The following is a 57,671-nucleotide window of genomic DNA, read 5'->3' as shown; positions in this document are numbered from 1 at the left end:
CAGCCAGCGCTCCAGGAGCTTGCGGTCCTTGGTGGGCACCACGTCACGCAGCGGAAGGCCGTGCGGCCCCTCCCGGTGCACCACGGTCGAGCGGCCGATCGACACCTGGGCCAGCTCCGTCGCCATGGGGTGATGGGAGCGGTACGCCCAGGTGGTGGACCCACCGTTCCGGGTCGAGCCGGCCGGGACGCCGTTGGCGACCGCGGTGAGCTCCTTGGGAGCGGTGATCCTGAAGGTGAACTGCGCCTTGTCCGCCGGATGGTCGTTGCACGGGAAGACCCGGTGGGCGGCATCCGCCTGATTGGCCATGGCCAGTCCGTCCGCGGTGCGCAGCCAGCCGCCTTCGGAGTCCTTCGCGGGCACCGGGTCGCTGGTGTGCCGGACGGTGATCAGGATCCGGTCGCCGCGCCCGACCGATGCGGACGGCGTCACGACCAGGTCCTCGCCGCTGCTTTCGAAGCGTGCGCGCTCGCCGTTCAGCTCGACGGAGCGCACCGTGCCGTGCGCGAAGTCGAGGTTCACGCGGTCCAGGTTGTCGGTCGCGCGAGCGTAGATCTTGGTGATGGCGTCCAGCGGCTTGCGGTTGTCACCACTGTAGGTGAAGGCGATGTCGTACGACTCCACGTCGTATCCGGGGTTGCCCAGGTGCGGGAAGAGCCGGTCGCCGATGCCGAGCGGGGTGGCCGGTGATGGTGCGCCGGCCGCGAGGAGCGCGGTGGAGGCGGCCGCGGCGATCAGAGCGGCGGCGACGCGGGGGGTGCGGAGGACCTTCGGCCGGGAAGCCGTGGTCCGAGGAGTGAGCAGCATGAACCACCGCTATCAGCGCGGGTCTTGTCATCACATGACGGCGCGCGCCGGGCCACTCGAACGAGTCAGTGGACAGCGGCTGCCGGATGCTGGGCGCGGCTCACGTCGTACACCCCGGGGACCGCGCGCATCGCGCGCATCAGTCCCGGGAGGTGGGCGGCGTCGGGGAGCTGAAGCGTGTACGTGTGGCGCACGCGCTGTTGGGTCGGTGGCTCCACGGTCGCCGAGATGATCGCCACCCCTTCGAGGGCGATCGCTTCGGTGAGGTCGGCGAGCAGGTGCGCACGGCCGAACGATTCGGCGATCAACGTGACGCGGCACTCCGCGGTGTCTGTCCAGCGCACGCCGACCTCCGCGCGCCCCACTTCCTTCATGCGCTCCGCTCCGGGACAGCCGACGCGGTGGACGGTCACGGCGCCCCCGCGGACGGCGAAGGCGGTGATGTCGTCGGGCGGCACCGGCGTACAGCAGCCGGCGAGGCGCACGCTCGCGCCTTCGCGGTCCACGACGGCGTTCGCGGCGGCCGGGCGCAGTATTCCGGTCGGCTCCGGCTTGGGCACCGATGCCGGGGCCTGCTGGGGCGGTCGCTGCACGGAGGGCGCGGGCGCGGGTGCCGGGTGTGTGGTGAGCCAGCGCCGGATGGCGATGCGCGCGGCGGGCGTGCGCGCGTGGTCCAGCCACTCGCGCGAGGGCCCCGAGGTGAGGTCCTGGCCCATGAGCAGTTGCACCGTGTCGCCGTCCCGCAAGACCGTGCTGAGCGTCGCCAGGCGGCCGTTGACGCGGGCGCCGATGCAGGCGTGCGCGTCCTCGCCGTACTGGGCGTAGGCGGCGTCCACGCAGCTGGCGCCCGCGGGCAGGCCGAGCGTGCCGCCGTCGGGCCGGAAGACGGCGATCTCGCGGTCCTGGGCGAGGTCCTCCCGCAGCGTCGACCAGAACGTGTCGGGGTCGGGGGCTGCCTGCTGCCAGTCGAGGAGCCGGGAGAGCCAGCCGGGCCTGGTCGGGTCCACGCGCTCGTCGTCGGCGCTGTCGGACGGCTCCTCCGAAGGAGGAGCGTAGGGATTACGCAGAGCGACGACGCCCGCTTCGGCGACCTGGTGCATCTGATGCGTACGGATGAGGACTTCGGCGACCTCACCGTCGGCGCGGGTCACGGCCGTGTGCAGCGATTGGTAGAGGTTGAACTTCGGTACGGCGATGAAGTCCTTGAACTCCGAGACGACCGGTGTGAAGCAGGTGTGCAGCTCTCCCAGGACTCCGTAGCAGTCCGCGTCCTCGTTCACGAGGACGAGGAGGCGGCCGAAGTCGGAGGCGCGCAGTTCGCCGCGCTTGCGGTGCACGCGGTGGACGGAGACGGAGTGCCGGGGCCTGATGAGCACTTCGGCCGTGATGCCCGCGTCGCGCAGTACGCCGCGCACCTCGCCCGCGATGTCCCCGAGGGGGTCGCCCGCGCTCGCCTCGTTGGCGGCGATCATGGCCTTGACCTGCGCGCACTCCTCCGGATGGAGGATCGCGAAGACGAGGTCCTCGAGCTCCGTCTTGAGTGCCTGCACACCGAGGCGCTCGGCGAGTGGGATGAGCACGTCCCGGGTGACCTTCGCGATGCGGGCCTGTTTCTCGGGGCGCATGACGCCGAGGGTGCGCATGTTGTGCAGCCGGTCGGCGAGCTTGATCGACATGACGCGTACGTCGTTGCCGGTGGCGACGAGCATTTTGCGGAACGTCTCGGGCTCCGCGGCCGCTCCGTAGTCGACCTTTTCCAGCTTCGTGACGCCGTCGACCAGATAGCAGACGTCGTCGCCGAACTCGGCGCGCACCTGGTCGAGCGTCACGTCCGTGTCCTCGACCGTGTCGTGCAGCAGGGAGGCGGTCAGGGTGGTGATCTCCGCGCCGAGCTGGGCGAGGATCAGCGTCACGGCGAGCGGGTGGGTGATGTACGGCTCGCCGCTCTTGCGCATCTGGCCGCGGTGCGAGGACTCGGCGAGGACGTAGGCACGGCGCAGCGGCTCCAGGTCCGCGTCCGGGTAGTGGCCGCGGTGGGCCTCCGCCACATGGCCGATCGCGTCGGGGAGACGGTCCCGGGTGCCTGATCCGAGGAGGGCTGCGCGACCGAGCCTGCGCAGGTCGAGACGGGCGCGGCCGCGCCTGCGCTGGACCCCGGACGTGACGGGGCCGGGCGTGGCCGGATTCGTGGCCTCCGCACTCATGAGCACCTCCGGCTGCTTCGACCGGCGGTGAGCGGACGGTGGCGTACTCCGTCCGGGCCGGTGCTTGATGCTACCGAGCCCATCACGCGGTGCTGACCGCCTCTCGCCGAGCGTGAAACGGATCACCCATTCGAGCGACACTTCATGAGGTTGCCGTTTCGATCCATTCGGGCACGATCTCGCCCTCGGCGACGATCACGGCGCCGCCCGTCATCTCGATCTCGCCGTCGGGCCGCTCGGTGATCACCAGGCTGCCGCCGGGCAGGTCGACGGTGTACGTGACCGGGGCGCCGGTCACGGCCGGGTCCACGCCGTCCTTGCGGGCCGCCGCCACGGCCACGGCGCACGCGCCGGTGCCGCAGGAGCGGGTCTCGCCGGCGCCGCGCTCGTGCACCCGCATGGCGACGTGGCGCGGGCCGCGTGGCACGACGAATTCGACGTTCGTCCCCTCCGGGTAGGCGGAGGGAGGGCTGAACGGCGGCGGGTCGTAGAGGTTGCCCGCTTCGGAGAGGTCGTCGATGAAGGCGACCGCGTGCGGATTGCCCATGTTCACGTTGCGCGCGGGCCAGCGGTGGTCGCCGACCGAGACGGTGACGTCCCCTTCGGGGAGCAGCGCCTTGCCCATCCCGACGGTGATGTCGCCGCCGGCCTCGTCCTTGGCGATGTGCACGGTCTTCACGCCGCCGCGGGTGGCCACTGCCAGGTCGCCCTCGCCGACGTGCCCCGCACGCTGCAGGTACCGGGCGAAGACACGCACTCCGTTGCCGCACATCTCGGCGACCGACCCGTCGCCGTTGCGGTAGTCCATGAACCACTCGGCGCGGTCCGCCAGGTGGCGCGCCTCGGGGTGGGCGGCGGAGCGCACGACGTGCAGGAGGCCGTCCCCACCGATGCCCGCACGGCGGTCGCAGAGGGCGGCCACAGCGGTCGGGGGCAGCTCGATGGTGTTGTCGGGGTCGGGGATGATCACGAAGTCGTTCTCGGTCCCGTGCCCCTTGAGGAAGGCGATCCGCGTGCTCATTCCTCGATCGTACGGGGTGGGTACGACAATCGGTCACGCGGTGCCGTCGAGCCGGGGACCGCGCGGGGCGGGCTCAGCGGAGTCTGGCCACGCGCCACACGGCGAGGACCACGGCGCCCAGGAACACCAGGGCGTACGCGGAGACGACCCGCCAGTCCGGGCGGCGCCCGGAGCCCCGCTCGGGCAGTCCGGGCCAGGTGTGCCCCACGCGGCGGGCGGCCATCATGCCCCAGCCGGCGGCGCAGCAGCTGAGCAGCAGCCCGAGCATGGCGACGACGGCGCCGCCGTCGCCGAACTCGAAGGCGAGCGGGAACGCGAACATCAGCGATCCGACCGCGGCCAGGATCACGATGGGCGCGAGCTGCCAGACGCGCAGGCGGGGCTGCGGGCGCAGCTCGACCTCGACCTCGGGCTCCGGGGACATCTCGCCCGGGTCGGGACCGTCGTCCGTCACGCTGCCCGGGGTCTCGTCGGGACCGTCGGGACTCAGCTGCTCTCCGCCGTCATGCGCGGTGTCACGAGGGCCGGCCTCCATCGCCACGCGCCCTCCCACTTCGGACTTCACCGGTCGATCGATGGTCGATGATGGCACGGCGTCAGGTGCCGGGATGACCGCCGGAGCGTCCCGATGCCATCACGTGATCAGGCTGTGACCGGTCGTTCGACCAACGCCAGTGCGCGTGCCGGGAGTTCCTCGCGGTCGGCCACCGCCCCACTGAGCCAGTGCACCCGCGGGTCACGGCGGAACCACGAGTCCTGGCGGCGCGCGAAGCGCTTGGTGGCGCGGACCGTTTCGGCACGCGCCTCGTCCTCCGTGCACTCCCCGGCGAGCGCCGCGAGCATCTGCTGGTAGCCGAGTGCGCGGGACGCCGTGCGCCCCTCGCGCAGCCCCTGGGCCTCCAGGTCGCGCACCTCGTCGACCAGGCCTCGCTCCCACATGCGGTCCACGCGCGTGGCGATGCGTTCGTCGAGTTCGGGGCGGGCCACGTCGACGCCGATCTGAACGGTGTCATACACGGAGTCGTGGCCGGGGAGGTTGGCGGTGAAGGGCTTGCCCGTGATCTCGATGACCTCCAGGGCGCGGACGATCCGGCGGCCGTTGCTGGGCAGGATCGCCCGGGCCGCTTCGGGGTCGGCGGCGGCGAGGCGGGCGTGCAGCGCTCCGGAGCCGCGCAGCGTCAGCTCCTCCTCCAGCCGGGCCCGCACGGCGGGGTCGGTGCCGGGGAACTCCAGGTGGTCCACGGCCCCCCTGACGTACAGGCCGGAGCCGCCGACGAGGATCGGCCAGCGCCCCTCGGCGAGGAGACGGTCGATCTCGGCGCGGGCCAGCTTCTGGTACTCGGCGACGCTGGCCGCCTCCGTGACGTCCCAGATGTCGAGGAGGTGGTGGGGCACACCGCCACGCTCCTCGGGCGTCAGCTTGGCGGTACCGATATCCATCCCTCGGTACAGCTGCATGGAGTCGGCGTTGACGATTTCGCCGCCGAGGCGCTGGGCGAGGAAAACGCCCAGATCGGACTTTCCTGCCGCGGTCGGACCGACGACGGCGATGACCCGCGGGGCGGGGGCTGCACTACTCACCGCCCCAGTCTCGCAAACCCGGGGCCCCGTTCCCGAACGAGCTACGTGACGGCACGGCTCTGAGGTCGTTGCCTGTTGCGAGGTTCCGGCCGCCGGTTTCGAGGACCGATCACCCGGGCGACGCAATGAGACGCACCGGGCGGGGCGGGATTTCGCCCACACGAGTAACGTATGGAGTAGATATGGGCGTTTTTGCACGGTTCCGTCGGAAGGCCAAGGACAGCGGAGAGGCATCGACGACCGAGGCGGCTGCCGACACGCTGACAGCCGAGCCGGAAGCGGCCGAGGGGTCTCCGGAGGCCGGCGCCGATGCGAAGCCCGTTGCCGAGGCCGACAGGACCGAAGAGGCGGGCAAGGCCGACAAGGACACCGAAGGCGCTGCCGAGGACAAGTCCGACGGCACCGCTGAAGCGGCCGACTCGGACGGCGTGGACATCCCGAAGCAGCAGTCCGCCGAGAAGGCCGCCGACAACGAGGCCGGTGAGGGCGCCCGCAAATAGCTCCGACAGCTCCTCTGCGAGGGAAGGTGGACCCATGGGCTTCCTGGACCAACTGAAAGCCAAGCTCGCCCCTGCCAAGGACAAGGTCTCGCACCTCGCGCAGCAGCACGGGGACAAGATCGACCAGGGCCTGGACAAGGCCGCGAAGGTGGTCGACAAGAAGACCAAGGGCAAGTACAGCGACAAGATCCAGACGGGCACGGGAAAGGCCAAGGAGGCCGTCGACCGCCTCGCCGGGCCGGACCAGGGCAAGGACACGGGCGGCGGCACCACTCGGCCGACGCCCCCGTCGCCCCCTCCGGCTTCCTGAACCGCAGCGGCGGACGGCCGCGAAGCACTTCGCTTCGCGGCCGCCTCCGTATGTCCTGACCGTGGCGCCCGTCATGTCCTGGCCGTGCGCCCGTCCGGTCGCGCTCGCCGGTCGCCGCGACGACGCCCCCCCCCGGAAGCCCCCTGGAGCGCCCCTGAAGGCCCCGCTAGGACCAGGTGGCCACCACGTAGCCCACGCCGTACGGCGCGTCCTCGTAGAGCAGCTCACCGCTCAGCGTCGCGCCGTCCGCCGCCCCGGCGAGCACCTGCCACGGGGCACGGCCCGCCGCCTTCAGCTCCGCGGCGAGGCCCGCGTCCAGCGTCTTCAGCGCCGCGATGTCGGCCGCGCCGAGCGCACGTCCCACCGCCGCGTCGAAGCCGGCCGCCCGCTCGTCGAGGTACCCCGGCGCCTTCAGCGTGCGGCACGCGCTCGCGTCTCCCATCACGAGCAGTGCCACCCGGTCCGCCCGGGCCCCGATTTCCTCTCCGACTTGAATACACCGCTCGGCGGCGAGTGGTTCCCCCACGCCGAGACCTTCCACCGGAGCGGTCGACCACCGCGTACGTTCGAGCAGCCAGCCTGCGACGGCGAGCGACGGCGGAAGCTCACGCTCCGCCGCCTCGTCCGGCGCGTGCGGCGGCGTGGGCCCGAGACGTACGTCGACGTCCACCCCGAACCCCCGGAACGACCCGCGCGCGCCCTGTCGATGCGGCCCGCGCCCGCTCTCCTCGGCCGGGCCGACCACGACGAGCCGGTCGGGCCGCGCGGCGGCGAGCACGCCGATGGCGTCCGAGCAGGCCGCGCGCGCGGCGTCCAGTTCGGGAGCGGCACCCGCGGCGACCTCGGGAACGAGCAGCGGCGGAGAAGGGCAGACGGCTGCGGCGACAAGCATGATCCGCAGCGTAACGCGCCCTAGGAAGAGATCACTCCGGAAAGCCCCACTCCGTGGTCCCGCTCCGGAGTCCCCTCCGGAGCGGGACCACGGAGTGGTCAGTCGCAGCCGCAGCCACTGCCCGTGGCGACCGGGAGCGGCTCGGGAGCGCCGATCTTCGGCAGTCCCAGCATCACGCCGGCGGGCTTCGCGGCCGCCTCGGCGTTCCGCTTCTCCCAGGCGTCGCCCGCGCGCGTGGGGCGCACGTTCAGCACGGCGCCCTCGGCCAGCAGGTGGTGCGGCGCCGCGTAGGTGATCTCGACGGTCACGACGTCGCCGGGGCGCACTTCGGTGTCCGGCTTGGTGAAGTGGACCAGGCGGTTGTCGGGGGCGCGGCCGGACAGGCGGTGGGTGGCGCCGTCCTTGCGGCCCTCGCCCTCGGCGACCATCAGCTCCAGGGTGCGGCCGACCTGCTTCTTGTTCTCCTCCCAGGAGATCTCCTCCTGGAGGGCCACCAGACGCTCGTAGCGCGACTGGACGACCTCCTTGGGGATCTGCCCCTCCATGGTCGCCGCCGGGGTCCCGGGGCGCTTGGAGTACTGGAAGGTGAAGGCGCTCCCGAAGCGGGCCTCGCGGACCACGTGCATCGTCTGCTCGAAGTCCTCCGCGGTCTCGCCCGGGAAGCCGACGATGATGTCGGTGGAGATCGCCGCGTCCGGCATGGCGGCGCGGACCTTCTCGATGATCCCCAGGAAACGATCCTGCCGGTACGAGCGGCGCATCGCCTTGAGGATCGTGTCGGAGCCGGACTGCAGCGGCATGTGGAGCTGCGGCATCACGTTCGGCGTCTCGGCCATGGCGGCGATCACGTCGTCCGTGAAGTCGCGCGGGTGCGGGGAGGTGAAGCGCACGCGCTCCAGACCCTCGATCTTCCCGCAGGCGCGCAGCAGCTTGCTGAAGGCCTCGCGGTCGCCGATGTCCGAGCCGTACGCGTTCACGTTCTGCCCGAGGAGGGTGATCTCGGAGACGCCCTCGGCGACGAGCGCCTCGATCTCCGCGAGGATGTCGCCGGTCCTGCGGTCCTTCTCCTTGCCGCGCAGCGCGGGCACGATGCAGAAGGTGCAGGTGTTGTTGCAGCCGACGGAGATGGAGACCCACGCCGCGTACGCGCTCTCGCGGCGGGTCGGCAGCGTCGACGGGAAGGCTTCGAGCGACTCGGCGATCTCGACCTGCGCCTCTTCCTGGACGCGGGCGCGCTCCAGGAGGACCGGCAGCTTGCCGATGTTGTGCGTGCCGAAGACGACGTCGACCCAGGGCGCCCTCTTGACGATGGTGTCGCGGTCCTTCTGGGCCAGGCAGCCGCCGACGGCGATCTGCATCCCCGGGCGCTTGGTCTTCATCGGCGCCAGGCGGCCGAGATTGCCGTACAGCCGGTTGTCGGCGTTCTCGCGCACGGCGCACGTGTTGAAGACGACGACGTCGGCATCGCCGTCCGCCCCGTCGGGCGCACGCTCGTAGCCGGCGTCCTCAAGGAGGCCCGACAGCCGCTCGGAGTCATGGACGTTCATCTGGCACCCGTAGGTGCGCACCTCGTAAGTCTTCGCGCTCATCTCGCCCCCCAGGGTACGGGGTCGCCACGCGCGCGTGCCCGCGGATTGCGACCGCGGCACCGGGAGGTGGGCCCCGGAGCGGCGCAGTGTGACCTCGCCCCTGGTCAGCACGGTGACCGGCTGGCAGGATCGCGCGCATGCTCCAGGCACTCCCCCACATCAGCAGGCGCCGCGCCCTGCAGGGTTCGGCGGCGGCGCTCGTGGTGTTCGGGCTGCTGTTGTGGTGGCTGGTGCCCATGGGCGAGGACTCCCCCAGCGGGCGGATGACGTTCAGTACGGGCGTGAAGAAGGGCGTGTACGAGCGGTACGGAAAGCTCCTGCGGACGGCGATCTCCCAGGACATGCCGGACGTCGACGTCGAACTCCTCAACAGCGAGGGTTCGCAGCAGAACGTCGCGCGGGTGGCCACCGGGAAGTCCGACTTCACGATCGCCGCCGCCGACGCGGTCGAGAAGTACCGCCTGAACGCCGAACCCGGCTGGCACCGGCTGCGGGGCTGCACGCGGCTGTACGACGACTACGTACAGCTCGTGGTGCCCCGGTCCTCGAGGATCGAGACCGTCGCGGATCTGCGGAACAAGCGCGTGGCGGTGGGACAGGAGCACTCCGGAGTGCGGCTGATAGCCGAGAGGGTGCTCGACGCCGCGGGTCTGGACCCGACCACGGACGTCAAGCCGGTGTCCGCCGGGATCGACACGATGCCCGACCTTCTGAAGAAGGGCTCCATCGACGCCTTCTTCTGGTCGGGCGGGCTGCCGACGACTTCCGTGCGCACGCTGTCGAAGGAGATGGACATCGAGCTCGTGAAGCTGGGCTACCTCGTCGACTCGCTGCACAAGCAGGGCGGGGCCTCGCGCTACTACCGGGCCGCGACGATGCCGGCCGACGCCTATCCCGATGCGCAGCGGGGTTCCGCCGTGCCGACGCTGGCGGTGGCGAACCTCCTGGTGACCACGGACCGGGCCGACACCGAGCTGACCGAACGTCTGACCCGGACCGTCATCGACAGCCGCGACCACATCGGCGACGCCGTGCACGCGGCCCAGCTGGTGGATCTGCGCACCGCCCTGTTCACGGACCCGCTGCCGCTGCACGAGGGCGCGCGCCGCTACTACCGCTCGGTCAAGCCCTGAGGGGTTCGCCGCGCGGGACGCTGACCGTCACCTTCAGGCCGTGCGGTTCGTGGTGTGCGTACGTGATGGAGCCGCCGCCCGCCGCGAGCAGGGCCCTGGAGATGGACAGGCCGAGCCCCGAGCCCTTCACGTTCTGGTGGCGGTTGCTGCGCCAGAAGCGGTCGCCGACGCGGGTGAGTTCGTCCTCGGTGAGGCCGGGGCCGCCGTCGGTGACCACGACGGTCGTCGTCGCGTCGCAGGAGGAGACCGCCACGTGGACCGGGCCGCCCTCGGGAGTGAACTTCAGGGCGTTGTCGATCACCGCGTCCAGCGCGCTGGAGAGGGCCACCGGGTCGGCCCAGCCGGTGGTGGCCGGACAGGTGCCCGTCAGCCGTACGCCACGCTCGTCGGCGAGCGGCCGCCACGAGGCGACGCGCTCGGCGGCCAGCTCGCCGATGTCGGTGAGGCTCAGGTCGGCCGCGGCGTGCTCGGCGAGCGCCAGGCCGAGCAGGTCGTCGAGGACCTGGGCCAGGCGCTTGCCCTCGGTGCGGACCGAGGCGATCTCCTCGTTGCCCTCGGGCAGTTCGAGGGCGAGCAGCTCGATGCGGAGCAGGAGGGCCGAGAGGGGGTTGCGCAGCTGGTGCGAGGCGTCGGCGACGAAGGCGCGCTGCTGCTCCAGCACGTCCTCGACGTTGTCGGCCATCTCGTTGAACGACCGGGCCAGGCGTCTGAGTTCCGGTGGTCCGCCCGCCGCCGCGACGCGGGACTTGAGGCGCCCTGTCGCTATGTCGTGCGTGGTCGCGTCCAGGACGCGCACCGGACGCAGCACCCAGCCGGTGAGCCGCAGCGCCGCGCCGACCGCGAGGAGCATGGCCGCCGACTCGCCGGCGCCGATGAGCAGCCAGCCGTGCAGCGTCTGCGAACGCATGCGGCCGGTCGGCGAGTCCGTGACCACGACGGCGATGACGTCGCCGTCCTTGATCACCGGCGAGGCGACGGCCAGCCGCCCTCGCTGCCACGGCCAGACCTGCTCGGGGTCGTGGCTGCCGCGGGAGCGGAGCGCTTCTTCGAAGGCGTCCCGCAGGGCTCCGCGGCGGGGCAGGAACCAGTCGCTCGGTGAGTGGGCCATGGCGTCGTCGTCGCGGTAGAAGACGCCCGCGCGGATGCCGTACACGTCGTAGTAGTCGTCGAGTTCCTTCTGGAGGGTCTCGCGGCGCTCGTCCGTGCTGCCCAGTTCGAGCGGTCCGGTGGGGCGTTTGGTGACGAACTGCGCGAGTGAGGCGAAGCGGGCCGTGTCGTCGATCCGGTCGACGACCACCTTCTGCTGCTGGGCGGCGGCGACGCTGACGGCGAGCGGGAAGCCGAGCGCCAGCAGCACGCCCGCCATCAGGATGATCAGCAGCGGGAGGAGGCGAGAGCGCACCTGTCCTCGCTCTTGGCTACGCGGCCGGGGCGACGAGGCGGTAGCCGACGCCGCGCACGGTCTCGATCAGGGCCGGCATGTGCAGTTTGGAGCGCAGGGACGCCACGTGGACCTCCAAGGTGCGGCCCGTCCCTTCCCAACTGGTGCGCCACACTTCGCTGATGATCTGCTCCCGGCGGAACACCACTCCGGGACGCTGGGCGAGGAGGGCGAGCAAGTCGAACTCCTTGCGGGTCAGTTGGACAACCGAACCGTCCACGCTGACCTGCCGGGTGGGCAGTTCGATGCGCACGGAGCCGAGCCGCAGGTCGCTGTCGCCTGTTGCCGGCGCGCCGCCGGGGGCGGGCCGCCGGATGACCGCGTGGATACGGGCGATGAGCTCCCCGGTGTCGTACGGCTTCACTACGTAGTCATCGGCTCCGAGGTTGAGGCCGTGGATGCGCGAGCGTACGTCGGAGCGGGCCGTCACCATGATCACCGGAGTCGAGCCGCGCTTGCGGATCTTGCCGCACACCTCGTAGCCGTCCTGGTCGGGCAGACCGAGGTCGAGAAGCACCACTCCGAAGGGAGGCGTTTCCGCGGGCAGCAGGGCCTGCAGAGCCTCCTCGCCACTGCGGGCGTGCACGACGTCGAAGCCGTGCCTGGCCAGGACCGCGGACAGGGCGGCGGCCACATGATCGTCGTCCTCGACGAGAAGCAGTCGCATAGGGGCCCCCTCCAGTTCATCGGTCGTTCCGTCGTGGCCGGTACTCATGGCCGGTGGTCGCGCGAGCGCACCAAGGCATCCACGCCGATGGATAAGGACCGCGTCAAGAGGGTTCAGTGCGTCGGCACGTTCCGTTACCTACCCGGTACGCACTCCGTGGGCCCTCTTCACACGGTGTGTCCGGTTGCGGCCGGATCGTTATGCTCAATTTCCCCTCAGATGTAATGACGCTGGTCGCACTGGGTTATTACTGTCCTCCCAACCGAGGAGGATGGAGCAACAAGCCGTGACCGAAGTATCGGTGACCAAGGACGCCATACCGCCTGGGGCGGACGACCTTGTCGTGCTGAAGAACGTCAACAAGCACTTCGGCGCTCTGCACGTCCTCCAGGACATCGACCTGACCATCGCCCGCGGCGAGGTCGTCGTCGTGATCGGCCCTTCGGGGTCCGGCAAGTCGACGCTGTGCCGCGCCATCAACCGCCTGGAGACGATCGATTCGGGAGACATCTCGATCGACGGCAAGCCGCTGCCCCAGGAGGGCAAGGAGCTCGCGCGGCTCCGTGCGGACGTGGGCATGGTCTTCCAGTCGTTCAACCTGTTCGCGCACAAGACCGTGCTCGAGAACGTGACGCTGGGCCAGACGAAGGTGCGCAAGATCGGCAAGGCCGAGGCGGAGGAGAAGGCTCGCGGTCTGCTGGACCGCGTGGGCGTCGCCTCCCAGGCCGACAAGTACCCCGCCCAGCTCTCCGGCGGACAGCAGCAACGCGTCGCCATCGCGCGCGCGTTGGCGATGGACCCCAAGGTGATGCTCTTCGACGAGCCCACGTCGGCGCTCGACCCGGAGATGATCAACGAGGTCCTCGAGGTGATGCAGCAGCTCGCCCGGGAGGGGATGACGATGGTCGTCGTCACCCACGAGATGGGTTTCGCCCGTTCGGCGGCCAACCGCGTCGTCTTCATGGCGGATGGCCGGATCGTCGAAGAGGCCGTGCCGGACCAGTTCTTCAACAACCCGCGCAGCGACCGGGCCAAGGACTTCCTGTCGAAGATCCTTAAACACTGAGGCTCCCACGCCGTCTCAACACCAGTCGAAACAGAGGATGTTCACCATGAAGCTCCGCAAGTCCGCTGCCGCCGTGGCAGCCGTCGCTGCCGTCGCGCTGACCGCCACCGCCTGTGGTGGCAAGGAGGGCTCGGCCGGCGACAAGCCGGAAGGCCCGAACGGCAAGGACACCAAGGCCCTCAGCTACACGGTCAAGAAGGACGTCTCGGTCGACTCGTCCGTGTTCGAGGCCGCCAAGAAGCGCGGCAAGCTCATCGTGGGCGCCAAGGCCGACCAGCCGTACCTGGGCTTCCAGGACCAGTCGACCAAGGAGTACTCCGGCTTCGACATCGAGATCGCCAAGATGATCGCGGCCGACCTCGGCTTCTCGGCGAAGCAGATCGAGTGGAAGACGGTCGACTCCGGCGCCCGTGAGACCGCGGTCTCCAAGGGCGACGTCGACCTGATGATCGGCACGTACACGATGAACGACGAGCGCAAGAAGCAGATCGACTTCGCCGGTCCGTACTACCACGCCGGTGCCTCCCTCCTCGTCCGCAAGGATGAGAAGGACATCAAGGGCCCCGAGACCGTCCGCGGCAAGAAGGTCTGCTCCATCGTCGGCTCCACGCCGCTGCAGAACATCAAGAAGCCCAAGTACGGCGCCAAGGTCACCGAGCTGTCCAAGTACTCCGAGTGCGTGGCCCAGATGCTCAACAACCAGGTCGACGCCGTCACCACCGACGACGCCATCCTGATGGGCTACGCCGCGCAGAACCCCGGCAAGCTCAAGGTCGTCGGCAAGCCCTTCTCCGACGAGCCCTACGGCGTCGGCCTGAAGAAGGGCGACAAGGGGCTGCAGAAGGCCGTCGCCGACGCCATCAAGGCGCACCAGGAGAACGGCGACTACAAGAAGGCGTTCGACGCCACCATCGGCAAGTCCGGCTCCGAGTACAAGGACCCGCCGGCCTTCACCGACCCCAAGTGACACCCCGCGCCCCGCTTCGTACGGCCTGAAAAACCGTGCGGGGCGGGGCGTGTTGTGAGCACATCGCCGTCCGACCGCCCTCTCGCGGAGAATTCATGAACGTACTGACCGACAACCTGTCGCTGTTCCGCGAGGGGTTCATCGGCACCGTGGAGCTGACCGTGGTCAGCGGCGTCATAGCCATGGTGCTCGGCGTGATCATCGCCGCTTTCCGGGTCTCCCCGGTCCCGCCGCTGCGCGTTTTCGGCACCCTGTGGGTGAACATCCTCCGGAACACCCCGCTCACCCTGCTGTTCCTGGTGGCCTTCTTCATCCTGCCGAAGATCCTCTTCCCGGACATGAACTCGTTCGCGCTCGGCGTCACGGCGCTGGGCTTCTACACGTCGTCCTTCGTGGCCGAGGCACTGCGCTCCGGCATCAACACCGTGCCGATGGGCCAGGCCGAGGCGGCTCGCGCGATCGGCATGAGCTTCACGCAGGTCATGCGGGTCGTGGTGCTCCCACAGGCCACCCGCGCGGTGGTCGCCCCCATGGGGTCGATCTTCATCGCGCTGACGAAGAACTCCGCGATCGCGGGCAGCTTCGACAACGTCGATCTGTTCAACGTCGCCAAGACCCTCAGTAACGACGGCTACGACATCGCCATGATCTTCCTCTGGATCACGGTCGCCTACCTGATCATCACGTACGCCATCAATGGCGCCTTCCGGCTGCTGGAGCACCGTATGGAGGTCGCCCGATGAGCGCCAGTGTCCTCTTCGACGCCCCCGGCCCCAAGGCCAGGCTCCGCAACCGGATCTACTCGGTCGTCGGCACCGCGGCCGTGCTCGGCCTGGTCGTCTGGATCGTCCTGCGGCTCAACGAGAAGGGCGAGTTCGACGGCGCCCTGTGGGACATCTTCAACTACTCCGGCATCCGCGACAACATCTTCGAAGCGCTCCTGGCGACGCTGAAGGCCTTCGCGCTCGCCGCTGTCCTGTCGCTGGTCTTCGCGGTCGTGCTGTGTGTCGGCAGGCTCTCCGACCACCGACCGGTGCGCTGGGCGTCGGTGATCTTCATCGACCTCTTCCGGTCGATCCCGCTGCTGATCACGATCTTCGCCCTGTGGGTCGGCGTCGCCGGCGACATGACGCCGTTCTGGGCACTGGTACTCGGCCTGTCGATCTACAACGGCTGCGTCCAGGCCGAGGTGCTGCGCGCGGGTGTCAACGCCGTACCGAAGGGTCAGCGGGAGGCCGCGTACGCCCTGGGCCTGAGCAAGACCCAGGTGACGGCCGGCATCCTGTTCCCGCAGGCCGTGCGCTCCATGCTGCCGACGATCATCAGCCAGCTCGTGGTGACGCTCAAGGACACCTCGCTCGGCTACATCATCCTCTACCCCGAGCTGCTGTATTCGGCGCGGCTGATCGCCAACAACACGCCCGTGAACGGCACGTACCCGTTCGTCCAGACGGTCACCGTCGTCGGCGCCATCTACATCGCGCTCTGCCTGGCGCTCTCCTCGCTCGCCACCTGGATCGAGAAGCGTGGGCGCCGTACCAAGACGGGCATCGTGGTGGCCGCGGCCGCCGAGCCCGCGGAGACTCCGGGCGTGCTCGACGCGGCCACGCCGCTCGGCCCGACGGTCGCCGCGGAGCCCGCTCCGGGCGCGCCCGCCGACGCCGGCGCCGACGGGCCCGATGACGACCCCAAGGGCCCGGTTGGAAAGTCAAACTGACGCACTGTAGGTACAGTTGTGGGGGACGGTGATGGCGCCGTCCCCCACGCGCGTTGTCGGGTGAACGCCGATGCCATCGTCACTTGACGCAAGCACCGGCAATGGGTTGCATACGTTCTGTGATCGTGCACCGGGCTCCAACTGCCAGTTTCTGTACGTACGTCCAGCGCTTCCGGGCAGTCCGGACCCTCGGGGCCCGCCGGGCCGGAGGGTGCGCGCCGTGGACCCGGTGATCGTCGTCGGCGCGGGCCCCGTGGGACTGGCCCTCGCCCTGGCCCTCGCCCGCCAATCGGTGCCCACCATCGTCCTCGACGAGGGCCCCGGCAAGGACGAGCACCGGCTCGCGCGGACGGTCGTGCTCCGCGAGGACACCGCGGCGTTCGTGGAACGGCTCGCGGGGCATTCGTTCGGCGACACGGAGTCCGGCGCACGGTGGGCCGGCTGGCGCTCCGTCCGACGCAAGCAGCTGATGCGCGAGCTCCACTTCGGAGACGAGGCCCCCGCCCCGCTGCACCTGCCGCAGCACGTCCTGACGGGCGCCCTGCGCGACGCCATCGCCGACGAGCGGCTCGTCAAAGTCGCGGCGGAGAACAAGCTCGACTCCCTGGAACAGGACGCCACCGGGCTGACCGCACACACACGCGGAGCCAAGGGCACATGGTGGCGCGGCAGTTACCTGGTGGGCTGCGACGGCTCCCGCTCCACCGTGCGCAAGCTGCTCGACGTCCGCTTCCCGGGACGTACGGCGGTGGAACGGCACGCCGTGGCCGCGCTGCGCACGGAACTTCCGTGGCCGGGCCAGGCGTTGTTGCACCGGATGCCTCCGTGGCGCCACGGAGGCGCCGAGGTGACCGGCCGGCCCCTCGCCGACGGGGTGTGGCGGCTCGACTGGCTGCTTCCGCCGCGTGGCGACCTGGTGACGCCCGACGCCCTCGTCATGCGCATCCGGGAGACCCTCGCGGGCTGGTGCGGGGGCTCCACACCCCCGTACGAACTGCTCGACACGGGCGTGCACACCGTCCACCACCGGCTCGCCCGACGGTGGCGGGTCGGACGCGCCTTCCTCGCGGGGGACGCCGCGCATCTGCTCGGCGCGCTCGGCACCCAGGGGCTCGACGAAGGCCTGCGGGACGCCGACAACCTCGCCTGGAAACTGGGGCTCGCCTGGCACCACGGCGCCCGCGAATCCCTGCTCGACAGTTATCAGGTCGAGCGGCGGGCCGGCGTGGCCGCGCGGCTGCGCGCCGCCGACCAGTCGCTGCCCGCGCTGCGCGGCGGCAAGGGGCTGCGGTCGTACGTGCCCGGGTCCGCGCGCGGGCACGACACGCTCCTCACCGACGGCCACGTGGGGCGCGGTCCGCTCGGGGCCCCCTCGTCATACGCCGACTCGCCGCTGGCGGCCGCTCCGTCCGACTCCGTCACGGTGGTCGGGACGGAGCCCGGAGCGCCGGTCGCCGATGTGCGCGTGACGGCGCCGGACGGTTCTTTCGTACGGCTTCGGGACCGGCTCGGGCTGGGGCACCTGATCGTCCTTCTCGTCGCGCCGGGCACCGTCGTGTGGGAGCGACGGCACTGGGTGACCGCCGGGATCATGCCGCGGCTCGCCGCGGCCGTCACGGCGCTCCCCCACGCCGCCGAGCTGCTCGTCGCCGAGAGTTATCCCGGGGCCGCCGCCCACTCCGTCCTGCTCGTACGGCCCGACGGCCACCTCGTCACCGCCCTCTCCGGAGTGCGTCCGGCGGAGCTGTACGCGGCGGCCGAAGCGGCACTGGGGGGACCGGTGCAGGCAGGGCCCGGGAGCGGGGACGGGGACAAGGCGAAGGGGACAGCTCCGGCCGGCCGGGGCGGCCGAGTGGACGAGGCGGAGAGGGCGGAGAGGGCAGCGGGGGCGACGCGGCCTTCGTCGTGAGCCGGGCGGGCTTCGGCTTCACGGTCATCAAGCGCCGCGCGCCGCCCCTGCTCGCATGCTGAGCCGGGGTTGACCGGCTCCGGACCCCGTGGTCTACTCCGGATCGTGACCGACACCGATGTGCGCCTGTGGCGGAGGGTCCATATGGACCTGGTCCGCTACGCAGGCTGCGTGTGTCACCCGTCCTGCTGAACTCGCACATCTCTTTCGCGCGCTGAGCCCCGCTCCGGGCTGTCTCGCGCGCTTCCGCGAACTTCCAGGACGGTACCCGTGTCTGTTGCTCCTTCCTCGACCACGCCCTCCACCGCGCCCTCGGCCGCGCGTTCCACGGCGCCCACCGCCGCCGAACTCCTCGACTTCGTCCGCCGCGCCGCGGCCGACCCCGAGCTCGTCGCTTCCCTGCCGCTCGACCCCGAGGGCCGGACCTGGGTGCGGCTCCAGGGCCCCGGCGGCAGCGAGGCCTGGCTGATCGGCTGGCCGCCCGGCACCGGGACCGGATGGCACGACCACGCGGAGTCGGTCGGCGCCTTCCTCACCGCGGCGGGCACCCTCAAAGAGAACTCGCTCGCCGCGCGCCTGCCCACCGACGGGTGGAAGACCCTGGAGCTCTCCGGCGACGTCGACCGCGAACGGGAGTTGGCCGTCGGCGAGGGCCGCGCCTTCGGCCGTAACCACGTGCACGAGGTGCTGAACGAGTCCACGACCGAACACGCCGTCTCCGTACACGCCTACTACCCGCCCCTGCCACGGATCCGCCGTTACAGCCGCACCGGCGACGTGCTCCGTCTGGAGTCCGTGGAGCGCCCGGAGGACTGGCAGTGAGTGACCGTGAACGGGTGGTTGGACAGCCGGTCGGCATCGACGAGTTGCTGGAGCGTGTGCGGCTCGGACTCGACCGGGTCACTCCGGAGAGGGCGTACGCGACCGCAGAGGGCGGAGGGCTGCTCGTCGACATCCGCTACGCGGCACTGCGGGAGCGCGACGGGCTGATCCCCGGGGCGCTCGTCGTCGAACGCAACGAGCTGGAGTGGCGGCTCGACCCGCAGGGCAGCCATCGCGCCCCGCAGGCCACCGACCACGACATACACGTCGTCGTGGTCTGCAACGAGGGGTACGCGTCCAGCCTCGCGGCCGCCTCCTTGCGACAGTTGGGACTGCGCCACGCCACCGATCTCATCGGTGGGTTCCAGGCGTGGCGGGCGGCGGGGCTTCCTGTGGTGACCGCGGGAACGTGAGCTTGGGCGTAAGGGGCGCCCACCATGGCGTACCGCCCCTTACCTCCTACTCCTTGGCCGACGCCGCCGCGACGGGAAGCGGCCTCAGGGCGACGCGGCCAGGCAGGGCGGTCGCGGTGAGGGCGAGCAGTCCGGCGACCGCGATTACGGAGACGTAGACGAGAGGGACGACCGTCGGTGCCGCGCTGCCGGTCATTCCCACGCTGAACGCCGTCAGGACCGCGAGCGCCACACCGCTGCCCAGTGCGGCACCGATGAGCAGGACCGACAGCGCCTCGGCGCGCAGCATCCGCAGGACCTGGCGGCGCGTGGCGCCCGCGAGACGCAGCAGCGCGAACTCGCGCATGCGCTCGGAGACGGACATGGCGAGGGTGTTGACGACGGCTATGGCGGTGAAGGCCAGGACGAGACCCATCGCCAGGAGATTGACCTCGGCGTTGGCCTGGCGGCTCTCGGCCTGAAGGCTGTCGGCGGCCGCCGGGGAGAGAATCCGCAATCCCGGGAACTTCCCGACGTCGGCCGCGAGTTGTTCCTGCGTACGGTCGCTCTTGACGAGGACGGTGCCGGCGAGCGGGTTGTCGACGTGGCGGGCGACCAGGTCGTGCGCCATGGTCAGGTCGCCGAATCCGAGACCGCGCGCGTACACGGCGCGGACGGTGAGTTCCGTCTTCGTGCCGTCCCCCAGGGTGAACTTGAGCGTGCTGCCCGGTTTCAGGCCGAGCCGGTCGGCGGCGAGTTCACTGACGGCCGCGCTGCCCTCGTCGAAGTCGTCGAGCGATCCGGCGGTGACGTCCGGGTCCCAGGTCCGGGTGAGGCCTTCGGGGGTGACGCCCTGCGCGGGGTACTTGTCGAGCCCGACGCGGACCGTCGTGCGGACGACCTCGGTGGCGACCTCGACGCCTTCGGTCGTACGCAGCCTCTGTGCGGCCTCCGCCGGAACGCCCGGCCCTTGCGCGTCCAGTACCCAGTTCGCGCGGATCCCTTCCCGCGCCTGGGCGCGGGCGGCGTCGTCAAGGGTCGGCTGGACGAAGAGGACGGTGCAGGTCATGCCGGTGAGGAGGGCGAGCGGAGTGACGACTGCGGCCATCCGGGCCGCGTTGCCGCGCACGTTCGCGTGGGCGAGCCTGCCGGCGGGGCCGGTCAGCCGGAGCGGGCCCCGCAGAAGTGCCGCGGCCGCCCGGACCACGAGCGGCCCCAGGAGCGCGATGGCGCAGGCGAAGACCACCACGGCAAGGAACGTCACGGGCGTCGACGCCGCCTCGGTGTGCAGCGCGCTCAGCACGGCGACCAGGACGGTGCCACCGGCGAGGAACACCAGACCCGCGACGATGCGGCTCCAGGCGGGCCCACGCCGCTCGGCCCGCGCCTCGGCCAGGGCCTGCGCCGGGCGGATCCCGGCGATCCTGCGCCCCGCGACGCGGGCGGCGGCCCAGGAGCCCAGCACCGTGGCAGCCACGGCGACGAGCGGCGGGAAGGCACTGACGGCGCGTTCCAGTGTGGCGGGCACGGCGCCGGTTGCCACGAACCGGCCGTGCAGCCAACCGCCGAGCGGGATTCCGGCCAGCGCGCCGGTGATTCCCGCGACGGAGCCGACGATCAGAGCCTCCCGGCCGAGGAGACCGCGGATCTGCTTCGGGGTCGCGGCGACGGCGCGCAGCAGGGCGAGTTCGCGGTGCCGCTGCTGGACCGAGAGGGCGAAAGTGCCCACGACCACGAGGACGGCGACAAGCAGGGAGGTGCCGCCCATGGCGCCGCCGATGCTGACGAGCTTGACGCGCGCACCCGCCGCGTCGAGGAACTCCACGGGTCCGCGCTCGCCCCCCGTGCTGACCTGCGCTGTTGTTCCGTCGAGGGTGCGTCCGACCGCCTTCTTCAGGTCGGCGACAGTGGTGCCCTCGTCCGGTACGACACCGAAGGCGGTGACCTTTCCGGGGTGTGCGGCGAGCCGCTCGGCCTCCTCCGAGGAGAAGAAGAGCGAGGTCTGGTGCGCGAGGGCGCCGTTCTCGGGCGCGGCTACGCCGGTGATGCGGTAGTCGCGCGGGCTCCGCGTCGACTGGACGGTGAGCCGGTCGCCCGGCTTCAGGCCGGTGCGCTCGGCGAGGTCGCGGTCGATGACGAGGTCGTGGGCCGCACGCGGGGCCTTTCCTTCGACGAGCCTGAAGGGGGTGAGCGCGGCGGACTCCCAGGCGTGCCCGTACGAGGGTTTCCCGGCGCCGCCGACGGTGTCGGGTCTCAACGGCTGGGCAAAGAACGTCAGTTCCGGTACGACGGCACGGGCACCCGCGACCTTCTCGAGCCTGTCCCCGATGTCGTCGGCCTGCAGCCAGGCCCTCTCCGCTATCGGTTTCGCCTTGTGCTTGACCTTGGTCTTGCCCTTCTTGTGCTTGACCGTGGTCTGGTGGACGTTCTGGTCCGCGGAGACGATCACGGGGGTCGCGGCATAGCGCTCGGTCTTGATCGTGCCGCGCAGGCCGGTCTCCAGGAGAGTGCCGCAAGCCGTGATGAGGGCTGCGGCACACATCAGCGCGAGGAAGGCACCGAGGAATCCGCCTTTGCGGTCCCTGACCGTCTGCAGTGCGTAGCGCAGCATCATGAGGGCTCGTCCTCTTTTCGGTTGTCGGAGGAGCCCATTGGCTCGGGGTGGGCCGTCGGCTCGGGATGGGCCGTCGGCGCGGGGAAGGCCAGGAAGCGGGTGAGGACGGTGCGGGCGGCGGCCGGGGTGTCCGCGTCGGGCCGCTTGTAGCGGTTGAGCAGCGCGATGTACTCCTCGAAGAACGCCTGGAGTTCGGCGTACGTCAGCCGGATCGTGCCCCGCGAGTAGGGCAGCGCGTCGGCCCACTCGTCGGGCTCGGCATCGTCCGACCGGTGTTGTTCCTCGCTCCGCTCCCGCTGCAGCCGTGCGAAGAGCTCCAGGTCGGCGGCGTACGAGAGGGCGTTGAGCTCGTCCATGACGAGCCGCGTCTCGGGGCTCTGCCGGCTGCGCGGCGGAAAGCGCCGGTCGCCCGGGACGGCCCGCCACCAGCGCTCACGTCCGTGCCCCGAGCCGCGCGTCTCCTCGACGAAGCCGTAGCGGGCGAGCTCGCGCAGGTGGTAGCTGGTCGCCCCGGTGTTGAGGCCGAGGGCACGGGCGAGCGTCGCGGAGGTGGCCGGACCGTGCACGGTGAGGTGCTGCAACATCTGCTGCCGCCGCGGCTGCGCGAGCGCCTTGAGGACGCGCAGGTCGCTCAGTTCTTGCGGGCCCGCGGCGCGGGACGGTGCGTCGGGCGCGGGTGGTGTGTCGGGCGCGGACGGTGCGTCGGCCCGGGAAGCTACGTCGGCCCGGGCCAGTACGTCGGCCCGAGGCGGTGCGTCGGGTCGCTCCGCGTCGGTCGTGCCGGGTTCCTGTGCCATGCGTACACAGTCGTCTGTGCACAGGTCTCTCTGCACTGCGGTGGTCCGGCGTCTCCGCAGGGGGGTTAACCCCACCCTGCGGAGCGCCGGTTGGGATGCGAGGACCGCTCCGGTTGCCGCCCCACCCCCGTGGGAGCGGCCCGCTCAGAACGCCCCGTACCCCAAGTCCTCGGTGTCCTCGCCCTCTTCCTCCAGGGCCTGCCGCACCACTCTGAGGGCCATGCCCTCGCCGTAACCCTTGCGGGCGAGCATGCCCGCGAGGCGGCGCAGGCGCTTGTCCCGGTCGAGGCCTCGTGTGGAGCGGAGCTTGCGGGCGACGAGCTCGCGCGCGGTCGCCTCCTCCTGCTCCGAGTCGAGCTGCCCCACGGCCTCGTCGATCAGCGTGGACTCCACGCCCTTGGTGCGCAGCTCCCGCGCGAGCGCACGGCGGGCCAGGCCCCGGCCGTGGTGCCGGGACTCCACCCAGGCGTCCGCGAAGGCGCTGTCGTTGATCAGGCCGACCTCTTCGAAGCGGGAGAGCACCTCTTCCGCCACGTCCTCGGGGATCTCCCGCTTGCGCAACGCGTCGGCGAGCTGCTTGCGCGTGCGCGGCGTACCGGTGAGCAGGCGCAGACAGATGTTCCGCGCCCGCTCAGCCGGGTCCCCCGTGGGCGGCTCCCCCTTCTCGGCCCTCGACGAGGAAGGGGAACCGCTGTCCTGGTGGCCGTCGAACCCGCCGCGCCGCCGTCGACGCCCACGGCTCCGGCCGTCTCCGTCCTGGTGGCCGCCGTCCCGGCCCGTGCCGTCCTGATCCACACCGTCCCCGTGGCCCCGCCCGGCGGGGCCGGTGCGGCTTTCGGGGGCGGTGTGGTCCGCCCAGTCGGTTCGTCGTGTCACGGACTAGCTCTTGGCCGCCGTGGCCTTGGACTTGGTGGCCTTGGCCACCGGCGCGGGCACCGTCTTGGCGGCGTCGTCGGCCGGGGCCGCGCCCGCCGCGTCCGTGACCGGCTCGGCGGCCGGAGCCTCGGGCTTCACACCGACGCCCAGCTTCTCCTTGATCTTCCTCTCGATCTCGTTGGCGAGGTCGGGGTTGTCCTTCAGGAAGTTGCGGGCGTTCTCCTTGCCCTGGCCGAGCTGGTCGCCCTCGTACGTGTACCAGGCGCCTGCCTTGCGGACGAAGCCGTGCTCGACGCCCATGTCGATCAGGCCGCCCTCACGGCTGATGCCCTGGCCGTAGAGGATGTCGAACTCGGCCTGCTTGAAGGGCGGCGCGACCTTGTTCTTGACGACCTTCACGCGGGTGCGGTTGCCCACCGCGTCCGTGCCGTCCTTCAGGGTCTCGATGCGGCGGATGTCCATGCGCACCGAGGCGTAGAACTTCAGCGCCCGGCCACCGGTCGTGGTCTCCGGGGAGCCGAACATCACGCCGATCTTCTCGCGGAGCTGGTTGATGAAGATCGCGGTGGTCTTCGACTGGTTGAGCGCGCTGGTGATCTTCCGGAGCGCCTGGCTCATCAGACGGGCCTGAAGGCCCACGTGCGAGTCGCCCATCTCGCCCTCGATCTCCGCGCGCGGCACCAGGGCGGCGACGGAGTCGATGACGATGAGGTCGAGGGCGCCGGAGCGGACCAGCATGTCGACGATCTCGAGGGCCTGCTCGCCGTTGTCCGGCTGGGACAGGATGAGGTTGTCGATGTCGACGCCGAGCTTCTTGGCGTACTCGGGGTCGAGGGCGTGCTCCGCGTCCACGAAGGCCACCGCGCCGCCCGCCCGCTGGGCGTTGGCCACGGCGTGCAGGGTGAGGGTCGTCTTACCGGAGGACTCCGGGCCGTACACCTCCACCACTCGGCCGCGCGGGATGCCGCCGACGCCGAGCGCGACGTCGAGCGCGGTCGACCCGGTGGGGATGACCTCGATGGGCTCGTTCGGCCGCTCGCCCATGCGCATCACTGCGCCCTTGCCGAATTGCCGTTCAATCTGTGCGAGCGCGGCGTCGAGCGCCTTCTCGCGGTCGGTTCCTGCCATGGGTTCCACCCGATTTGCTTGAGTCGATCGCTTCACGTCAAAGACGCTAACGCCTGCCACTGACAATCCGCCCCGACGGCCGTCCAGCCTGTGGATAACTCGAGGCGATCCCTCACCGAAATCCTCCCGAGCGTCTCGGGGAACCCCCCGCCCACCTTGGAGAATCGCCGCCCAGGCACCCCATAAGAATGGATGTTCGATTTTAGTGTCAAGCGTGACCCACCGCATGGCGCGCCGCCCGGCGCCCCTCAGCGGCGCCCCTCAGCGGCGCCCGTTCCCCTTCGGTTCCGCGCCGCCCGACTCCGGCGGGGCTCCCGGCCGGTTCGGCCCCCGCAGCGCGCGCCGCATGCGCGCGAGGAGAGGAGCGCCGACCTGGCGCCGGTGCCCGTGCACCCGGGGGTCGTCCGTGACGTCGTACCTCTTCACGTACGCCCCGAGGAAGGCCTGCAGCGTCGCGACGGCGGGAATCGCGATGAGCGCTCCGACCGCGCCGAGGAGCGCCGTGCCCGCGATGACCGAGCCGAACGCGACCGCGGGGTGGATGTCGACGCTCTTGGCGGTGAGCTTGGGCTGCAGTACGTAGTTCTCGAACTGCTGGTAGACGACTACGAAGATCAGCACCCAGAGCGCGAACCAGGGGTCGACCGTGAAGGCGATCAGCATCGGCAGCGCGCCCGCCAGATACGTGCCGATGGTGGGGATGAACTGGGACACGAGACCCACCCACACGGCGAGCACGGGCGCGTAGGGGACGTCGAGGACCTGCAGCAGGATGTAGTGCGCGATGCCGGAGATCAGCGCCATCAGGCCGCGCGAGTAGAGGTAGCCGCCGGTCTTGTCGACCGCGATCTCCCAGGCCCGCAGCACCTCGGCCTGCTTGGCGGGCGGCAGCACCGAGCACAGCGCGCGCCGCAGCCTCGGCCCGTCCGCCGCGAAGTAGAACGAGAACAGCAGGATCGTCAGCAGCTGGAAGAGACCGCCGAGGACCTGCGCGGAGACGTCCAGGACGCCGCTGGCGCTGTTCTGCACGTACTTCTGGAGCCAGTCGGAGTGGACGAGGCTGTCCTGGACCTCGACGCGGGAGAGGTCCGTGTGGAAGGTCTGGTTGATCCAGCTGATGACCTTGTCGAGGTAGTCGGGGAAGTCCTCGACCATGTCGACGATCTGGCCCGCGAGCATGGAGCCCATCAGCGTGACGAAGCCCGCGCTCGCGATCACGACGCTCAGGAAGACGAGGAAGGTCGCGAAGCCCCTGCGCAGCCCGCGCGCCGCCATCCAGCTGACCGCGGGCTCGACCGCGAGCGCCAGGAAGAACGCGATCAGAATGTTGATCAACAACCCGGTCAGCTGGTGGAACGCCCAACTTCCCAACTGGAAGCACGCGATGAGCGCGAGGGCGAGAACCATGGCACGCGGCAGCCACCGCGGCATGCGGGCGCCGTGCCCCGCCCCGGCCTCGGCGGGGGGCTGTGCGGGCGGCGTCGTGCCGGGCGGAGCGGTGTCCTGGGTGACCTGCGCGGTCTTGTCTGTCGGTGCCACGGGGCAAGTCTCGCCCACGCCGAAGACAATCGGTCGCCACCCTCACATCTTGGGACAGCCCCACGCGCGCGTGACGCCCTCCGGCGGCAGAAACTCTGCCCGTAGTCAGCGCTTGTCGGCCGGTACGTCCATCGCCACGCACACCGCTCGCCAGACGTCCTTGGCCTCCCAGCCGGCGTCCAACGCCTCGTGGACCGTGCGGCCGCCCAGTTCCGCCATCACGTGATCGCGCGCGAAGGAGTCGGCGTACTCCGCACCGAAGTGAGCCGCCATCCGCTGCCAGAAGACCGTCAACCGCATGCCTCCAGTATCGCGCCCCTGAGAGTGCAGCCGGGCGCAGGGGGCTTGCCGGGAACGATTTCCGCCCTACGGTCGGAGCATGGCCGAAACCGGAGCATCCCCCGACGCAGTGCCCTCCCCCGACGCGGCGCTCTCCCCGCTGGCCCGCGCCGAGCACTTCGTCTGGCTCACCGCACGCGTCCTCGAGCAGCGACGGTTCGCGTACCACTTCCTCGACGGCGCGGGCGGGGACCGGGCCGCGGACGCGGTCGAAACCGCTCTGACCTCGTACGCCACCGAGGACGGCGGGTACGGCTACGCGCTCGAACCCGACCTCCGCGGCCCCGTCGGCCAGCCGCTGCACAGCGGACACGCCCTGCGCGTGCTGGACTCGATCCACCGCTGCGGCGGACAGCGGGTGGAACGGGTGTGCCGGTATCTGACCTCGGTGTCGACTCCTGAGGGCGCCCTCCCGGCGATCCATCCCAGCCAGCGCGGCTACCCCTCCGCGCCGTTCGTGCCGGTCGTGGACGACCCTCCCGGCGAGCTGCTCGCCACCGGCCCCGTGGTGGGCCTGCTGCACCGCAACGAGGTGTGGCACGCCTGGCTCTTCCGGGCCACGGACTTCTGCTGGGCGGCCGTCGAATCGCTCGAGACGTCACATCCGTACGAGGTCCAGGCGGCCGTCGCCTTCCTGGACGGCGTGCCCGACCGCCCACGCGCGCGTGCCGCCGCCGACCGTCTCGGACGCCTCGTCCGCCAGCAGCGTCTCGCGGCACTGGACCCGGACGACCTGGACGCGTATCCGGTGGCGCCCGGTTACGCACCGGGCGAGCACCACTTCGCGCATGACTACGCGAAGGTCCCCGAGTCGCTCGCGCGCTCCTGGTTCACCGACGCGGAGATGGAGCGCTCGCTCGACTTCCTCGCCCGGGAGCAGCAGGCCGACGGCGGCTGGCCCGTGCGCTGGCGGCAGTGGGCGCCGGGCACGTCCCTGGAGTCGCGCCCGATCGTCACCATCGAGGCACTGCGTACCCTCCGGGCATACGGGCGGGCCGTCGACTGACGGGAGGCGGCCCTTCGCCCTGCCGCTGCGCCGGCACTTCTTTCCGCTCTTTCCGCACGAACGCTGGCCGGTCGGGCTCCGGAGCCCGACACTCGTGCCTGTGCATCCGCCCGAGCCGCACAGCCCTCCCGAACGGCCGCCGCCGATGAGCGGGGCCTGGCGCACCACATGGCTGTTGCTGGCCTTCATGGTGGTGAACTTCGCCGACAAGGCGGTCCTCGGGCTCGCGGGGCCCGAGATCCGCGCGGACTTCGGCCTGACCCGGCAGGAGTTCGGCACGGCGCAGTCGGCGTTCTTCGCGCTGTTCTCCGTAGCGGCGCTCGGCGTCTCCCTGCTGACCCGGCGAGTGCGGACGGCCCCGCTGCTCCTGGTGCTCGTGCTGATGTGGTCGGCCGCTCAGCTGCCGATGATGTGGGGCGCGGCGGGGTTCGGCACGCTGGTGGCCACACGGGTGCTCCTCGGCGCGGCCGAGGGCCCTTCCGCGCCGGTGGCCATCCACCACGTCCATGGCTGGTTCCCGCAGCGTGAGCGGTCCCTGCCCACCGCGGTCCTGCTGTTCGGCGCGGCGGCCGGAGTGGCCGTGGCCGCGCCCGTACTGAGCTGGGTGATCACCCACTGGGGCTGGCGCTGGTCCTTCGGGGTGGTGGGGCTCGTCGGTCTGGTCTGGGCGGTGGCCTGGGCGATCTGGGGCGCCGAGGGGCCGCTCGCTCCACGGGTCGGGAAGGCCGCGAAGGGCGGCACGGGAGAGAAGAGCGGCGCGGGCACCGGGAGCGCGCCCGCATCGGACGACCTCGGCGTGCCCCTGCGCGCCGTTCTGCTGTCGGGTTCCTTCATGACGGCGGCCTTCGGTGCCTTCGCCGCGTACTGGCTGATGAGCACCCTCCTGACGTGGACGCCGGACTACTTGGAGAGCGTCGTCGGCTGGGACCTCCACGGAGCGGGCACGCTGGTGGGTGTCGGGGCCCTCGCCAACGGCGTGGTGCTGCTCGTCCACGGCCTGGTCGCACAGCGCTCCGCCCGGCGGGAGCCGACCGGCCGGCGGCTGCCGGTCGGAGCGGGCGCCGGGTTGCTCATGGTGGTTTCCGGCTGTGCCGTCGCCCTGTTCGGAACGATCGACTCCATGTGGGGCAAGGTGCCCCTGATGCTGGGCCCCATCACCCTGGCGATGGTCATGCTCACGGTTGCCATGACGGCGTGTGCCCGTATCGCGCCGCCCTCCCAGCGGGGCGTCGTCCTCGGCGCACTGACCTTCGTGTTCGCGCTCGGCGGCATCCTGTCGCCGCTGGTTCTCGGCGGCATGGTGGACCGGGCGGCCACGGTGTCCGCCGGCTACGAACAGGGCTGGTTGCTGACCTCGGGGCTGCTGCTGACGGCGGGTGTCCTGGCGGCGCTGTTCTGCCGGCCGGAAGCGACCGCGAAACGGCTCGGGATCTCCGAGGCCCCGTCGGCGCGGGTGCCGCTCGTCCCCTGAGAGGGCGCCTCCCTGAGCGGGCGCGTCCCCACGCGCGTCACCCCGTCAGCGCCCGCAGTCCCGCCGTGACGACGACGGCCGTTGCGATGACGACGAGGAACGGCGCGCGCAGCAGCAGCGCCAGGGCCGCCGCGGCGAGCCCTGCCGCCTTGGCGTCCAGAACGAGCGCCTGTCCGTCGGCGAAGGTCTGTTGGGCCGTGAGAGCCGCGAGGAGCGCCACGGGGAGCAGGGCGGCCATCCGCCGGACGAGCGGCCGCTCCAGCACTCCCGCGGGCACCAGCAGCCCGGCGAGCTTGACGAGGTAGCAGCTGACGATGGTCGCTCCGATGGCGATCCAGACGTTCAACGGATCTCCCTCCGCGCGTCGTTACGAGCGTGTCGGCCCTCTACGTAGAGGACGACCGGCACCGCGAGAGCAGCGACCAGGACAGGTACACCCGCGGGCAGCACCGGCAGCAGACCGAGCCCCACCAGCACGGCGACGCCGGCCGCGGCACGCTCCGTAGAGGTCCGCAGCATCGGCGCGAGCAGCGCCAGGAAGACCGCGGGGCCGGCCGCGTCGAGTCCCCACGTGCCGGTGTCGCCGATGGCCTCGGCGCCCAGCGCGCCGAGCAGTGTGGTGAGGTTCCAGAGCGCGTACAGGCTGAGCCCGGTGACGGTGAAGCCGATGCGGGCGCCGCGCCGCGTTGGCTGGGCGAGGGAGACGGCCGCGGTCTCGTCGATGACCCAGTGCGCGGCGAACGGGCGCACCGCGCGGGGAAGAGCAAGGAGCTGCGAGAGGCGCAGCCCGTAGAACGCGTTGCGCACTCCCAGGAAGAAGGCGCCCGCGGCGGCCGTGAACGGGTTCCCGCCGCCCGCGAGCGCCCCCACCAAGGCGAATTGCGACGCACCGGTGAACACGAACAGGCTCAGCGCGCAGGTCTGGAGCAGGGTGAGCCCGCTGCCCGCCGAGGTCACTCCGAAGGCGAACCCGGAGAGCCCTACGGCGACGCCGACGCCGAGCGCGTCACGGACGACCGCGGCATCGGGCTTCTCCGAGTGTCCGGGCGGGTCCTTCGTGCGTGAGCGATCCGTTGCCTCTATGCCCGCGCAGGGCTTCCGTTCTGCCACGCGTCGGACGTTACGAGTGGCCCCGCGACGAGGTCTTGTACGTTCTTGCGCTCGCGCTGATACGCCCCTGGAGGTACGCCCACGGTCCGGGTGAAGTGCCGGTTGAGGTGCGGCTGGTCGGTGAAGCCCACGGCGACGGCCGCGTCGGCGGGCGCCGTGCCCGCGTCGAGGAGGTGCCGCGCCCGGCGCACCCGCGCGTCGGTGAGCCAGGCATGCGGCGGCATGCCGTACGTGTCCCGGAACGCGCGCAGCAGGGCGAAGGGGCTGGTGCCGAGGCCGGTGGCGAGCCGCTCCAGGCTCGGCGGATCCGCGAGGCTCTCCTCGAGGACGGCACGCGCGCGTACCGCCGTCCTCGCGCCCGCCGTGCGCACGGTGCGCTGCGGCAGGCGTCCGCCGTTGAGCCGCAGCAGCCGGGTCACCGCCACCCGCAGCAGCGTGTCGGCAGCGAGCGCGTTGCCGTCCTCCGCCGCGCGCAGCACGCGGTGCACGAGCGCCACGGAGTACGGGTCGTCGAGCACCGGGCGGACGAAGCCGGGCGCACCCCGAAGTTCCGTCGTCTCCGCCGCGATGGCGGCGACCAGGTCCGGCGCGGGGTAGACCGCCCCGTACCGCCAGCCCTCCGGCGCGCCGGCCCGGCCCGTGTGCGAGGTGTCGGGGTTGACCAGGGCGAGGGTTCCGGGCCCCGCGCGGCGGTCGGCGCCGGTGTGGCGGAACACCTCGACGCCCTCGGCGATCGCCGCGATCACGAAGTGCTCGTGGGTGTGCCGCACGAACGTCCTGCGGATGTAGCGCGCCCGCAGGAGGTCGACGCCCGGCAGCTCCGCGTACCGCCAATGCCGCGCCTGCTCCGCCGCGCCGCCACCGTCCCGAGGCCGCACCCGCTCCGCCGAACCCGCCATGCCCTCCATTCTGCGACGGGCACGCAACCTCTTTTCCGCAGGTCGGCGCCGATGTCAGTGGTGGGGTGCACGATGGGGTCATGGTCAGCTCCGCGTCCAGTGCCCCCGGCGCCCCCAGCGCCCTAGCCGGATTCTCCCCCGCGACCCGCGGTTGGTTCACGGGGGCTTTCTCCGCGCCCACGTCCGCCCAGGCCGGGGCGTGGCACGCCATCTCCGAGGGCTCCGACGTGCTGGTCGTCGCGCCCACGGGCTCCGGAAAGACGCTGGCCGCGTTCCTCGCCGCACTCGACCAGCTGACCTCGACGCCGCCGCCCGCCGACCCGAAGAAGCGCTGCCGGGTGCTGTACGTGTCGCCGCTGAAGGCCCTCGCGGTCGACGTGGAGCGCAATCTGCGCAGCCCCCTGACCGGCATCCGCCAGGAGTCGGTGCGGCTCGGTCTGCCCGAGCCGGAGGTGCGGGTGGGCATTCGCTCGGGCGACACCCCGGCCGCCGAGCGACGGGCGCTGTCGACCCGTCCGCCGGACATCCTGATCACCACGCCCGAGTCGCTCTTCCTGATGCTCACGTCGGCCGCGCGGGACGCGCTGACCGGCATCGAGACGGTGATCCTCGACGAGGTGCACGCGGTCGCGGGCACCAAGCGCGGCGCCCACCTCGCGCTGTCCCTGGAGCGGCTCGACGAGTTGCTGCCGAAGCCCGCGCGCCGCATCGGCCTGTCGGCGACGGTGCGCCCGGTGGACGAGGTGGCGCGCTATCTGTCCCCCAAGCGCAAAGTGGAGATCGTCCAGCCGCCGTCAGGCAAGGAGTTCGACCTGTCGGTGGTCGTCCCGGTGGAGGACCTCGCGGAGCTGGGCGGGTCCCCGGTCAGCGACTCCGGTGACGGTGCGGGAGCCGAGGCGGAGCGCCCGTCGATCTGGCCGCACGTCGAGGAGCGCATCACCGACCTCGTGCAGGCCCACCGCTCGACGATCGTGTTCGCCAACTCCCGCCGGCTGGCCGAGCGTCTCTGCAACCGCCTCAACGAGATCGCGTACGAAAGAGCGACCGGCGAAGCCCTGCCCGAGGACCACTCCCCGGCCGAGCTGATGGCCGAGTCGGGCGCCGCCAAGGGGGCCCCGCCGGTCCTGGCCCGCGCCCACCACGGTTCGGTCTCCAAGGAGCAGCGCGCGCAGGTCGAGGAGGACCTCAAGGCGGGCAGGCTGCCGGCCGTCGTCGCCACGTCCAGCCTGGAGCTGGGCATCGACATGGGCGCGGTCGACCTGGTCGTGCAGGTCGAGTCGCCGCCGTCGGTGGCCTCCGGACTGCAGCGCGTGGGCCGGGCGGGCCACCAAGTAGGGGCCGTCTCCACGGGCGTCGTCTTCCCGAAGTACCGCGGAGACCTGGTCCAGGCCGCCGTCGTCACGGAGCGGATGCGCACCGGCTCCATCGAGTCCCTGCGCGTCCCGGCCAACCCACTGGACGTACTGGCCCAGCAGCTGGTGGCGATGGTCGCCCTCGACACCTGGCAGGTCGACGACCTGCTGGCGGTGGTCCGCCGGGCGGCGTCCTTCGCGTCGCTTCCGGAGTCCGCGTTCACAGCGGTCCTGGACATGCTCGCGGGGCGCTATCCCTCCGACGCGTTCGCGGAGCTGCGGCCGCGCGTGGTCTGGGACCGCGTCGCGGGCACGGTCACCGGCCGGCCGGGGGCACAGCGCCTGGCGGTCACTTCGGGGGGCACGATCCCCGACCGCGGCCTCTTCGGGGTCTTCCTCGCGGGCTCCGACCCCAAGAAGGGCGGCGGCCGCGTCGGAGAGCTCGACGAGGAGATGGTGTACGAGTCCCGGGTGGGCGACGTCTTCACGCTCGGCACGAGCTCCTGGCGCATCGAGGACATCACGCGCGACCGGGTCCTCGTCTCGCCCGCCCCGGGCGTCCCGGGCCGCCTCCCCTTCTGGAAGGGCGACCAGCTGGGCCGCCCGCTGGAGCTGGGCCGCGCTCTCGGCGCGTTCCTCCGGGAGGTCGGCGCGCAATCGCCGGAGGACGCGCGCGGGCGGCTCCTCGCCACGGGACTGGACGCCTGGGCCGCGGACAACGTCCTGGCGTACCTGGCCGAGCAGCGTGAGGCCTGCGGGCACATCCCGGACGACCGCACGATCGTCGTCGAGCGGTTCCGCGACGAGCTGGGCGACTGGCGGGTCGTCGTGCACTCTCCCTTCGGAGCCCAGGTGCACGCTCCGTGGGCCCTCGCCCTGGGCGCCCGCCTCACCGAGCGGTACGGCATGGACGCCCAGGTCATGCACGCCGACGACGGCATCGTGCTCCGGCTGCCCGACGCCGACCTGATGAGCCTCGACCTGTTCGACCAGGAGCCCACCGCTCCTGCCGTGGAGTACGACGCGGAGAAGGCCCCGGTGGGCGCCGGCGACGTCACCTTCGACAAGGGCGAGGTCAACCAGATCGTCACCGACCAGGTGGGCGGCTCCGCGCTGTTCGCCTCGCGGTTCCGCGAGTGCGCCGCCCGCGCGCTGCTGCTGCCGCGCCGCACCCCCGGCAAGCGCACCCCGCTGTGGCAGCAGCGCCAGCGCGCCGCTCAGCTCCTCGAGGTCGCCAGCGAGTTCGGCTCCTTCCCGATCGTCCTGGAAGCGGTCAGGGAGTGTCTCCAGGACGTCTTCGACGTGCCGGGGCTCACGGAGCTGATGGGCGACATCGAGTCGCGCCGCGTCCGCCTCGTCGAGGTGACCACCCCCGAGCCGTCCCCCTTCGCCCGCTCGCTCCTGTTCGGGTACGTCGCCCAGTTCCTGTACGAGGGCGACTCCCCGCTCGCCGAGCGGCGGGCGGCGGCCCTCTCCCTGGACTCCCGGCTGCTCGCGGAGCTCCTCGGCCAGGCGGAGCTGCGCGAGCTGCTCGACGCGGACGTCCTGACGGAACTGGAGCAGGAGCTTCAATGGCGTACCGAGGACCGCCGCGTCAAGGACGCCGAGGGCGTCGCCGACCTGCTGCGGCTCCTCGGGCCGCTCACCGGGGACGAGCTGGCCGAGCGCGGCGCCGAGCCGGGCTGGGCCGAGGAGCTCGCGGCCGCCCGCCGCGCGATCCGGGTCCGCATCGCAGGCGCGGACCACTGGGCGGCGATCGAGGACGCGGGCCGACTGCGCGACGCCCTCGGGACAGCCCTGCCCGTGGGCGTCCCCGAAGCGTTCACCGAGCCCGTCAAGGACCCTCTGGGCGACCTCCTCGCCCGCTTCGCGCGCACCCACGGCCCGTTCACGTCCGCCACCGCCGCCGCCCGCTTCGGCCTGGGAGCGGCGGTCACGGAGGGCGCACTGCAACGCCTCGCGGCCAACGGCCGCGTGGTGCAAGGAGAGTTCCACCCGGCGGGCATCGGCCAGGAGTGGTGCGACGCCGCCGTCCTGCGCCGACTGCGCCGCCGCTCCCTCGCCGCCCTGCGACACGAACTGGAACCGGTGCCACCGGCCGCGCTCGCCCAATTCCTCCCCCAGTGGCAGAACTTGAGCGGGCACGGCCTGCGCGGCGTCGACGGCCTGGCGCGCGCCATCGAACAGCTCCAGGGCGCCACCGTCCCCGCCTCCGCGCTCGAGAAGCTCGTGCTGCCGTCGCGCGTCTCGAACTACCACCCGGCCATGCTCGACGAACTGACGGCGGCCGGCGAGGTGATCTGGGCCGGCGCGGGCTCCCTGCCGGGCAAGGACGGCTGGGTCTCCCTCTACCTGGCCGACACCGCGCCCCTGCTCCTGCCTCCCCCGCACCCCCTGGAGCTCACCGCCCTGCACCAGTCCGTCCTGGACACCCTCTCCGGGGGGTACGGCCTTTTCTTCCGCCAGATCGCCGACCAGGTCCGCGCCACCACCCACCCGGACGCCCAGGATCCGCAACTGGCCGACGCGATCTGGGAGCTGACCTGGTCGGGTCTGCTCACCAACGACACGCTCGGCCCGATGCGCTCCCTCCTCGGCTCCGGCCGCACCGCCGGAGCCACGGCCCACCGCGCCAAGCGCAGCACCCCGCGCGGGCGCTACGGCAGCCTCACCGCCGCCGCCCGCACCGTCTCCCGCACCGGCCCTCCCACCGTCGCGGGCCGCTGGTCACTGCTCCCCCACCGCGAGCCCGACCCGACCCTGCGCGCCCACGCCCTGGCCCGCGCCCTCCTGGACCGGCACGGCGTGGTGACCCGCGGCGCGGTGGCGGCCGAGGGGGTCGAGGGCGGTTTCTCGGCGACGTACCGCGTCCTGTCGGCCTTCGAGGACAGCGGCCAGGCGCGCCGCGGCTACGTCGTCGAAGGCCTGGGCGCCGCACAGTTCGCGATGGACGGAGCGGTGGACCGCCTGCGCGCCACGGCGAACACCCGGGACCGTACGGACAGTTCGCGCCCCTCCGACGCCCAGGCCGCCGTCGTCCTGGCCGCCGCGGACCCCGCCAACGCGTACGGGGCCGCGCTGCCCTGGCCCGAGCCGCCGAACGGCGCCAGTCACAAGCCCGGCCGCAAGGCGGGCTCTCTCGTCATCCTGGTCGACGGCGAGCTGACGCTCTACATGGAGAGGGGCGGCAAGACCCTCCTGGCCTGGCCCGCCACTCCGGAGAACCCGATCGCCGACGACCCCAGGCTGCACGCCGCCGCCGAAGCGCTGGCCGGGGCCGCCCGAGCAGGCTCCCTCGGCACGGTCACGGTGGAGCGGGTCAACGGCTCCGCCGCCCTGACGTCCCCCTTCGCCCCTCTCCTGGAAGGAGCCGGCTTCCACGCCACCCCGCGCGGCCTGCGCCTGCGCGCATAACCACACGCCATACGCCGCCCACGCGCACCCAAGCCCACCCCCATGCCCAAGCCCGACCCCACGCCCACGCCTGGACGCACGCCCACGCCCACGCCTCCCCACCCCCGTCATGCCACCCTGGACCCATGCCCGAAGGTGACACCATCCACCAGGCGGCCCGGCGCCTGCACACCGCCCTCGCCGGGCACACCCTCACGCGCTCCGACCTCCGCGTGCCCAAGCTCGCGACCGTCGACCTCACCGGGCGCACCGTCCTGGACGTCACCCCGCGCGGAAAGCACCTCCTCACCCGCGTCGAGGGCGGCCTCACCCTGCACTCGCACCTCCGGATGGACGGTTCCTGGCGGGTGTACGAGCCCGGTGAACGCTGGCGTGGCGGCCCCGGGCACCAGATCCGGGCGATCCTCGGCACCGCCGAACGCACCGCCGTCGGCTACCGCCTGCCCGTCCTCGAACTGCTCCGCACCTCCGACGAGGACAAGGCCGTCGGCCACCTGGGCCCCGACCTCCTCGGCCCCGACTGGGACCCGGACCGCGCCCTGAGCAACCTCCTGGCCGCGCCTGACCGCCCTCTCGGCGAGGCCCTCCTGGACCAGCGCAATCTCGCGGGCATCGGCAACGTCTTCAAGAGCGAGATCTGCTTCATCCTGGGCGTCACCCCCTGGCTCCCGGTCGGCGAGCTCCCCGAGGAGAAGGCCGACCGCCTCCCCGCCCTCTCCAAGAAGCTCCTGGAAGCCAACCGCGACCGCCCCTCCCGCACCACCACCGGCCGCGACCTCAACGGCCAGCGCCTCTTCGTGTACGGGCGCGCGCACCGGCCGTGCAGGCGCTGCGGCACCCCGATCCGCCTCGGCGAACAGGGCGACGGCTCCCGCAGCCGCCCCACCTACTGGTGCCCCACCTGCCAGCCCGGCTCGACCCCGTAACTCCTCGCCTCAGCCGCCTAGTTGACGGCCCGTCAGGAGTAGTCGTACCGTCCCGTCATGCCCGTCAAGGCGTACGACCTCACCGGACGCACCGCTTTCGTCACCGGCGCCGCCAGCGGCATCGGGCGCGCGACGGCCCTGCTGCTCGCGGAGGCGGGTGCCACCGTCCACTGCGCCGACCGTGACGAGCAGGGCCTCCACGAGACCGCCACCCGCATCAAGGCGGCGGGCGGCACCGCACACACCCACCCCTTGGACGTGTCCGACAGGACACAGGTCGAACAGGCCGTCACGGCAGCGGCAGCGGTCGCCCCGGCGAAAGCAGGCACAGCAACGGCCTCCGCGACAGCAACAAGCGCCACCCCCCGCCTCGACATCCTCGCCGCCATCGCCGGCGTCATGCACAGCAGTCCGGTCCTGGAGACCCGCGACGAGGACCTCGACCGTGTCCTGGACATCAACTTCAAAGGCGTCCTGTACGCCTGCCGGGCCGCGGCCCGCATCATGATCGACTCGGGCTCCGGCGGCAGCATCGTCACCATGGCCTCGGGCGCCGTCGACACCGGCGGTCCCGGGCTCCTCTGCTACGGCGCGGCGAAAGCGGCCGTCGTCCAGCTCACCAAGACCCTGGCCACGGAAGTCGGCCCGCACGGCATCCGCGTCAACGCGGTCGCACCCGGCTGGATCCGCACGCCCATGACGGCCCGGCACGACACGGAGACCCAGAGCCGGACCGAGGAATTCATGGCTCGCATGTCACCTCTCGGCCGCGTCGGCGAACCGGACGACATCGCGCATGCCGTGCTGCACCTGGCGTCCGACGCCGCGTCCTTCACGACGGGCCAGCTCCTCCGCCCGAACGGCGGCGTCGCCATGCCTTGGTAGCCACCGCACGAGCCCTGGCAGCCGTGACGCACACCGTCCTGGCAGCCCACTCGCGCACCCGCCCCACCATCAAGGACGGCGCCGCCGCCTCCGCCCCTGCACCGTCTCGCCGCCGAAAAGCCCTCTCGGGGCTACCGGGACTACCGGGGCTACTGAAGGCCTCACCCCCATGCCGGGCCGCCGCCACCTCCCCCGCCGCCCGCGCCTTCGGCACACAGTGCACGGGCAATACGCTCAAACCCCACCCGCCGGCCGCCACCGCCCCCTCCAGCACGCCCGCGTCGGGCGCGAAGGCCAGCCTCAGCACGCCCCACCACCACAGCGCGCCGAGCACCAGGACGGGCACCCATCGCACGACCCGCCATGTCACGGTCGTCCCGCTCACGGCTGCTGCCACAGATGCCACCTCCCGCCCAACGCGAGATCGACGCTAAACGCCGCGGTTCACCCCATGGGAGGGCGTACTCGCGGCGCCGGAAGCACTACAGCGCCCCACAGCGCACACACCGCGCCCCGGCCGTTCCCGGCCGGGGCGTCCGGGATGTCGGCGTCGGGGGCGTCGGCGTCCGGGGCGTCCGGACGTGTCAGCCGTTCTCCGCCTGGAACATCCAGTGGTGCTTCTCAAGATCGGCCGAGATCTGGATGAGGATGTCCTGGCTGACCGGGTCCGCCTCACCCGTCGCGTCGACGCGTTCCCGCATCCGGGTGATGACCGCGCCCAGCGCGTCCACGAGCGTCCTGACCGCGTCCACGTCCTTGACCCAGCCCTCGGGGACCTTCCCGATCCCGCTGCTCTGCGACACGGTCGCCGCGCGCCCGTCCGGCGAGACGCCGAGCGTGGAGGCACGCTCCGCCACGGTGTCGGAGTGCTGCCTGGCCGTGTCGACGACCTCGTCGAGCTGCAGGTGCACGGAGCGGAAGCGCGGGCCGACCACGTTCCAGTGGATCTGCTTGGCCACCAGCGACAGGTCGACCAGGTCGACGAGCGCGCCCTGCAGGGCCTCCGAGACCGTCTTCAGATCCCCCTCGGACAGCGGGCTCTTCACGACGTACATCTGTCTCCTCCAACTCACGAGCGAATGAGGTAAATCCCCACCAACCATGGCATAAAAGCTGCAAATAGGTCGATTCGGGACTGCCTGGTGCTTGCCTGGCGCCCAGGACCGGCCACTCGGGGACCACCTCGTACAAAACGGAAGCCCCTGCCGGGTACCCGGCAGGGGCTTCCACACACTTCGGAGCTGCTCAGGGCAGCGCCGCGTCACGCGGCGACGACGTCGACCGCCTCCGCGGGTGCCTTGATCGTGACCCGTTCCGGTGGCACTCCGGCCACGGAGACGGAATTGAGCATCGAGCGAACCGGTGCGCGCACCGGTTCGGGGACTGCTGCAGACTCAGCCAGCTCGGCGAGCGACAGTTCATCGCTCACTTCACGCATGAGCTCGGACATCCGTACGTCAAGCGCGTCGCAGATCGCGGAAAGCAGCTCGGAGGAAGCCTCCTTCTGCCCCCGCTCCACCTCGGAGAGATAGCCGAGCGAGACTCGGGCGGACGAGGAGACTTCGCGCAGAGTACGGCCCTGGCGCTGGCGCTGCCGACGCAGCACGTCACCCAGCAGGCGACGGAGCAGAATCATCGGTGGCTCCCTCCTCGGACCGCGTAGCCGCATCCTTCACGCCCCACCGTACCGCCTTGCGCGGCGGCCGTGCGGGGAGCGATGTCGTGTTCACTCAGGGCTGCAAACATCAATTCCCCCCGTTCTGTTCCGTATCCTGTGCCCGCCCATTCTCGGCACGTTCTCCGGATAGCTGCTGGACAAGCAGCGTGAGCACGCTCCGTACACTCTCCATACGGATTTCCGAACGGTCACCGTTCAACCGCAGGGCGGCAACTTTCCCACGCGCTCCGCCATCGGCGTAACCGCGCATGCTTTCGAGTTCCGGTTCGGTAACTGACTCGGTAACCACTGATTCCGGCCTCGAAACCGCGATATCCGGCCCCGAAACCGCCACATACACGGTCCCGACCGGCTGCCCGTCCTGCGGGTCGGGCCCGGCCACCCCGGTGGTCGCCAGTCCCCAGTCCGCGCCGAGCACCTTGCGTACACCGTCCGCCATCTGCCGCGCGACCTCGGGATCGACCGCGCCGCGCTCGTCCAGCAGAGTGCCGTCGACACCGAGCACATCCCGCTTCAGCTCGGTGGCGTACGCGGTCACGGACCCCCGGAAGACCCGCGAGGCCCCGGGCACCGCCGTGATCTCGGCGGCCACCAGACCCCCGGTCAGCGACTCGGCGACGGCGAGCGTCTCACCGCGCGCGGCCAGGAGCCGCACAAGGCCGCTCGCCGGCAGCTCACCGGCCGAAGCCGACAGCTCGGCTGCCGAGATCCCGGGGGACGTCACTTCGCGGCCTCCCGAGCGGACTCCGCGGCCGCCGCACGTGCCTCGGCCATCCCCTGCCTGCGCAGCACGATCGCCTGCTTCACATAGTCGAGGCCGGTCACCACGGTCAGCACGACGGCGACCGCCATCACCCAGAACCGCAGGGTGGCGAGCGGCCCGGTCAGGGCGAGAACGTACATCCCGACCGCGGTGCCCTGCGCCAGCGTCTTCATCTTGCCGCCGCGGCTGGCCGGAATGACCCCGTAGCGGATCACCCAGAAGCGCAGCAGCGTAATTCCGAGCTCGCGCCCGAGAATCACTCCGGTCACCCACCAGGGCAGGTCACCGAGCCAGGAAAGGCAGATCAGGGCAGCGCCCATGATCGCCTTGTCGGCGATCGGGTCGGCGATCTTCCCGAAGTCCGTGACCAGGTTGTACGTGCGGGCCAGATGCCCGTCGAAAAGGTCGGTGATCATGGCGACGGCGAAGGCGGCCCAGGCGAACGAACGCCAGACCGGGTCATACCCGCCGTTGCCGAGCAGCAGCATCACGAAACCGGGCACGAGCAGCAGCCGCACCATGGTCAGCAGGTTCGCGACGTTCCACAGGCTGGCCTGATTGACCGCCGCGGCGCCCAGCTTTCCGCCGCGCACCGGCTTGGCGCTCGAAGCGCCCTGCGCGCCGGAGCCGCCCGCGGATGCCGGGACTCCTGTCATCTGCCGGCCTCCTCGAGACACTCAGCCACCAAATCCACGCCCTCCGTGCCGACGACCTTTGCCACGACCATACGGCCGACCTGCAGACCCTCCTCGGCCGCGGCGCCCGTCAGACGGATCTGGCCGTCGGTCTCGGGGGCCTGGTGCGCGGCTCTGCCGAGCGGCCCCTCCTCCTCGTCGAGGGATTCGACGAGGACCTCGACGGTCTCGCCGAGCCGCTCGTCGGCGCGCTGCGAGGTGAGCTCCTCGGCGAGCCGCGCGATGTGCGCGAGCCGCGCGTCGACGACGTCCTGGTCGAGCTTCTGGTCGTACGTGGCCGCTTCGGTGCCCTCCTCGTCGGAGTAGCCGAAGACGCCGATGGCGTCCAGCCGCGCGCCCGTCAGGAACCGCTCGAGCTCCGCGAGGTCCGACTCGCTCTCGCCGGGGAAGCCGACGATGAAGTTGGAGCGCACGCCGGCCTGCGGCGCCTTGGACCTGATGGTGTCCAGGAGCTCCAGGAAGCGGTCGGTGTCCCCGAAGCGGCGCATGGCGCGCAGCACGCCGGGCGCGGAGTGCTGGAAGGACAGGTCGAAGTAGGGGGCGACCTTCTCCGTGGACGTGAGGACGTCGATGAGACCGGGCCGCATCTCGGCGGGCTGCAGGTAGCTGACACGCACCCGCTCGATCCCGTCGACGGCGGCCAGCTCGGGAAGGAGCGTCTCCAGGAGCCGGATGTCGCCGAGGTCCTTGCCGTACGAGGTGTTGTTCTCGGAGACGAGCATGACCTCCTTGACGCCCTGCTCGGCGAGCCAGCGGGTCTCGCCGAGGACGTCGGAGGGGCGGCGCGAGATGAACGAGCCGCGGAAGGACGGGATGGCGCAGAACGAGCAGCGCCGGTCGCAGCCCGAGGCCAGCTTCACGGATGCGACGGGGTTGGTGCCGAGGCGGCGGCGGAGCGGGGCGCGCGGCCCCGACGCGGGCGCGACGCCCTCGGGCAGGTCCTGCGGCGCCTCCGCGGGGGCGTGCCCGGGCAGGGCGACGCCGGCTCCGGCGGCCTGGCGCTCGGCGGGGCTGATCGGCAGCAGCTTGCGCCGGTCGCGCGGTGTGTGCGCCTCGACACTGCCGCCGCTGAGGATGGTCTGGAGGCGGTTGGAGATGTCGGAGTAGTCGTCGAACCCGAGCACGCCGTCGGCCTCGGGCAGCGCGTCGGCGAGCTCCTTGCCGTACCGCTCGGCCATGCAGCCGACCGCGACGACGGCCTGGGTCTTGCCGTGACCCTTCAGGTCGTTGGCTTCGAGGAGGGCGTCGACGGAGTCCTTCTTGGCGGCTTCGACGAAGCCGCAGGTGTTGACGACGGCGACATCCGCGTCCTCGGCGTCCTCGACGAGCTGCCAGCCATCCGCCTCCAAGCGGCCTGCGAGCTCCTCCGAGTCCACCTCGTTACGGGCGCAGCCAAGAGTGACAAGGGCGACGGTGCGGCGTTCAGGCATGGTCTCAAGACTACTTCGTCCGCGCCTCGGCCCCGGCCGCCAGGGTTACCGGCCGGTCCGCCGCCGGCCGCCGGCACGTCACCCGGCCGTCACCGCGCCTTGTGGAGCGCTGCTGGTCAGCGCCTGGTCAGCGCCTGTGCAGCACCCTTCGGAGGGGCCGGTCAGCCGGCTTCCGGGTCGCCCTTCGTGTAGGTGAGGCGCTCCACCGTGCCGGGCTCGAATTCGTTCGGCACCGGCTTGCCGTTCACGTACAGGTTGATCGCCCCCGCGTCGCCGAGGACGAGGTCGATCTTCTGCTTGTCCTGGAACGTCTTGTCCTGGCCCTGCTCCAGCACGCCGTCGAAGAGGGTGCGCCCGCTGTGGTCCTTGGCCGAGATCCAGCTGCGGCCGTCCGCGGCGTCGACCTTGACGGTGACCTTGTCGCGCGGGACACCGGCGATGGCACTGTCCGACGGGTCGGGCTTGGGGTCGGCGGGCTTGTCGGGCTTCGGCTTCTGTGCGGGCTTGGTGGTCGGCGCGGGGGTGGAGCCCTCGGCGACGGCCTTCGAGCCGTCGTCTCCGTCGTCGCCGCTGAACGCGGTGAAGCCGACGAAGCCGATCACCGCGACGATCGCGGCGACCATGGCGGCGGTCCAGTTCGGCCTGCGCGGCTCGGCGCGGATGCGCTCGGCCTCGAAGAGGGGCGCCGCCGGCGTGGGCGCGGGCGGCCGGCCGCCGTGGCCCTCGTCGTACTGCGCGAGCAGCGGGGCGGGATCGAGGCCGACGGCGCGCGCCAGCGTCCTGATGTGGCCGCGGGCGTACACATCGCCGCCGCACCGGGAGAAGTCGTCCTGTTCGATCGCGTGCACGATCGGGATGCGCACGCGCGTGGAGGAGCTGACTTCGTCGACGGTCTGGCCCGCGTCGACACGGGCCTGCTGCAGGGCGCGGCCGATCGAGGGACGCTCGTCGGCCCGGCGTTCGCCGGTCCGGCTCTCGTCTGCCGGGCTTTCGCCCGCGACGTGGTCAGGGCCGTCCGCGACGGGGTCGGGGCGGTCGAGGCGGTCGTCCGAAGGTCGGTCGTCTTCAGGGGAGTTACCGATGGACACGGGGGCGCCTTTCGAGCGTGTAGCCACCTGCCGGAGGTTCAGTTTAGGCGGGTCTTGAAAGGGTGGGGCAACCGGACGGACGGACTTTGTACGCCATCAGATTGGCCGGACATACTGATGGTGGGACATCGTGCTCTTCTCTTCCTCAACTTGACGTGTGTCGAAGAGAAACGGTTGCCTGTCGATCCCTTATGGGTGAGCGTCTCCCACCCTTATGGCTGAGCCTCCCCGCGGATCACGGCGAGCACTCCGTCCAGTTCGTCAGGTTTCACAAGAACGTCACGCGCCTTGGAGCCCTCGCTCGGCCCGACGATGGAGCGGGACTCCATCAGGTCCATCAGCCGGCCGGCCTTGGCGAAGCCGACGCGCAGCTTGCGCTGCAGCATGGACGTGGACCCGAACTGGGTGGAAACCACCAGCTCGGCGGCCTGGCACAGCAGGTCCAGGTCGTCGCCGATGTCCTCGTCGATCTCCTTCTTCTGCTTGGTGCCGACGGTGACGTCGTCCCGGAATACGGGCGCCATCTGGTCCTTGCAGTGCTGCACGACCGCGTGGATCTCGTCCTCGGTGACGAAGGCGCCCTGCATACGGACGGGCTTGTTCGCTCCCATCGGCAGGAACAGGCCGTCACCCTTTCCGATGAGCTTCTCCGCGCCGGGCTGGTCGAGGATGACCCGGCTGTCGGCGAGCGAGGAGGTCGCGAAGGCGAGCCGCGAAGGCACGTTCGCCTTGATCAGGCCGGTCACGACGTCCACGGAGGGACGCTGGGTGGCGAGCACCAGGTGGATGCCTGCCGCGCGCGCGAGCTGCGTGATGCGCACGATCGAGTCCTCGACGTCGCGCGGCGCGACCATCATCAGGTCGGCGAGCTCGTCGACGATCACCAGCAGGTACGGGTATGGCTGGAGCTCGCGCTCGCTGCCCTCGGGCGTCTTGAGCTTGCCCTCGCGCACGGCCCGGTTGAAGTCGTCGATGTGCCGGTAGCCGAACGCCGCGAGGTCGTCGTACCGCAGATCCATCTCGCGTACGACCCACTGGAGCGCCTCGGCGGCCCGCTTGGGGTTGGTGATGATCGGCGTGATCAGGTGCGGGATGCCCTCGTACGCGGTGAGCTCGACGCGCTTGGGGTCGACGAGGACCATCCGGACGTCCTCGGGCGTCGCTCTTATCATGATCGAAGTGATCAGGCAGTTGATGCACGACGACTTGCCGGAGCCGGTGGCACCGGCCACCAGGATGTGCGGCATCTTCGCCATGTTGGCCATGACGTAGCCGCCCTCGACGTCCTTGCCGAGCGCGACGAGCATGGGGTGGTCGTCCTCGGCGGCGTCCGCGAGGCGCAGCACGTCGCCGACGTTGACCATCTCGCGGTCGGTGTTCGGGATCTCGATGCCGACCGCGGACTTGCCGGGGATGGGCGAGATGATCCGGACGTCCGGGGAGGCGACGGCGTACGCGATGTTCTTGGCGAGCGCCGTGATCTTCTCGACCTTCACGGCGGGGCCGAGCTCGATCTCGTAGCGCGTGACCGTCGGGCCGCGCGTGAAGCCGGTGACGGCCGCGTCGACCTTGAACTCGGTGAAGACGTTCGTCAGCGAGTGCACGACCGCGTCGTTGGCGGCGCTGCGCGTCTTGCCCGGACCGCCCCGCTCCAGGAGGTCGAGCGAGGGAAGCGCGTACGTGATGTCCCCGGCGAGCTGCAGCTGCTCGGCGCGCGGCGGCAGCTCCCGCTCGGTGGCGGGCGCGGCCTTGGTGAGATCCGGTACGGCGCCGTCGGCGCTGTCAGCGCTGTCAGCGGCCTTCTGCGGCTTCTTCTTGAGCTTGCCGGGCACCGGCGCGTCCGTGGTGCGCGCGGTCGGTACAGGCGCCGTGTGCTCCCGCTCCTCGCGCTGTTCGCGCTCCCCCGAGACCCCCTGTGTCAGATCGGCGACCAGTGGCGACGGCGGCATGCCGTGCATCACCGCGCCGTCCAGCGCGGCGGCCGCGGCCGCGGCCACGTCCACGGCGTCCATCGGCCGGTCCATGTCCGGCTGTACGGGGGCCCGGCGCGGCCTGCGGCGGGTGGAGAGCGCCTGCTCCTCCGCCTGGTCGGGGTCGTACGCGCCGGGGGCCGGGCCGCGCCGACGCGGGGAACGCGCGGGCAGCGCCTCGCGCCACTGCTCCTCGTAGCGCTCGTCGTCCGCGTACTCGTAGGCCTCGACGGCCTCGGGTTCCGGCTGGATCAGTCCGAGCCTGACGCCGAGCATGCGCAGCCGCTGCGGGATGGCGTTGACGGGCGTCGCCGTGACGACGAGCAGCCCGAAGACGGTGAGGAGCACCAGGAGCGGCACCGCGAGGATCTCGCCCATGGTGAAGATCAGGGGTGTGGAGGCGCCCCAGCCGATCAGGCCGCCGGCGTCCCTTATCGCCTGCATGCCGGCGCTGCGGGCCGGTGAGCCGCAGGCGACGTGGACCTGGCCGAGCACGCCGATGACCAGCGCGGAGAGGCCGATCACGATGCGGCCGTTGGCCTCGGGCTTCTCGGGGTGCCGGATCAGGCGTACGGCGATGGTGCCGAGCAGCAGCGGCACGAGCAGGTCAAGCCGGCCGAACGCCCCGGTCACCAGGACTTCGACGAGGTCGCCGACCGGGCCGCGGAGGTTGGACCAGGTGCCCGCGGCGACGATCAGTGCCAGGCCGAGCAGGAGGAGCGCGAGGCCGTCCTTGCGGTGCGCGGGGTCGAGGCCCTTGGCGCCGCGCCCTATGCCGCGGAACATCGCGCCGACCGCGTGCGCCAGACCCAGCCAGACGGCGCGCACGAGCCGGTACACGCCCCCGGTGGGGCTGGGCGCCGGTCTGGGCGCGGGCTTCGCGGCGATCTTCTTGGCCGGTGCCTTCTTGGCGGGCGCCTTCTTCGCCGCGGTCTTCTTCGCGGGCGGTCTGGCAGCGGCCTTCTTCGCCGGAGCCTTCGTCGGCGCGGCCGCCTTCTTCGCGGGCGTCTTCTTGGCTGCGGGCTGACGTGAGGCCATGGGTGTGAGGTTACCGGTGTCGGCCACTGTGGACACGTGTGCCTACCGCTTCACCCGATCGTGTCGTTCCTGCGGAGGCCGAGAACTGACGGTGGTTCACCGGGTGTGCGCGGCACGAAACCTCGTCAGTGAGGCTCCGTGCCGCGTCAGTTCTGCGAGGGGACCGAGGGGGCACCGCTGCCGGTGCCCGGCTCCAGGGCGTCAAGAGCCCGCCGCAGACCGGTCAGTTTGCGTTCGAGATGGGCGGCGGTGGCCACCGCCGCCGCGTCCGCCGCCTCGTCGTCCAGCTGTTTGGACAGCGCTTCGGCCTGCTCCTCGACCGCGGCGAGCCGCGCCGACAGCTCGGCGAGCAGGCCCGCCGGCTCCTTCGCGTCCCCGGCCGCGGCCTTGCCGCCGCCTTCGAGCTGGAGCCGCAGCAGCGCCGCCTGCTCCCGCAGTTGGCAGTTCTTCATGTACAGCTCGACGAACACCGAGACCTTCGCGCGCAGCACCCACGGGTCGAACGGCTTGGAGATGTAGTCCACCGCCCCCGCCGCATAGCCGCGGAAGGTGTGATGCGGCCCGTGGTTGATGGCGGTGAGGAAGATGATCGGGATGTCCCGGGTCCGCTCCCGCCGCTTGATGTGCGCGGCGGTTTCGAAACCGTCCATTCCCGGCATCTGGACGTCCAGCAGAATGACCGCGAAGTCGTCCGTGAGTAGTGCTTTGAGCGCTTCCTCCCCGGACGATGCCCGCACCAGTGTCTGATCGAGCGCAGAGAGGATGGCCTCCAGCGCCAGCAGATTCTCCGGCCGGTCATCGACCAGGAGGATCTTGGCCTTCTGCACCATGGCCCGCCCTCCTCGCCCCGGCGGTACACCGGGCGCCGCCCCAGGGGACGACTCCCTTGCGCCGCCCGTCCTTGTGCCGGTCATGGTAGCCGCACCCCGCCTGTCGCCACACCCTGTCACCGCGATGTCACTGTGCACGTAGCAGAAACGCGGTGGGAGACCAGAAGGTTCCCCGAATACCGCGGTTCTACACGGCCTCGGCCACACTCTGTCAGCAACTCCGTGTGACGACGCCGGTTCTCGGTCACTGAGCGCGCATCCACTGCTCCATCACCGACAACAGATGATCAGGGTCGACCGGCTTCGTGACGTAATCGGAAGCTCCGGAGTCGATCGCCTTCTCCCGGTCGCCCTTCATCGCCTTCGCGGTGAGCGCGATGATCGGGAGCCCGGCGAACTGCGGCATCCTGCGGATCGCCGTCGTCGTCGCGTATCCGTCCATCTCGGGCATCATGATGTCCATCAGAACGACCGTCACGTCGTCGTGCTGTTCCAGCACTTCGATGCCCTCCCGGCCGTTCTCCGCGTACAGCACCGCCAGACCGTGCTGCTCCAGGACGCTGGTGAGCGCGAAGACGTTACGGATGTCGTCGTCGACGATCAGCACCTTCTCGCCGCCGAACTGGAAACCGACCCGCGGCGGGACAGGCGTCTCCTGGCCCGCGTTCGGCCACGGCTCCTGCGTCCGCCGGCCCTCCGGGGTCCCGGCGGCCGGCTGCCCCGGCAGGGACGAGGGCTCCTGCGCGGGCGCGGCACGGCGCCTCCGCCGGAAGAGCGCGGCAGGGCTCATGGGCTCCTCGCGGTGCACCGGGGGGGCCGCCTGCCGCTCCGTCTCCTCGGCCGCGGGCGCCTCCTCCAGGGCGGGCAGCTCGCGCGGCTGCGGCGCGGGCGCCAGCTGTGCATAGCCCTGGGGCGGCAGTTCGCTCGGGTGCAGCGGCAAATAGAGCGTGAAGGTGGAGCCGCGGCCCGGCTCGCTCTGCGCGTGGATCTCGCCGCCGAGCAGCCGCGCGATCTCCCGGCTGATGGAGAGCCCGAGGCCGGTGCCGCCGTACTTCCTGCTGGTCGTGCCGTCGGCCTGCTTGAACGCCTCGAAGATGACCCGCATCTTGCTGGCCGCGATGCCGATGCCGGTGTCCGTCACCGAGAAGGCGATCAGGTCGGCGTCGGCGTCGCGCAGCGAGCCCGCCTCCAGAAGCTGTTCGCGGATCGCGTCGGGCACGTCGTTGTTGGCGTGCCGGATCACCAGCTCGACCGCTCCGGAGTCGGTGAACTTCACCGCGTTCGACAGCAGGTTGCGCAACACCTGGAGCAGGCGCTGTTCGTCCGTGTGCAGCGTCGCGGGCAGCTCCGGAGACACCCGTACGGAGAAGTCGAGTCCCTTCTCTGCGGTCAGCGGCCGGAAAGTGGCCTCTACGTAGTCGACGAGTTGAACGAGCGCGATGCGTGTCGGAGAGACGTCCATCTTGCCCGCCTCGACCTTCGACAGGTCGAGGATGTCGTTGATCAGCTGCAGCAGGTCCGAGCCCGCACCGTGGATCGTCTCGGCGAACTCGACCTGCTTCGGGGTGAGGTTCGCGTCGGCGTTGTCGGCGAGCAACTTGGCCAGGATCAGCAGGGAGTTGAGCGGCGTGCGCAACTCGTGCGACATGTTCGCGAGGAACTCGGACTTGTAGCGCATCGAGACCGCGAGCTGCTCGGCCCGCTCCTCCAGGACCTGCCTGGCCTCTTCGATCTCGGTGTTCTTGACCTCGATGTCACGGTTCTGCTGGGCGAGCAGCTCGGCCTTCTCCTCCAGCTCCGCGTTCGAGTCCTGGAGCGCCTTCTGCCGGTTCTCCAACTCCGCGGAGCGCTCGCGCAGTTGCTCGGTCAGCTTCTGCGACTGCTTGAGCAGCACCTCGGTCTTCGTATTGACGCTGATGGTGTTGACGCTCGTCGCGATCATTTCCGCGATCTGGCTGAGGAAGTCCTTCTGGATCTGCGTGAAGGGCTGGAAGGCGGCCAGCTCGATCACGCCGAGCACGGTCCCTTCGAAGAGCACCGGCAACACGATGACCTGCGCCGGCGGCGCCTCCCCGAGGCCGGACGCGATCCGCAGATAGCCGGAGGGCGCGTTCTCCACGAGGATGGTGCGCCGCTCCTTCGCGGCCGTCCCGATGAGCGTCTCGCCGGGCCGGAAGGACGTCGGCATGGACCCCATGGAGTAGCCGTAACTCCCGAGCATGCGCAGCTCGTACGCGTCCTCCTGGTCGCCCCCGAGGTCCTGCCCGTCGTCCGTGGGCATCGCCAGGAAGAACGCGCCGTGCTGCGCGGAGACGACCGGCGTCAGCTCGCTCATGATCAGCGAGGCGACGTCCTCCAGGTCGCGGCGGCCCTGCATCAGGCCGGAGATCCGCGCGAGGTTGCCCTTGAGCCAGTCCTGCTCCTTGTTGGCCAGGGTCGTGTCGCGCAGGTTCGCGATCATCGTGTTGATGTTGTCCTGGAGGGCCTGGATCTCGCCCGCCGCGTCGACCTCGATCTTCAGGTTGAGGTCGCCGCGGGTCACCGCGGTGGCGACCTTCGCGATGGCGCGCACCTGACGGGTCAGGTTGCCGGCCATCTCGTTCACGGACTCGGTGAGGTCGCGCCACGTGCCGTCGACGTCCCGCACGCGCGCCTGACCGCCCAGCTGGCCCTCCGTGCCCACCTCGCGGGCCACGCGGGTCACCTGCTCGGCGAACGACGACAGCTGGTCGACCATCGTGTTGATGGTGGTCTTGAGCTCCAGGATCTCGCCCCGGGCGTCGATGTCGATCTTCTTGGTCAGGTCGCCCTTGGCGATCGCGGTGGTGACCATCGCGATGTTGCGGACCTGTCCGGTCAGGTTGGACGCCATCGAGTTCACGGACTCGGTGAGGTCCTTCCACGTACCGGAGACACCCGGCACGCGCGCCTGGCCGCCCAGGATGCCGTCCGTGCCCACCTCGCGCGCCACCCGCGTGACCTCGTCGGCGAACGAACTCAGCGTCGTCACCATGGTGTTGACCGTGTCGGCGAGCTGCGCGACCTCGCCGCGCGCCTCGACCGTGACCTTCTTGGTCAGGTCTCCGTTGGCGACCGCCGCCGAGACCTGGGAGATGTTCCGCACCTGGCTGGTCAGGTTGTTGGCCATCAGGTTGACGTTGTCGCTCAGGTCCTTCCAGATGCCGGTGACGCCCGGCACGCGCGCCTGGCCGCCCAACTGGCCCTCGGTGCCCACCTCGCGGGCCACGCGCGTGACCTGCTCGGCGAACGACGACAGCTGGTCGACCATCGTGTTGACGGTCGTGACGAGTTCGAGGATCTCGCCCTTCGCGTCGACGGTGATCTTCTTGGAGAGGTCGCCCATGGCGACGGCCGTCGTGACCTCGGCGATGTTCCGCACCTGAAGGGTGAGGTTGTTCGCCATGCCGTTCACGGACTGCGTGAGGTCCTTCCAGGTGCCCGAGACGCCCTGGACCTCGGCCTGCCCGCCCAGGATGCCGTCGGTGCCCACCTCGCGGGAGACCCGCGTGACCTGCTCGGCGAAGGCGGACAGCTGGTCCACCATCGTGTTCAGGGTGTTCTTCAGCTCGAGGATCTCGCCGCGCGCGTCCACGTCGATCTTCTGCGACAGGTCGCCGCGGGCCACCGCCGTCGCGACCTGCGCGATGTTGCGCACCTGCGCGGTGAGGTTCCCCGCCATGCCGTTCACGGAGTCCGTCAGATCACGCCACACACCGGCCACGCCGGGCACCTGCGCCTGACCGCCGAGCCGCCCCTCCGTGCCCACCTCGCGGGCCACCCGGGTCACCTGGTCCGCGAAGGCGGACAGCTGGTCGACCATCGTGTTGATGGTGTTCTTCAGCTCGAGGATCTCGCCGCGCGCGTCGACCTCGATCTTCTGGGAGAGGTCACCGCGCGCCACGGCCGTCGTCACCTGGGCGATCTGCCGCACCTGGGACGTCAGGTTGCCCGCCATGAAGTTGACGGAGTCCGTGAGGTCCTTCCACGTACCGCTCACGCCGTCCACGCGGGCCTGCCCGCCGAGGCGGCCCTCGGTGCCCACGTCCCGCGCCATCCGCGTGACCTGATCGGCGAAGGACGACAGCTGGTCCACCATCGTGTTCACGGTGTTCTTCAGCTGGAGCATCTCTCCGGAGACGTCGACCGTGACCTTCTGGGAGAGGTCGCCGTTCGCGACCGCCGTCGTCACCTGCGCAATGTTCCGGACCTGCCCGGTCAGGTTACGGAAGGCGGTGTTCACCGAGTCGGTGAGGTCCTTCCACGTACCGGCAGCGCCCTGCACCTGCGCCTGACCGCCGAGCTCACCCTCGACACCGATCTCGCGCGCCACACGCGTCACTTCGGAACCGAAGGCCGACAGCTGGTCGACCATCGTGTTCACGGTGTTCTTCAGCTCGAGCATCTCGCCCGCGACGTCGACGGTGACCTTCTGCGACAGATCACCGTTCGCGACCGCCGTCGTCACCGTCGCGATGTCCCGCACCTGCGTCGTCAGGTTGCGGAAGACCGTATTGACCGAGTCCGTCAGGTCCTTCCACGTACCTGCGGCGCCCGGCACATTGGCCTGCCCGCCGAGCTGCCCCTCCGCGCCGACCTCGTTCGCCACGCGCGTGACCTCGTCCGCGAACGTACGCAGCGTCTCGGTCATCTGGTTGATCGTCTCGGCGAGCTGGGCGACCTCGCCGCGCGCGCTCACCGTCACCTTCCGGGACAGGTCACCGCTCGCGACCGCCGTGGTGACCTCGGCGATCCCCCGCACCTGGGCGGTCAGGTTGCCGGCCATGAGGTTCACCGAGTCGGTGAGGTCCTTCCACACACCCGCCACACCCGGCACCTGCGCCTGGCCGCCGAGCTCACCCTCCGTACCGACCTCCCGGGCGACGCGCGTCACCTCGGAGGAGAACGACGAGAGCTGGTCCACCATCGTGTTGACGGTGTTCTTCAACTCCAGCATCTCGCCCGCGACATGGACGGTGACCTTCCGCGACAGGTCACCCTTCGCCACCGCCGTCGTCACCAGCGCGATGTCCCGCACCTGGGCGGTCAGCCGGTACGCCATGGTGTTCACGGAGTCCGTGAGGTCCTTCCACGACCCGGACATCCCGCGCACCCTGGCCTGCCCGCCGAGCTTGCCCTCGGTGCCGACCTCGCTGGCCACGCGCGTGACCTCGTCCGTGAACGTGGAGAGCTGGTCGACGAGGTTGTTCACCGTCCGCCCGACCTTCAGGAACTCGCCGCGCAGCGGATGACCGTTCCCGTCGACCCCCGGCGCCCGCAGCTCCATGCGCTGCTCCAGGTCGCCCTCCGCCACCGCGGAGAGGACCCGGCCGACCTCGGAGACCGGTCGTACGAGATCGTCCACGAGCGCGTTCGACGCGTCGATCGCGGCGGCCCACGAGCCCTCGCTCGCCCCGCTCTCCAGTCGTTCCGTGAGTTTTCCCTCACGCCCGACCATGCGCCGCACCCGCGAGAGCTCACCGGTGAGGTGCAGATTCCGGTCAGCCACCTCGTTGAAAACGGCGGCGATCTCCGACATCACATCGTCACCGGAGACCGTGAGCCGCTTGCGGAAGTTGCCGTCCCGCATCGCCACCAGGGCCGCGAGCAGCCTGTTCAGAGCCGCCGCATCGACGGAAGCCGTCGTCCCGTTGCGCGGTTTGCGCTGTTTGTTCAGGGACTGTCCGTCTTTCGCGCGCGTCTTAGTGCCCCGCGTCGCTGCGCCAGACTCCACTGTGTCCCTCCCGCAAGGGTCGACCGGTACTGCTCGGGTTGTTCTGACCTGTCTCCATGAAGCTTGCCCAGTGTTTCACCATGGCCGAACCAGGCCATAACAGTTCGGCAGCTTCGCACACCGTCCGCACACCCTCCGGGCGGAAACACTGACGACCGGCATCAGCATGGACGGCGAAGGTAAGTAACCTTGCATCCGGCTGTCCAACCACCCCGGTCCTGCCCGGCCAGGGCGGTGGTACACGAAACAAGCGGGCATCGGAGGGGCGGCCGCACCATGGGTTCGGGAGAACTGGGCGTCGAGACAGTCGCCACTGTCGACGCCGTCGATACTCGTACGAGGAGTGCTGTGATCACCGCGCGTGCGGCTGCCACCTTCGAACCCGTCGGGCGTTCCGTCGCGACGGCCCGCTCCTTCGTGCGCGACACCCTCCAGGGCTGGGGGTTCTCCGACATCGTCGACGACGCCGTCGTCCTCACCAGCGAGCTGGTCACCAACGCCGTGGTGCACGCCGGCACCGCCGCCGACGTCGAGTGCCTGCGCAGCGAGGACGCCGTCCGCATCGAGGTCTCCGACCACTATCCGGAACGCGAGATCCCGCTCCAGCAGTCCCCGGTCAACATGGGCAGCCCGGACCGCGAGGGCGGCCGCGGCCTCCAGCTCTGCGCCGCGCTCGCCACCCGCTGGGGCGTCGACTACAGCCCCACCCACAAACAGGTCTGGTTCCAGCTCGACCTGCCCCACCGCCCCGTGGGCACCCGCACCGCAGGCCCCTCGCTCCCGGCCGAGCTGCTGCCGATCGCCGACGGCAGGGTCCGCGTCGCCGTCATCCAGATCGACCGCCTGGGCGCCATCTCCGCCTGGAACGAAGACGCCGAGGAACTCTTCGGATACGTCGCCGAGCAGGTCATGGGCAAGCCGCTGATGGATCTCGCCGCCTGGCCGCACACCCCGGGCACCAGCACCGGCATCGCCGAGGCGCTGCGGCTCTCCCGCTGGGAGGGCAGTTACGGCGTCCGCGACGCCGGCGGCCGCGTCATCCCCGTCTACGCCTCGCACCTGCGCGTCCGCGACGCCGACGGCGAACCCTCCACGGTCTGCCTGCTCGTCCGCGACGACGAGCGCGCCGTGCTCCAGACCCCGCTGCGCGGCGCCGCCCCCGAGCCGGGCGCCCGCAGCGAGTCGCACACCGCGGACCCCTTCGAGGTGTTCATCGGCTCCCCCGCCCCGGACGACCTCGACGGACTGCTCCAGCGCACCGTCGAGCGCGCCCGCGACATGCTCGACGGCGACGCGGCCTTCCTGCTCCTCGCCACCGACGACGAGACGGAGCTCGAGGTCCGCGCCTCCACGGGCCTGCCGTCGGCGCGCCAGCGCTTCGCCCGCGTCCAGGTCGAGTCGGCCCCCGGACGCTACGGCTCCGCCCGCATGCCCGCCGTACACGAGGACCTGACGGTGGTGCCGGGCGCGGTCCCGCTGCTCTCCGGCACGGGCATGCGCTCCGTCGTCACCGTCCCTCTGAAGGTGGAGGGCCGCCTCACCGGTTCCCTGGGTGTCGCCGCCGAGGCCGCCGGCCGGTACTCGAACGAAGAGGCCCTGCGCCTGCAGTTCGCCGCCGACCGCATCGCCCTCGCCGTGGAGTCCGCACGCCTCGGCGAGCTGGAGAGGCTCCGCCGCGGCTCGCTCTCCTTCCTCGTCGAGGCCTCCGACCTCCTCGCGGGCACCCTGGACCGCGACCAGACACTGGCTCTCATGGCCCAGATGACGGTCCCGACACTCGCCACCTGGTGCGCCGTCTACACCATCGCGGACCAGTCGGCCGAGCCCTACCTGTCGTACGTCCTGCACGAGGACGAGGAGCGCATCGACGGCCTCAAGGCCCTCCTCTCCAAGATCGCCCCGCCGGACCCGGTGCCGACCCCGGGCGCCCGGGTCTGGGCGGCCCCCTCCGAAGCGGCGCACCAGGCGGCCCTGCGCACCTCCATGCGCAGCGTGGGCCTGGGCGAGCCCATGACCCTGGGCTCGGGCATCGGCACGACGCTCTCCACCGCATCGGCGGTGGGCGGCGAGACCGTGGTCCTCCCGCTGGTCGCCCGCAACCGCGTCATCGGCATGCTCACCCTCGGTAAGCCCGCCGACGAACACTTCCGCCAAGAGATCCTGGAATTGGCCGAAGATCTCTCCCGCCGAGCGGCCCTCGCCCTCGACAACGCCCGCCTCTACTCCGAGCGCATGGCCATCAGCCAGTCCCTCCAGCGCAGCCTGCTGCCGCCCGGCCTTCCGCAGATCCCGGGCGTGGAGGTCGACGTCATCTACCGCGCGGCCGGCGAGGGCAACGAAGTCGGCGGTGACTTCTACGACCTCTTCCCCATCCGCGACGGCGCGTACGGCTTCGCGATCGGCGACGTCTGCGGCACGGGCCCAGAGGCCGCGGCCGTCACGGGCCTCGCCCGGCACGCCCTGCGCCTGCTCGCCCGCGAGGGCTTCGGCGGCCCGGCGGTCCTGGAGCGCCTCAACGCCGCGATCCTCGACGAGGGCGCCCGCAGCCGCTTCCTGACGCTCCTGTACGGCGAGTTGTGGCCCCAGGAGGACGGCTCCGCGGTCCTGAAGATCGTCTGCGCCGGCCATCCGCTGCCACTCCGCCTCCGCCAGGACGGCACCGTCGAGCCGTACGCGGAACCGCAGCCCCTGCTCGGCGTCATGGACGACCTCGAACTGTACGAGCAGACGATGACGCTCGACCCGGGCGACGTCCTGCTCTGCGTGACCGACGGCGTCACGGAGCGCCGCGAGGGCACCCGCATGCTCGGCGACGACGGCCTGGCGGACGTCCTCACGACCTGCACGGGCCTGACGGCCGGCGCGGTCGCGGCCCGCATCATGCGCGCGGTGGAGCGCTTCGCGACGGACGCGCCCTCCGACGACATGGCGATCCTCGCGATGCGCGTCCCCGGCCTGCAGAAGGACTGAGCGCGCCCGGGGCACCACGGGGTGCCCCGGACATGACGAAAGCCCCCGCCCAACTGGGCGGAGGCCTTCATTACTTGAGCCCCCAAGCGGAATCGAACCGCTGACCTTCTCCTTACCATGGAGACGCTCTACCGACTGAGCTATAGGGGCCTGCTGCGCTTCGGGGTTTTCCCCGCGGCAACGGAATAGATCATACCTGAAATCGAAGCTGCCTCGAACCGCCCCTTCCTCTGGACCGCCCTCCCCTGCGCTGCCACTCTGCGCGCATGCCGACCCGAACCGGTACGCCTCTGCGGCGCGCCTTACCCATGGCCCTAGCCGCCCTGCTCCTGCCGCTCGCGGCCTGCGGATCCGACGACGACAACGCCTCGGAACCGAAACCCGCCAAGAAGCCGGCCACCGCGGAAACCCCGCGCCCCGGCACCCAGAAGGTCACGATCTCCTGGAAGGGCGAGAAGCGCGTCTATACCGTCCACGCACCGCCGGGCTTCAAGCGCACGGAGAAACTCCCGCTCGTCGTCGCCATGCACCCCTACCCGGGAGACGGCAAAGCCGCGGCCGCGATCAGCGGCCTGAGCGCCAAGGCAGACGAAGAGCGCTTCCTCGTCGCCTATCCCGACGGCCTCGACAAAGCCTTCAACGCGATGATCTGCTGCGGCACCGCGGACGACGTCGGCTTCATCCGTACGATGACGAAGCGGCTGACGACGACGTGGAACGCCGACCCGGACCGCGTCTACGCCACGGGCATCTCCAACGGCGGCGACATGTCGTACAAACTCGCCGTCGAACTCCCCGGCACTTTCGCCGCCATCGCCCCGGTCAGCGGCGGATTCCTCGGGACCGACGCGGAAGACGCGTCGTACGTGCCGAAGACCCCGGTATCGGTGATCACGTTCCTGGGCGGCCTCGACAAGTACTACGCCTCGATGGACGCGGGCATCAAAACTTGGCAGCGACGCCTGTCCTGCGAGCCGGGACGGCCCAGCGAGCTGAAGAACAAAATAAAGAGGACGACAGCCAAGTGCCGTGACGGCTCGGATGTCGTCGTCCACCGGCTGCCCGACATGGGCCATTCATGGCCGGGCGGCGCGGGCGGCGGAATGTCCGACCCCGCAGCAGGAGTCAACGCGACGGACTTGATGTGGGAGTTCTTCAAGTCGCACACCAAGAAACCGTCGTAGCGGGTGCGGTCCCGCGGGGTTCAGAAGGCCGGCTGGAGAAGCCCACCGAGCGCGTTGCACGCGGACACGACGCGCTGCAGGTCGCGTCGCGTCATCGACGGCCCGGCCGGCAGCGCCAGCGTCTCGTCGGCGGCCCGCTCGGTCTCCGGCAGATGTACGTCCCGCCAGAACCGCGGCGTGCGGTGCACCGGCGTCTTCACCGGCACCCGGCAGTCAACTCCCTTGGCCCGGACGGCACGCGCGAAAGCGTCCCGGTCGGGCCGCCCGTTCCCGGGCACGCGCACGACGTACTCCTGGTAGCTGTGCGCTTCGCCTCCGTCGGGCGTCACGACTCCGCTGAGCCGCCCACTGAGGTACGCGGCGTGCGCCCGCCGGATCTCCAGCCCGTCGTACGCGGTCTCCGACTCCCCCTGTTCCAGCTGCTCCAGGACGAGGAGCCCCTGTCGCTGTCCGAGGTCCCGCAGCCGCCGCACGTCGGCTCGGTTGCCGAAGCGGTGCACGACGACTACGGCGGCCGTACGCGGCGTCACAGCGGCGGCGACGGCATCGGGATCGAGGCAGTACGTGGCCGGCTCTATGTCAGCGAAGACGGGCACGGCTCCGGCGAGGATCACGTCCTCGGCGACCTCGGCGTTCCCGTAGGCGGGCACGATGACCTCGTCGCCGGTACCGACACCCGCGGCGCGCAACATTTCAACTGTCCCCATGCCTACGGAGGTTGGCTGCGCAACGTGAACGGCAAGTAACGCAAAACAAAAAAGAGCTGGTCCCTGAACCGAAGTTCAGGGACCAGCTCTTATCAAGATTAGTTCGGCGGCGTCCTACTCTCCCACAGGGTCCCCCCTGCAGTACCATCGGCGCTATGAGGCTTAGCTTCCGGGTTCGGAATGTAACCGGGC

Annotated in this window: 46 protein-coding genes, 1 tRNA gene, 1 rRNA gene and 1 pseudogene (1 of these 49 running past the window's edge); 18 read left to right on the top strand and 31 right to left on the bottom strand. The window is 71.0% G+C overall.

All coding sequences use genetic code 11. From position 1 onward, the window contains the following. The 5 genes from ACI2L3_RS34905 to miaA form a co-directional block, all read right to left on the bottom strand. A protein-coding gene (locus ACI2L3_RS34905) for a M1 family metallopeptidase (RefSeq protein ID WP_404756438.1) crosses the window boundary here: on the bottom strand, positions 1-807 show its 5' portion. 678 nt of this gene lie to the left of the window's left edge; 807 of the gene's 1,485 nt are visible here — the first part of the coding sequence; the start codon lies at positions 805-807; the stop codon falls past the left edge of the window. A gap of 65 nt (positions 808-872) precedes the next feature. Then, on the bottom strand, positions 873-3,011 hold the full coding sequence (locus ACI2L3_RS34900; RefSeq protein WP_404756437.1) for a RelA/SpoT family protein: 2,139 nt from the start codon (positions 3,009-3,011) through the stop codon (positions 873-875). A gap of 142 nt (positions 3,012-3,153) precedes the next feature. After that, positions 3,154-4,032, bottom strand: a complete 879-nt coding sequence (gene dapF, locus ACI2L3_RS34895; RefSeq protein WP_404756436.1) for a diaminopimelate epimerase — start codon at positions 4,030-4,032, stop codon at positions 3,154-3,156. Between the two features lie 73 nt (positions 4,033-4,105). After that, complete coding sequence (locus ACI2L3_RS34890) at positions 4,106-4,567, bottom strand: hypothetical protein (protein ID WP_404756486.1); 462 nt, start codon at positions 4,565-4,567, stop codon at positions 4,106-4,108. 107 nt (positions 4,568-4,674) lie between these two features. After that, positions 4,675-5,613: a tRNA (adenosine(37)-N6)-dimethylallyltransferase MiaA gene (gene miaA, locus ACI2L3_RS34885; RefSeq protein ID WP_404756435.1), complete on the bottom strand. Its 939-nt coding sequence runs from the start codon at positions 5,611-5,613 to the stop codon at positions 4,675-4,677. Positions 5,614-5,795: 182 nt separating this feature from the next. Between miaA and ACI2L3_RS34880 the strand changes: the two genes are divergently transcribed. Then, on the top strand, positions 5,796-6,113 hold the full coding sequence (locus tag ACI2L3_RS34880) for a hypothetical protein (protein ID WP_404756434.1): 318 nt from the start codon (positions 5,796-5,798) through the stop codon (positions 6,111-6,113). A 34-nt stretch (positions 6,114-6,147) separates the two neighbouring features. Next, on the top strand, positions 6,148-6,423 hold the full coding sequence (locus ACI2L3_RS34875) for an antitoxin (protein ID WP_404756433.1): 276 nt from the start codon (positions 6,148-6,150) through the stop codon (positions 6,421-6,423). Between the two features lie 166 nt (positions 6,424-6,589). Here the strand turns inward: ACI2L3_RS34875 and ACI2L3_RS34870 are convergent, their stop codons facing one another. Together ACI2L3_RS34870 and miaB are read right to left on the bottom strand one after the other, a co-directional pair. Next, positions 6,590-7,315, bottom strand: coding sequence for a class III extradiol dioxygenase subunit B-like domain-containing protein (locus ACI2L3_RS34870; RefSeq protein WP_404756432.1), 726 nt, complete (start codon positions 7,313-7,315; stop codon positions 6,590-6,592). Between the two features lie 98 nt (positions 7,316-7,413). Beyond that, the gene (miaB, locus tag ACI2L3_RS34865) at positions 7,414-8,904 is read right to left on the bottom strand and encodes a tRNA (N6-isopentenyl adenosine(37)-C2)-methylthiotransferase MiaB (protein ID WP_404756431.1); all 1,491 of its coding nucleotides are present in this window, start codon (positions 8,902-8,904) and stop codon (positions 7,414-7,416) included. A gap of 137 nt (positions 8,905-9,041) precedes the next feature. Between miaB and ACI2L3_RS34860 the strand changes: the two genes are divergently transcribed. Continuing rightward, positions 9,042-10,037 carry a TAXI family TRAP transporter solute-binding subunit gene (locus ACI2L3_RS34860; RefSeq protein WP_404756430.1) on the top strand — a complete coding sequence of 332 codons (996 nt, stop codon included), beginning with the start codon at positions 9,042-9,044 and terminating at the stop codon, positions 10,035-10,037. Here the strand turns inward: ACI2L3_RS34860 and ACI2L3_RS34855 are convergent. Then, the gene (locus tag ACI2L3_RS34855; protein ID WP_404756429.1) at positions 10,027-11,439 is read right to left on the bottom strand and encodes a sensor histidine kinase; all 1,413 of its coding nucleotides are present in this window, start codon (positions 11,437-11,439) and stop codon (positions 10,027-10,029) included. The two genes, ACI2L3_RS34860 and ACI2L3_RS34855, sit on opposite strands and share 11 nt — an antisense overlap. 16 nt (positions 11,440-11,455) lie before the next feature. Beyond that, on the bottom strand, positions 11,456-12,145 hold the full coding sequence (locus ACI2L3_RS34850; protein WP_404756428.1) for a response regulator transcription factor: 690 nt from the start codon (positions 12,143-12,145) through the stop codon (positions 11,456-11,458). A 286-nt stretch (positions 12,146-12,431) separates the two neighbouring features. On the opposite strand from ACI2L3_RS34850, the gene ACI2L3_RS34845 reads away from it, so the two are divergent. The 8 genes from ACI2L3_RS34845 (at position 12,432) to ACI2L3_RS34810 (ending at position 19,039) form a co-directional block, all read left to right on the top strand. Continuing rightward, entirely contained in the window at positions 12,432-13,211 is a 780-nt protein-coding gene (locus ACI2L3_RS34845) for an amino acid ABC transporter ATP-binding protein (protein WP_404756427.1), read from the top strand. A 46-nt stretch (positions 13,212-13,257) separates the two neighbouring features. Then, on the top strand, positions 13,258-14,178 hold the full coding sequence (locus ACI2L3_RS34840) for a glutamate ABC transporter substrate-binding protein (RefSeq protein WP_404756426.1): 921 nt from the start codon (positions 13,258-13,260) through the stop codon (positions 14,176-14,178). A gap of 95 nt (positions 14,179-14,273) precedes the next feature. After that, entirely contained in the window at positions 14,274-14,921 is a 648-nt protein-coding gene (locus ACI2L3_RS34835) for an amino acid ABC transporter permease (protein WP_404756425.1), read from the top strand. Beyond that, entirely contained in the window at positions 14,918-15,895 is a 978-nt protein-coding gene (locus ACI2L3_RS34830) for an amino acid ABC transporter permease (RefSeq protein WP_404756424.1), read from the top strand. The genes ACI2L3_RS34835 and ACI2L3_RS34830 overlap by 4 nt, the downstream gene beginning before the upstream one ends. Positions 15,896-16,115: 220 nt before the next feature. Then, positions 16,116-17,804 (top strand): FAD-dependent monooxygenase, encoded by a 1,689-nt coding sequence (locus tag ACI2L3_RS34825; RefSeq protein WP_404756423.1) that lies wholly within the window; start codon positions 16,116-16,118, stop codon positions 17,802-17,804. Positions 17,805-17,909: 105 nt separating this feature from the next. Then, the gene (locus ACI2L3_RS34820) at positions 17,910-17,996 is read left to right on the top strand and encodes a putative leader peptide (protein ID WP_336621184.1); all 87 of its coding nucleotides are present in this window, start codon (positions 17,910-17,912) and stop codon (positions 17,994-17,996) included. A gap of 78 nt (positions 17,997-18,074) precedes the next feature. After that, positions 18,075-18,626, top strand: coding sequence for a cysteine dioxygenase (locus tag ACI2L3_RS34815; protein ID WP_404756422.1), 552 nt, complete (start codon positions 18,075-18,077; stop codon positions 18,624-18,626). Further along, positions 18,623-19,039, top strand: coding sequence for a rhodanese-like domain-containing protein (locus ACI2L3_RS34810; protein ID WP_404756421.1), 417 nt, complete (start codon positions 18,623-18,625; stop codon positions 19,037-19,039). The genes ACI2L3_RS34815 and ACI2L3_RS34810 overlap by 4 nt, the downstream gene beginning before the upstream one ends. 46 nt (positions 19,040-19,085) lie before the next feature. On the opposite strand, the gene ACI2L3_RS34805 is transcribed toward ACI2L3_RS34810, so the two are convergent. The 6 genes from ACI2L3_RS34805 to ACI2L3_RS34780 all read right to left on the bottom strand — a co-directional run bounded on the left by ACI2L3_RS34805 (position 19,086) and on the right by ACI2L3_RS34780 (position 26,272). Beyond that, positions 19,086-21,632 (bottom strand): FtsX-like permease family protein, encoded by a 2,547-nt coding sequence (locus tag ACI2L3_RS34805; protein WP_404756420.1) that lies wholly within the window; start codon positions 21,630-21,632, stop codon positions 19,086-19,088. Further along, positions 21,629-22,429, bottom strand: a complete 801-nt coding sequence (locus ACI2L3_RS34800; RefSeq protein ID WP_404756419.1) for an ArsR/SmtB family transcription factor — start codon at positions 22,427-22,429, stop codon at positions 21,629-21,631. The genes ACI2L3_RS34805 and ACI2L3_RS34800 overlap by 4 nt, the downstream gene beginning before the upstream one ends. Positions 22,430-22,573: 144 nt before the next feature. Then, positions 22,574-23,305 carry a recombination regulator RecX gene (gene recX / locus ACI2L3_RS34795; RefSeq protein ID WP_404756418.1) on the bottom strand — a complete coding sequence of 244 codons (732 nt, stop codon included), beginning with the start codon at positions 23,303-23,305 and terminating at the stop codon, positions 22,574-22,576. 3 nt (positions 23,306-23,308) lie between these two features. Next, a complete protein-coding gene (gene recA, locus ACI2L3_RS34790; protein WP_404756417.1) occupies positions 23,309-24,433 on the bottom strand; it encodes a recombinase RecA in 1,125 nt (374 codons plus the stop codon). Between the two features lie 261 nt (positions 24,434-24,694). Then, on the bottom strand, positions 24,695-25,972 hold the full coding sequence (locus ACI2L3_RS34785) for an AI-2E family transporter (protein ID WP_404756416.1): 1,278 nt from the start codon (positions 25,970-25,972) through the stop codon (positions 24,695-24,697). Positions 25,973-26,077: 105 nt separating this feature from the next. Continuing rightward, the gene (locus tag ACI2L3_RS34780) at positions 26,078-26,272 is read right to left on the bottom strand and encodes a DUF3046 domain-containing protein (RefSeq protein WP_404756415.1); all 195 of its coding nucleotides are present in this window, start codon (positions 26,270-26,272) and stop codon (positions 26,078-26,080) included. Positions 26,273-26,351: 79 nt separating this feature from the next. Here ACI2L3_RS34780 and ACI2L3_RS34775 point away from each other — a divergent pair, with 79 nt between their 5' ends. Next, on the top strand, positions 26,352-27,317 hold the full coding sequence (locus ACI2L3_RS34775) for a hypothetical protein (RefSeq protein WP_404756414.1): 966 nt from the start codon (positions 26,352-26,354) through the stop codon (positions 27,315-27,317). Positions 27,318-27,417: 100 nt separating this feature from the next. Then, the gene (locus ACI2L3_RS34770) at positions 27,418-28,788 is read left to right on the top strand and encodes an MFS transporter (RefSeq protein ID WP_404756413.1); all 1,371 of its coding nucleotides are present in this window, start codon (positions 27,418-27,420) and stop codon (positions 28,786-28,788) included. 37 nt (positions 28,789-28,825) lie between these two features. Here ACI2L3_RS34770 and ACI2L3_RS34765 read toward each other — a convergent pair whose 3' ends face one another. Genes ACI2L3_RS34765 through ACI2L3_RS34755 form a run of 3 tightly spaced genes read right to left on the bottom strand, consistent with a single transcriptional unit; the run spans position 28,826 to position 30,797 of the window. Further along, on the bottom strand, positions 28,826-29,134 hold the full coding sequence (locus tag ACI2L3_RS34765; RefSeq protein ID WP_404756412.1) for an AzlD domain-containing protein: 309 nt from the start codon (positions 29,132-29,134) through the stop codon (positions 28,826-28,828). Beyond that, the gene (locus ACI2L3_RS34760; RefSeq protein ID WP_404756485.1) at positions 29,131-29,871 is read right to left on the bottom strand and encodes an AzlC family ABC transporter permease; all 741 of its coding nucleotides are present in this window, start codon (positions 29,869-29,871) and stop codon (positions 29,131-29,133) included. The genes ACI2L3_RS34765 and ACI2L3_RS34760 overlap by 4 nt, the downstream gene beginning before the upstream one ends. Beyond that, a complete protein-coding gene (locus tag ACI2L3_RS34755; protein ID WP_404756411.1) occupies positions 29,868-30,797 on the bottom strand; it encodes an AraC family transcriptional regulator in 930 nt (309 codons plus the stop codon). Before ACI2L3_RS34755 ends, ACI2L3_RS34760 begins: the two co-directional genes overlap by 4 nt. Positions 30,798-30,877: 80 nt before the next feature. On the opposite strand from ACI2L3_RS34755, the gene ACI2L3_RS34750 reads away from it, so the two are divergent. The 3 genes from ACI2L3_RS34750 (at position 30,878) to ACI2L3_RS34740 (ending at position 37,374) form a co-directional block, all read left to right on the top strand. Then, positions 30,878-35,563 carry an ATP-dependent helicase gene (locus ACI2L3_RS34750; protein ID WP_404756410.1) on the top strand — a complete coding sequence of 1,562 codons (4,686 nt, stop codon included), beginning with the start codon at positions 30,878-30,880 and terminating at the stop codon, positions 35,561-35,563. Positions 35,564-35,688: 125 nt separating this feature from the next. Further along, positions 35,689-36,489 carry an Fpg/Nei family DNA glycosylase gene (locus tag ACI2L3_RS34745; protein WP_404756409.1) on the top strand — a complete coding sequence of 267 codons (801 nt, stop codon included), beginning with the start codon at positions 35,689-35,691 and terminating at the stop codon, positions 36,487-36,489. A 57-nt stretch (positions 36,490-36,546) separates the two neighbouring features. Then, positions 36,547-37,374, top strand: coding sequence for an SDR family NAD(P)-dependent oxidoreductase (locus ACI2L3_RS34740; RefSeq protein ID WP_404756408.1), 828 nt, complete (start codon positions 36,547-36,549; stop codon positions 37,372-37,374). 190 nt (positions 37,375-37,564) lie between these two features. Here ACI2L3_RS34740 and ACI2L3_RS34735 read toward each other — a convergent pair. The 10 genes and pseudogenes from ACI2L3_RS34735 to ACI2L3_RS34690 form a co-directional block, all read right to left on the bottom strand. Then, positions 37,565-37,744: pseudogene (locus ACI2L3_RS34735) on the bottom strand (hypothetical protein); the annotation flags it as partial. Between the two features lie 214 nt (positions 37,745-37,958). Further along, positions 37,959-38,429: a Dps family protein gene (locus tag ACI2L3_RS34730; protein ID WP_404756407.1), complete on the bottom strand. Its 471-nt coding sequence runs from the start codon at positions 38,427-38,429 to the stop codon at positions 37,959-37,961. Positions 38,430-38,635: 206 nt separating this feature from the next. Then, positions 38,636-39,010: a helix-turn-helix domain-containing protein gene (locus tag ACI2L3_RS34725; RefSeq protein ID WP_055564110.1), complete on the bottom strand. Its 375-nt coding sequence runs from the start codon at positions 39,008-39,010 to the stop codon at positions 38,636-38,638. A gap of 109 nt (positions 39,011-39,119) precedes the next feature. Next, complete coding sequence (locus ACI2L3_RS34720; protein WP_404756484.1) at positions 39,120-39,725, bottom strand: CinA family protein; 606 nt, start codon at positions 39,723-39,725, stop codon at positions 39,120-39,122. Positions 39,726-39,772: 47 nt separating this feature from the next. Further along, entirely contained in the window at positions 39,773-40,471 is a 699-nt protein-coding gene (gene pgsA, locus ACI2L3_RS34715; RefSeq protein ID WP_404756406.1) for a CDP-diacylglycerol--glycerol-3-phosphate 3-phosphatidyltransferase, read from the bottom strand. After that, the gene (gene rimO, locus ACI2L3_RS34710) at positions 40,468-41,940 is read right to left on the bottom strand and encodes a 30S ribosomal protein S12 methylthiotransferase RimO (protein ID WP_404756405.1); all 1,473 of its coding nucleotides are present in this window, start codon (positions 41,938-41,940) and stop codon (positions 40,468-40,470) included. Before rimO ends, pgsA begins: the two co-directional genes overlap by 4 nt. Before the next feature lie 161 nt (positions 41,941-42,101). Continuing rightward, a complete protein-coding gene (locus tag ACI2L3_RS34705; RefSeq protein WP_404756404.1) occupies positions 42,102-43,028 on the bottom strand; it encodes a helix-turn-helix domain-containing protein in 927 nt (308 codons plus the stop codon). Positions 43,029-43,240: 212 nt separating this feature from the next. Beyond that, a complete protein-coding gene (locus ACI2L3_RS34700) occupies positions 43,241-46,036 on the bottom strand; it encodes a DNA translocase FtsK (RefSeq protein ID WP_404756403.1) in 2,796 nt (931 codons plus the stop codon). A gap of 146 nt (positions 46,037-46,182) precedes the next feature. Then, positions 46,183-46,866 (bottom strand): two-component system response regulator, encoded by a 684-nt coding sequence (locus tag ACI2L3_RS34695; RefSeq protein WP_404756402.1) that lies wholly within the window; start codon positions 46,864-46,866, stop codon positions 46,183-46,185. Between the two features lie 244 nt (positions 46,867-47,110). After that, the gene (locus tag ACI2L3_RS34690; protein WP_404756401.1) at positions 47,111-52,618 is read right to left on the bottom strand and encodes a HAMP domain-containing protein; all 5,508 of its coding nucleotides are present in this window, start codon (positions 52,616-52,618) and stop codon (positions 47,111-47,113) included. A gap of 348 nt (positions 52,619-52,966) precedes the next feature. On the opposite strand from ACI2L3_RS34690, the gene ACI2L3_RS34685 reads away from it, so the two are divergent. Beyond that, entirely contained in the window at positions 52,967-55,588 is a 2,622-nt protein-coding gene (locus tag ACI2L3_RS34685) for a SpoIIE family protein phosphatase (protein WP_404756400.1), read from the top strand. A 77-nt stretch (positions 55,589-55,665) separates the two neighbouring features. Here ACI2L3_RS34685 and ACI2L3_RS34680 read toward each other — a convergent pair. Next, positions 55,666-55,738: transfer RNA gene (locus ACI2L3_RS34680), tRNA-Thr, on the bottom strand. A 116-nt stretch (positions 55,739-55,854) separates the two neighbouring features. Between ACI2L3_RS34680 and ACI2L3_RS34675 the strand changes: the two genes are divergently transcribed. Further along, complete coding sequence (locus ACI2L3_RS34675; RefSeq protein ID WP_404756399.1) at positions 55,855-56,772, top strand: alpha/beta hydrolase family esterase; 918 nt, start codon at positions 55,855-55,857, stop codon at positions 56,770-56,772. Positions 56,773-56,792: 20 nt separating this feature from the next. Here ACI2L3_RS34675 and ACI2L3_RS34670 read toward each other — a convergent pair whose 3' ends face one another. Further along, positions 56,793-57,464 carry a DegT/DnrJ/EryC1/StrS family aminotransferase gene (locus ACI2L3_RS34670; protein WP_404756483.1) on the bottom strand — a complete coding sequence of 224 codons (672 nt, stop codon included), beginning with the start codon at positions 57,462-57,464 and terminating at the stop codon, positions 56,793-56,795. 116 nt (positions 57,465-57,580) lie between these two features. Then, positions 57,581-57,671: ribosomal RNA gene (rrf, locus tag ACI2L3_RS34665) — 5S ribosomal RNA — on the bottom strand; the annotation flags it as partial.

Origin of the sequence: Streptomyces sp. NPDC029674, from assembly GCF_044903205.1 — a bacterium.
GTDB lineage: Bacteria > Actinomycetota > Actinomycetes > Streptomycetales > Streptomycetaceae > Streptomyces.
This window is presented reverse-complemented; position numbering and strand designations above follow the sequence as displayed.

Coding starts and splice junctions, on each gene's coding strand:
- ACI2L3_RS34900 (WP_404756437.1), bottom strand. CDS start 3,011: ATGAGTGCGGAGGCCACGAATCCGGCCACGCCCGGCCCCGTCACGTCC.
- dapF (WP_404756436.1), bottom strand. CDS start 4,032: ATGAGCACGCGGATCGCCTTCCTCAAGGGGCACGGGACCGAGAACGAC.
- ACI2L3_RS34890 (WP_404756486.1), bottom strand. CDS start 4,567: ATGGAGGCCGGCCCTCGTGACACCGCGCATGACGGCGGAGAGCAGCTG.
- ACI2L3_RS34880 (WP_404756434.1), top strand. CDS start 5,796: ATGGGCGTTTTTGCACGGTTCCGTCGGAAGGCCAAGGACAGCGGAGAG.
- ACI2L3_RS34875 (WP_404756433.1), top strand. CDS start 6,148: ATGGGCTTCCTGGACCAACTGAAAGCCAAGCTCGCCCCTGCCAAGGAC.
- ACI2L3_RS34870 (WP_404756432.1), bottom strand. CDS start 7,315: ATGCTTGTCGCCGCAGCCGTCTGCCCTTCTCCGCCGCTGCTCGTTCCC.
- miaB (WP_404756431.1), bottom strand. CDS start 8,904: ATGAGCGCGAAGACTTACGAGGTGCGCACCTACGGGTGCCAGATGAAC.
- ACI2L3_RS34860 (WP_404756430.1), top strand. CDS start 9,042: ATGCTCCAGGCACTCCCCCACATCAGCAGGCGCCGCGCCCTGCAGGGT.
- ACI2L3_RS34850 (WP_404756428.1), bottom strand. CDS start 12,145: ATGCGACTGCTTCTCGTCGAGGACGACGATCATGTGGCCGCCGCCCTG.
- ACI2L3_RS34840 (WP_404756426.1), top strand. CDS start 13,258: ATGAAGCTCCGCAAGTCCGCTGCCGCCGTGGCAGCCGTCGCTGCCGTC.
- ACI2L3_RS34835 (WP_404756425.1), top strand. CDS start 14,274: ATGAACGTACTGACCGACAACCTGTCGCTGTTCCGCGAGGGGTTCATC.
- ACI2L3_RS34830 (WP_404756424.1), top strand. CDS start 14,918: ATGAGCGCCAGTGTCCTCTTCGACGCCCCCGGCCCCAAGGCCAGGCTC.
- ACI2L3_RS34805 (WP_404756420.1), bottom strand. CDS start 21,632: ATGATGCTGCGCTACGCACTGCAGACGGTCAGGGACCGCAAAGGCGGA.
- ACI2L3_RS34800 (WP_404756419.1), bottom strand. CDS start 22,429: ATGGCACAGGAACCCGGCACGACCGACGCGGAGCGACCCGACGCACCG.
- recA (WP_404756417.1), bottom strand. CDS start 24,433: ATGGCAGGAACCGACCGCGAGAAGGCGCTCGACGCCGCGCTCGCACAG.
- ACI2L3_RS34780 (WP_404756415.1), bottom strand. CDS start 26,272: ATGCGGTTGACGGTCTTCTGGCAGCGGATGGCGGCTCACTTCGGTGCG.
- ACI2L3_RS34775 (WP_404756414.1), top strand. CDS start 26,352: ATGGCCGAAACCGGAGCATCCCCCGACGCAGTGCCCTCCCCCGACGCG.
- ACI2L3_RS34755 (WP_404756411.1), bottom strand. CDS start 30,797: ATGGCGGGTTCGGCGGAGCGGGTGCGGCCTCGGGACGGTGGCGGCGCG.
- ACI2L3_RS34750 (WP_404756410.1), top strand. CDS start 30,878: ATGGTCAGCTCCGCGTCCAGTGCCCCCGGCGCCCCCAGCGCCCTAGCC.
- ACI2L3_RS34745 (WP_404756409.1), top strand. CDS start 35,689: ATGCCCGAAGGTGACACCATCCACCAGGCGGCCCGGCGCCTGCACACC.
- ACI2L3_RS34740 (WP_404756408.1), top strand. CDS start 36,547: ATGCCCGTCAAGGCGTACGACCTCACCGGACGCACCGCTTTCGTCACC.
- ACI2L3_RS34730 (WP_404756407.1), bottom strand. CDS start 38,429: ATGTACGTCGTGAAGAGCCCGCTGTCCGAGGGGGATCTGAAGACGGTC.
- ACI2L3_RS34725 (WP_055564110.1), bottom strand. CDS start 39,010: ATGATTCTGCTCCGTCGCCTGCTGGGTGACGTGCTGCGTCGGCAGCGC.
- pgsA (WP_404756406.1), bottom strand. CDS start 40,471: ATGACAGGAGTCCCGGCATCCGCGGGCGGCTCCGGCGCGCAGGGCGCT.
- rimO (WP_404756405.1), bottom strand. CDS start 41,940: ATGCCTGAACGCCGCACCGTCGCCCTTGTCACTCTTGGCTGCGCCCGT.
- ACI2L3_RS34700 (WP_404756403.1), bottom strand. CDS start 46,036: ATGGCCTCACGTCAGCCCGCAGCCAAGAAGACGCCCGCGAAGAAGGCG.
- ACI2L3_RS34695 (WP_404756402.1), bottom strand. CDS start 46,866: ATGGTGCAGAAGGCCAAGATCCTCCTGGTCGATGACCGGCCGGAGAAT.
- ACI2L3_RS34675 (WP_404756399.1), top strand. CDS start 55,855: ATGCCGACCCGAACCGGTACGCCTCTGCGGCGCGCCTTACCCATGGCC.
- ACI2L3_RS34670 (WP_404756483.1), bottom strand. CDS start 57,464: ATGTTGCGCGCCGCGGGTGTCGGTACCGGCGACGAGGTCATCGTGCCC.